The organism is Acinetobacter pecorum, from assembly GCF_014837015.1.
Taxonomy (GTDB): Bacteria; Pseudomonadota; Gammaproteobacteria; order Pseudomonadales; family Moraxellaceae; genus Acinetobacter; species Acinetobacter pecorum.
The window spans coordinates 115344-173014 of sequence record NZ_JACSPT010000005.1 but is presented as its reverse complement, the minus strand read 5'-3'; the positions used below and the strand labels follow the sequence as shown (position 1 = coordinate 173014).

Here is a 57671-nt window from a genome sequence, read left to right as displayed (position 1 = left end):
CGCGCATGGCGAAGCGCTGCAAAATATTTTGTTGAGTTTGCATGATTAAAATCCATTTATTCTGCAATTATTATTTTGAAATGAAGCAGCTATATATAAAAAAGCCCTTAAGAAATTTTATTCTTAAGGGCTGGCTAGATCAGGCAGCGTTACGTAGTAGCGCTACCCCAGTGACTTTTTGAATCTCTTCAAAACTTACCTCTGGTGCCAGTTCAACCAGTCGAATTCCATCAGGAGTAACATCCAGTACACCGAGGTCGGTAATAATCCGGTTCACCACAGCTTGGCCGGTAAGGGGCAGGCTACATTGCGGTACAATCTTCGGTGTACCATCTTTGGCGCAGTGTTCCATCAAGACCACGACCTTTTGTACACCCGCGACCAGATCCATGGCACCACCCATGCCTTTGACCTTTTTGCCCGGAATCATCCAGTTGGCCAGATCACCAGTTTCAGACACTTCCATCGCCCCCAGAATGGCAATATTGACATGACCGCCACGGATCATGGCAAAGGAATCGGCACTTGAGAAAAATGAAGCACCTTTACGCGCTGTGACCGTCTGTTTACCGGCATTGATCAGGTCGGCATCGATAGTCTCCTCGGTTGGAAATTCGCCAATCCCCAGCAAACCATTTTCCGACTGCAGCCAGACATTGATATTTTCCGGAATATAATTCGCGACTAGCGTCGGCAGGCCAATCCCTAAATTGACATAGAAACCATCTTCAAGCTCTTGTGCTGCGCGCTGCGCCATTTGATTACGTGTCCAAGCCATGATCAAGCCTCCGCCTTTAAAGTCATCTGTTCAATGCGTTTTTCCGGTTGGGTATTCAGTACAATCCGGTTCACATAAATTCCAGGAAGATGGATTTCATCCGGATCCAGCACGCCAATTTCGACAATTTCTTCAACTTCAGCAATGGTGACTTTACCCGCCATGGCACAGACCGGATTAAAGTTTTGGGCGGTTTTACGGAAAATCAGGTTGCCAGCTTTATCTGCCTTATAGGCTTTGACTAGCGCCACATCGGCAGTTAAAGATTCTTCCAGAATGTAAGACTTGCCATTAAATTCACGGACATCCTTACCTTCAGCGATCACGGTTCCGACACCCGTCGCCGTATAAAAAGCCGGAATACCGGCACCGCCAGCACGCAATTTTTCTGCCAGTGTACCCTGTGGGGTCAGCTCAACTTCCAGTTCGCCATTTAAATATTGACGTTCGAATTCCTTATTTTCACCGACATAAGATGAAATCATTTTTTTAATCTGTTTGGTTTCCAGCAGAAGTCCGAGACCGAAGCCGTCTACGCCGGCATTGTTGGAAATACAGGTGAGTTGTTTAGCACCTGTTTCTTTTAAAGCTACGATCAAAGCTTCTGGAATACCGCATAAACCAAAACCACCAACGGCCAGGGTATGACCATCTTGCACCACATCCTTTAAGGCGGATTGAGCGCTGTCATAAACCTTGTTTGACATCTTGTCACCTCTATTATTGTTGTAGCAGACGTCAATCTGCTGTTTATATCCTTATGGCTTGCTTGAGAGTATTTTGCTCAAGCAAGTTTATTTTCAAGCACAGGCTTTTTGCCAATAGGCATTGGCATAATTGGATGGATTGTTGCGCTGCAAGACTTCACTGATATTACGGCTGGCCTGCATCAAGGCGTCCAGCTGAATACCGGTTTCAAAGCCCATATTCGAGAGCAGGTAATACAGGTCTTCAGTTGAAACATTGCCTGAAGCCCCTTTGGCATAAGGGCAGCCACCTAAGCCTGCAATGGATGAATCAAATACGCGAATGCCTTGTAATAGCGACTGGTAGATATTCGCAATCGCCATGCCGTAAGTATTATGAAAATGGCCTGCCAAAACTTTAGCATCAAGTTCAGCCAGACAAGCCTCCCAGACATTTTTCACCCGATCCGGTGTTGCTGTACCAATGGTTTCACCCAATGACACTTCGTAGCAGCCCATCTCCAGCAAACGCTGGGTGACTTTGACCACCTGTTTCGGATCAATGGCACCTTCATAAGGACAGTCCACCATGCAGGAGACATAGCCGCGCACCTTAATGTCATTGGCTTTGGCGGCTGCCATGACATCGGCAAACTTCTCGAAGCTTTCATCAATCGAGCAATTGATGTTTTTGCGGGTAAAGCTTTCAGAAGCAGCGGTAAATACCGCCACTTCCTTGCAACCTACAGCCAGTGCCGATTCAAAACCTTTCAGATTTGGGGTCAGCAGACTGAACTGAATATTCGGATCTTGAGGTAGGCTGGCAAAGAGCACATCACTGTCTGCCATTTGCGGTACCCATTTGGCTGAAACGCAGGAACCAACTTCGATGGACTGCAGACCGGTTTTCATCAGGTCTAGAATCAGGTTTTTCCGGTCATCCAATGTCAATGGTGTTTTTTCATTTTGCAGGCCATCGCGTGGCCCGACTTCTACGATTTTGACAAAATCCGTCATGCCACTTCCTCCGCCAGTGGCTGGAATTCGACCAGTTCATCACCAGCTTTAACCTGATCACCCTTCTGGAAATATGAACTTGCGATGATGCCGTCATGCGGTGCACGAATTGAATATTCGATCTTCATGGCTTCCAGCGTCATCAGCACATCATCTTTTTTGACTTTGTCATTGGCTGCCACGAGCACCTGGGTAATGACACCTGGCATTGGCGCGATCAGATTATTTTCCGTGCCTTGTTCATCCTGATTACCAAAATCAGACTTCAGGTAACTGAACTTATAGCTTTGACCATTCTGGAACAGGGTAATGCCTTGCTCAGTCTGGCTGAAAGCCAGTTTTTGCTGTTTACCCGCCAGTTGCAGCGCTAAAGTATGGGCATCGACGAGCTGACCCTGAACCTGTAGCTGCTGACCGTTATAGCTGGCAACAAAACCTTGATCCTGAGTGCGGAACTGAATTTTCAGGTTGATGCCATTGCGTTGTAATTGCACTGTATGGCTATTTTGCTGATTCAGACGCCAGAATGCTTGTTGCTGCCACACCAGATTGCTTGGAACGGGATTCTGTGCTTGACGTGAAAGTAGTTCAATCAGTGCAGCACTGACCACCAGTTCGGTACTGATATCTGCAGAAGGTTTGAGCAGGAATTCCTCTTCACGCTGAATCAGGCCAGTATCTAAATGTGCATTTTTAAACGAGTCACACAGCACCAGGCGATCTAGAAAAGCAATATTGTTACCCAGACCATCAACATGGAACTGACCCAGTGCATGGTGCATTTGGGTCAAGGCTGCTTCACGGTTTTTGCCCCAGACAATCAGTTTAGCAATCATCGGATCATAATAGGTGCTGATTTCATCACCTTCGACAATACCGCTATCGACACGTACACAGTCACTTTGCTCCGGATAATGCAGGTAGCTGATCTGACCAATCGCAGGAATAAAGCCTTTTTCCGGTTCTTCGGCATAGACACGGGCTTCGAGTGCATGTCCATGAATCTGCAATTCATGCTGCTGTTTCGGTAAAGGTTCACCAAAGGCCACGCGCAGTTGCCATTCCACCAGATCCTGTCCGGTAATCATTTCCGTCACTGGATGTTCAACCTGAAGACGGGTGTTCATTTCCATGAAGTAAGCTGTGCCGTCTTGCTCCACGATAAACTCGACTGTACCGGCACCGACATAGTTCACTGCACGCGCAGCATCAATCGCCGCCTGACGCATCGCCTCCAGTTTGTCTTCCGGCATTTTCGGTGCAGGCGCTTCTTCCAGCACTTTCTGGTGACGGCGCTGTACCGAGCAATCACGTTCGAACAGATGTACATAATTGCCGTGGGTATCACCAAACACCTGCACTTCAATATGACGTGGCTGAATCACATAGCGTTCAATCAGAACGTCTTCATTGCCAAAACTTGAACGTGCTTCACTCTTACATGAAGCAAGCGAGCTAAGAAAATCTTCGCTGCGTTCCACCAGACGCATGCCTTTACCGCCACCGCCAGCACTGGCCTTGATCAGTACCGGATAGCCAATATTGTCTGCCTGTTGTTTCAGGAAGTCGGCATCCTGATTGGTACCATGATAGCCGGGGGTTAAAGGCACACCGGCTTTTTCCATCAGGGCTTTAGATGTGGCTTTCAGACCCATTGCCAGAATGGCATCGACTGGCGGACCAATAAACACAATATTATTGTCCTGACAGGCCAAGGCAAACTGGTCATTTTCGGACAGGAAACCATAACCCGGGTGAATTGCCTGAGCGCCTGTGGTTTTTGCTGCCTGAATAATGCGATCAATCTGTAAATAACTCTGTGCAGCTGGCGATTCACCAATATAGATCGCTTCATCGGCCAGTTTGACATGCTGTGCCTGCGCATCGGCATCGGAATAGACGGCAACGGTGGCGATACCTAATTTCTTCGCTGTACGAATCACACGGCAGGCAATTTCACCACGGTTGGCAATTAAAATCTTTTCAAACATCGTAGGATCCTTCTTGTTGTTATGCCGTGGTCTTGATCCAGGCCGGGCTTTGTTTGTTCAAAAATGCATTCAGTCCATTTTTCGCCTCATCTCCCTGGCGAATATGGGCAATATGCTGTGCTGTTTTAAGCAGTAAATCTTCGGTCAAAACCTGTTGGTCAACCAGTTGAATCAACTGTTTGGATGCGCTCTGTGCAGTAGGACCACCCAGTAAAAGTGCTTCCACAATTTCATCAATTTTGCTGTCGAGCTGTTCCGGTGGAGTGACTTCATGCGCAAGACCAATGCTTTTGGCCTGTTCAGCAGTAATCCGCTCGGCGGTCAGGAAATAACGTGAGGCCTGACGAGCCCCAATCGCACGAATTACATAAGGGCTGATGGTCGAAGGTGCCAGACCTAAACGTACTTCCGACGTCGCAAACTTGGCATCGGTACTGGCCACGCAAATATCACAGGCCGAAGCCAGCCCCATGCCACCACCAAAAGCAATACCATGTACCCGGGCAATGGTCGGCTGTTTCAAGGTCGCCAGACTTTGCAGCATTTTCGCTAACTTCAAGGCGTCGGCTTCATTGTCTGCTTGAGAAGCCTGACCGGCCTGTTTCATCCAGTTCAGGTCAGCACCGGCCGAGAAGCTTTTGCCACGACCCGCCAGAATCACTACACGCACATCATCACGGCTGTTTAAAGACTGGAAGCAGGCATGCAGTTCTTGAATGACTTGAGTATTAAAGGCATTGTGCAGTTCGGCACGGTTAATCCAGACTGTCGCGACCTGATTCTGCTGTTCGAGCTGTAAAAATTGATAATCCATTTTTGATACCTCTTACATGCGGAACACGCCGAATTTGGTTGGTTGGATTGGCGCATTTAGGGCTGCAGCCAGACTCAAGGCTAGTACTTCACGCGATTGTGCTGGATCAATCACACCGTCATCCCATAACCGCGAAGACGCATAATAAGGATGGCCTTGGCGTTCGTATTGATCACGGATTGGCTGTTTAAACTGGTCTTCTTCTTCTGCTGACCAGCTGCCACCTTTCTGTTCAATCTGGTCACGTTTTAAGGTCGACAAGACGCTAGATGCCTGTTCACCGCCCATCACCGAAATACGCGAGTTTGGCCAGGTCCACATAAAGCGCGGCGAGTAGGCGCGGCCACACATACCGTAGTTGCCAGCACCAAAAGAACCGCCAATCACTAGAGTCAGTTTCGGAACATTGGCATTGGCGACGGCCATCACCAGCTTGGCACCATTTTTGGCAATGCCTTCATTTTCATACTGGCGACCGACCATAAAGCCGGTAATATTTTGCAGGAAAATCAGTGGAATATTGCGCTGGGTACACAGTTCAATAAAATGTGCGCCTTTTTGGGCAGACTCGGAAAATAAAATCCCGTTATTGGCAATAATCCCGACCGGCATGCCATAGAGCTTGGCAAAACCGGTCACCAGAGTAGTGCCGAAACGTGCTTTGAATTCATCAAAACGTGAGCCATCGACAATACGCGCTATCACTTCACGGATATCAAAAGGCTTGCGCGCGTCACTCGGCACAATGCCGTACAGTTCCGAACTGTCAAACAGCGGCGCTTCGATTTCATCTGTGGTCTTGTTTGGCTTTTTGTTCAGGTTGGCCACGATGTTGCGGGCAATCGCAAGCGCATGTTCATCATTTTCTGCCAGATGATCAGCCACGCCAGACAAACGGGTATGCACATCACCACCACCGAGATCCTCACTGGACACCACTTCACCAGTAGCTGCCTTAACCAGAGGAGGGCCGCCGAGGAAGATCGTGCCCTGATTCCGCACAATAATGGTTTCATCTGACATGGCAGGAACATAAGCACCGCCTGCAGTACAGCTACCCATCACCACTGCAATCTGGGCGATACCTTGGCTTGACATACGTGCCTGATTGTAGAAAATACGGCCGAAGTGATCGCGGTCTGGAAATACTTCATCCTGTAAAGGTAAGTATGCACCGCCTGAATCCACCAGATAAATACAGGTCAGATGGTTCTGTTCGGCAATTTCCTGGGCACGTAAATGCTTTTTCACTGTTAATGGATAATAAGTACCGCCTTTCACCGTAGCATCATTGGCGATGATCATGCAGGACACACCGTTAACCTGACCAACACCAGCGACCACACCTGCGGCAGGAACATCATCTTGATACACCTGATAGGCAGCCAGCTGACCAATTTCCAGAAAAGCGGTTCCTGGATCAATCAGGTGATTAATCCGTTCACGTGGTAACAGCTTGCCGCGATCTAAATGTTTTTGGCGGGCAGTTTCGCCGCCACCCAAAGCAATTTTTTCAACTTTCTGTTTTAGGTCATCCACCAGTTGCAGCATGGCAGTCTGGTTGGTTTTAAACTCTTCACTACGTATATTGATTTTGCTCGATAACTGATTCATGACGAACATCCTTGTTTTATTCTAAGTGTTAAGATTTAGGCTGTTTCGTTGAAAAGTTCACGGCCAATCAGCATGCGGCGGATTTCTGAAGTACCGGCGCCAATTTCATACAGTTTGGCATCGCGCCATAAACGGCCTGCAGCAAACTCGTTGATATAACCGTTACCACCTAAAGTCTGAATGGTTTCACCCGCCATCCAGGTCGCTTTTTCAGCAGCATATAAAATGGCACTGGCAGCATCTTTACGCAGACTACGGCTATGTTCGGCCTTGTCACATTCAGCGCCGACCGCATAAACCAGTGCCTTACATGCCAGCCAGGTCGAATACATGTCAGCGATTTTGCCTTGCATTAACTGGAATTCACCCAGTGCCTGACCAAACTGTTTACGGTCATGAATATACGGAATCACGGTGTCCATGCAGGCATCCATAATCCCCAGTGGGCCGGCACTCAATACAGCCCGCTCGTAATCCAGCCCGCTCATCAAGACTTTGGTGCCATTGCCGACGCCTCCCATGACGTTTTCTTTCGGAACTTCGACATTGTCAAAAAATAGCGGATAAGTATTGGAACCGCGCATACCCAGTTTGTCCAAATGCGTGCCATGGCTAAAACCTGGCATATTTTTCTCTACCAGAAAGGCAGTCATGCCTTTGGCACCGGCTTGTAAATCGGTTTTTGCATAGACCACCAGGACATCGGCATCGCCACCATTGGTGATCCACATTTTTGAACCATTCAGCAGGTAGTGATCGCCTTTGTCTTCCGCTTTGAGCTTCATGCTCACCACATCCGAGCCTGCATTCGGTTCAGACATTGCCAAGGCACCGACATATTCACCTGAAATCAGTTTAGGCAGATAACGCTGTTTCTGTTCTTCCGTACCATTTCGCTTAATTTGGTTCACACATAGGTTAGAATGTGCGCCATAGGACAAACCAATGGATGCTGAAGCACGGGAAATTTCCTGCATGGCAATGATATGGGCCAGATAACCGAAATTTGAACCGCCATATTCCTCACTGACAGTCAGACCGAGCAGGCCCATCTCGCCAAATTTTTTCCAGAGTTGAGCCGGAAACTCATTGTCACGGTCGACCTGTTGGGCAATCGGGGCAATTTCCTTGGCGCAAAATGCGGCCACTGAATCACGAAGCGCAATCAGAGTTTCATCTAAACCGAAATCCAAGCTTTGTAAATTCATTCTTCATCCATCCTGAGGTTATATTTGTTGTGTCCAAAAAAGCATTTTTGTTGTGCTTGAGGTTTAACATACAACGAAAAAATAAAAAAGTGAATCTATATTCACAAAATGATTTACAATTCATTTTATCTTGTTGAGATTAATTTTATGAGTTATAAAAGATCATCATTGATGCAGGAACGGATGGAACAAAATCGTCTGTCGATTTTGCAATCTGCTCGTGAACTGATTACTCAAGGGGGCTTTAAAGAGGCGTCGATACAGGCGATTGCGGAACGTGCAGGCGTATCTACAGGGCTGGTCTATCGATATTTCGAGAACAAAAGCCAGATTTTAATCGAGGTTTTGTCGGCGGCAATTCAGCATGAAGTCGGAATTTTAGTCCATATTGCTGAATCGGATTTATCGGCAAGACTGAAATTGCAAAAATCTGTTACAACTTTTGTGAAGCGTGCCATGAATAGCCCTCAATTGGCGTATTCACTGATGTTCGAACCGGTTGATCCGGAAATGGAACATGAGCGTTTTCGCAGTAAGCAGCTGCTCAAGCAGAGCATTAAGGAGATTCTGGCCGAAGGAAAGGTCAATGGAGAATTCGAATTTGAAGATTTGAATACCGCAGCACTAGGTGTGGTTGGCGCCATGACCTTTGTCGTAATCGAACCTTTGAATCCGTCCCGCAATGTGATGTTTGATCAGAAATATAAGGATCACTTTGTCAAACAGATTGCCGATTTTTGTGTTAACGCAGTACGTCGACAGGAGGGAAATCCAGCAGCATAAGCACACAAAAACAGGCACACAGACAAGGTCGTCGTGGTCATAAAACAATTAGTAAAGTTGAAAATCAGAATTACAAAGAATCAAGGAGATCGATTCAATGACACAAGTACGGTTAAGCTATGCCTATGGAACCAGCAGCCAGCCTTTATTGGGCATGACGATTGGTGAAAAATTTGATCAGGCTTGTGAACAGTATGCACAAAGTGATGCAGTGGTCAGTCTGCACCAGAACATACGTCTCAGTTACCGGCAGCTACAGGAACAGGTCAATGCCTTTGCCTGTCAGCTGCTGAAACTGGGTATGCAAAAAGGAGACCGTCTGGCGATCTGGTCGCCGAACTGTGTGGAATGGACCATTACCCAGTTTGCAGCCTTCAAGGCAGGTATTATTCTGGTTAACCTGAATCCCGCTTATAAAAGCAATGAACTGGAATATGTGCTGAACAAGGTGTCTTGTAAGGGATTGGTGATTGCTTCCCAGTTTAAAACGACGGACTATCAGGAAATTCTGACTAAAATTGCACCGGAATTGCAGGAAACCGAAGATAAATTTCTTAATGCAGAGCGCCTGCCGCATTTAAAACATGTGATTAAAATTGATGACCAGCAGCATACCGGCATCCACCGGTTTCAGGATTTGCTGAGCTCGCCTGGCGAACAAGAGCTGCAACAACTGCAACAGATCTCCAGTGAATTGCAGTTCGATGAAACCATTAATATCCAGTTTACTTCGGGCACCACGGGCAATCCGAAAGGCACCATGCTGACCCATAATAATATTTTAAATAATGGGTACTTTGTCGGTGAAGCGATTCATTTAGGTCCAGAAGACCGCGTCTGTATTTCAGTTCCTTTATTTCATTGCTTTGGCATGGTGATGGGTAATCTGGCCTGTATTACGCACGGTTCTGCCATGATTTATCCGTCTGCCGTGTTTAATCCGCTGGAAACCCTGAAAGCCATCCAGCAGGAAAAATGTACCGCGGCTTATGGCGTACCGACCATGTTTATCGCCATTCTTGAGCATGAACAGTTTGACGAATTTGATCTGTCCAGTCTGCGTACCGGGATTATGGCGGGTAGTCCATGCCCGCAGGAGATTATGCAGCGCGTGATTGAACGTATGCATATGTCTGAAATTACCATCTGCTATGGTATGACCGAAACTGCGCCAGTTAGTGCACAGAGCTCTACTGAAGACAGTGTTGAACAACGTGTCAGTACGGTTGGTCGGGTACACCCGCATCTGGAAGTCAAAATTGTGGATGAAAGTGGCAAGGTCGTGCCACGCGGTCAATTGGGCGAGCTATGTGTACGCGGTTATTCCGTAATGCTCGGTTACTGGGAAGACCAGGATAAAACCCAGGAAGTGATTGATACAGCGCGCTGGATGCATACCGGTGATATTGCTGAAATGGATGATGAGGGCTTTGTCAAAATCAAGGGGCGAATCAAGGATGTCGTCATCCGTGGCGGGGAAAACCTGTTCCCGAAAGAAATCGAAGATTTCCTTTATACCCATCCGGCTGTTTCAGATGTACAGGTGATAGGGGTACCAGACCATAAATATGGAGAAGAGCTTTGTGCTTGTATCATCCTGCATGAAAATGATCCTTGTACCGAAGACGTAATCCGTGAGTATTGTGCCGAGCATATCTCGCATAACAAAGTGCCGCGTTATGTGCGTTTCTTCCATGAATTCCCGATGACGGCTTCAGGTAAGGCGCAGAAGTTCAAGTTGCGTGAATTTATGCGTGAAGAGCTGAACTTGAAAGAGATTGCTTAAATTGTATTGATGCGATTCTTAAGTGGGGCAAAGCAGTATTTAATGCATGCATTGCCTCCATTTGTATAACGGTTTCGATATCAATATTTAGGCTTTTCTTACTTTTGATGGGCCAAAAGTAAGCAAAATCCCTTTATTTTGCTGAAGGGACTTCCATGTCGCCGGGCCTATGATCGAATTTCAAGAAAACAGCAAATAAGATCAAGCTACAAGATTTAAATATTCAATCTATCTAAAGACCCGCCTGAGTTTTAGATTCGTGCATAGATTTAGAGTAAAAATATGGCAAAAAACTTTCACAGTGAAGTCGTCGTCGCCAGTTATGACGATCATATCCGTAAACTGATTCCCGGCTATGAACTGGTGCATCAGCAGATTGAAGCGATTCTCAGCACTGAATTATCTGAAACCGCACATATCTTGGTAGTGGGCTGCGGGACGGGTTATGAACTGTCCTATTTATTGCAGCGTTATCCGGACTGGACCTTTACTGCAATTGATCCATCAGCAGCTATGCTGGAACAGGTTAGTAAAAATCTGAATTCCATAGATCAACAAAGGGTGCAACTTATCCAAAGCACAATCCAAGATTTGAATCAGCCGGATACGTTTGATGCTGCGTTGGCCATTCTAGTGGCACATTTCATTCCAAATTCCGAAAAAAACGGATTTTTTCAGGCTATCTATCAGTGTCTTAAAACCAATGGTCTTGCATTGACCTATGATCTGATGCAACCCGAAGATCAACAAGACATTAAAACTATGCAGAAGCTGGCACAACAGACAGGGTTAAGCGTAGTGCAAAGTACCAAGATGATTGAACGCTTGGAGCAGGATTTTCACTTGTTATCTGCACACAATTTTACAGCACTTTTAACCAAAGTCGGATTTAAACAGTGCAGAATTTATTGTCAAATCATGAATTATCATGGCTTTTTGCTCAGAAAATAAAGATCAAAGAACTTTTTGTAAACTCTTAAGTTTAAGTGAATATTCAGGGAAGTATTAAAACAATGTCGGCATATTACAGTTTTATTCAGCGCGAACAGCATCCAGATGGCAGTACTACGGCTTATTACCGTTCTAATATTCATGCACAAGGTGCATGGAATCCGCATGAGCAGCACATGGCACCAGCCACTGGTATTCTATGCGTCGAACTGGAACAGTTTCAGCCACGTGCTGACATGCGTATTGGTCGGGTCGGGCTGGATATTTTTGGCCTGATCGCCTTTGGTGAATTTTCAATTACTACGCGCATGATCCGTCCGGGTAAAACCATCGAACTGGTTGAAGCTGAAATGTGTGCCAATGGTAAAACCTGCATTGTGGCACGCGCGTGGAGAATGCTAACTTCAGATACCAAGGCCATTGCCGGAGTGGAAGACTTTCCGATCGAAAGTCCAGAATATTTACCTGTTTGGGAGGGTATGCGCTGCTGGCCAGGCGGTTATATCCAGAGTATTGAAACCCGTGCGCATGCTGACCATCGTGCAGGCAAGGGCATTGTCTGGCTGAGAAATTCGCTAGACATGGTAGAAGGCCAACCGACGACAGACTTTAGCCGTTTACTTGGTATGGTCGATACAGCCAATGGCATTGTGCCACGTCAGGATCCGAATTCCGGTTGGGGATTTCCGAATCTGGACCTGCAGATTCATATGCACCGTCTGCCGCAGGGTAAATGGCTAGGACTGGAAGTGGTGCAGCAATATGGTGGAGATGGTATCGGTTTGACCAGCGGAATTCTGCATGATGTTCATGGGCCTTTTGGTCGAAGTGAACAGATTCTGACCCTGCGAAAGTTTTAAAGTCTATTCGAAACATCAAGGCCAATTGCCTCAATCTTTATTTATTGGCATGCTGTGCGTAATTTATCAGGAAGAACAGCAGATGCGGATCAGTATGATTGGGGCAGGGCGAGTGGCATATCATCTTGCCCTTGTATTGTCAGCACACCATGAGATCGTACAGATCTACAGTCGAACCCTAGAAAAAGCACAACAACTGGCTGAGCAATTTAAAGCTCAAGCAATCGCTCGGCCTGAACAGCTAGATCATGAGGTAGATCTGGTCATTATCGCGGTAAGTGATCAGTCGATTACCAACGTCATTGAACAGATTCATCCGTATCTGCAGCAGAATCTGATCGTACATACCTCTGGCAGTACCCATCTCGATTTACTGAAAAATGTGCATACGCGTGCAGGCGTATTTTATCCTTTACAGACTTTTAGTCTGGAACACCAGATTAAGTGGCAGCAGACGCCACTGTTTATTGAAGCGGTGAATGAACAGGACCAAATCCTGTTATTAGAACTGGCAAATAGCCTAAGTAATCGTGTTTATACTTATAATTCTAGTCAACGTCTCAGTTTGCATCTTGCAGCGGTATTTGCCTGTAATTTTGCCAATTATTGTTATGACATGGCCAAGCAGGTGGTTGATGTACAACAGGTCGATTTCAGTTTGCTGTATCCCTTGATGCTGGAAACCGCCAGTAAAGCCACTCAGAATGATCCTAAACAAATGCAGACTGGTCCAGCGATGCGTGGTGATCAGAATATCTTGAATATGCATCAGCAGATGTTGGCCAATATGCAACGAGAAGATTTGCAAAATGTCTATCAGCTGTTGAGCCAGCAGATACTCAGGCGTCATTAGGAATGAAGAATCTGATGATTTATCTGCGGAGCAGGGTTCAAAGCCAAATTTTTCCCATAAAAAAGCGCTGATTAATCAGCGCTTTTTTGAATCTTGGATCAAGAAATTTTCTTGAAGATAAAATCATTAATCTTGTGACCGGCTTCAATGCCGCGACGTTCAAACTTGGTTTGTGGACGCCATTCCGGACGAGGGTAGCTGTTGCCTTTGCCCGCCAGATTTTCCAGTCGTGGACGTTCTTCCAATACTTCAATCATCCATTCAGCATACGGCTCCCAGTCCGTTGCAGCATGGAAAGTTCCGCCAAGCTCCAGCTTTTGCTCCACCAGTGGCATACGCTCATGTGAAACAAAGCGGCGTTTAAAATGACGCTTTTTCTGCCATGGATCAGGGAAGTATAACTGAACTGCATTAATACTATTATCTGGCATTTCACGTAATACCTGAATTGCATCAGCATCTAGCACACGTAAATTAGTCAAGCCTTCAACACCTGCTTCATACACGCACTGGGCAATACCCGGTACATGGACTTCAATTCCGACAAAGTTTCGCTCAGGATTGGCTTTGGCCATCAATACCAGTGAACGGCCCATACCAAAACCGATTTCTACAGTCAAAGGACGTTGAGGATGTTCAAAGTGCTGACGCAAATCACCGACTGGATATTCCAAAATTAAGTGACCATATTGTTCAAGCGCAGTACGTTGGGAGGTGTTTAGCGGCATTGAGCGGCGCATAAACGTCACGATTTCACGGTGCTCGCTTAAGTTTTCCAGCTCCACGACTTGCTGGTCTAATTGATCGTTCGACATAACTTTGGCAAATCTAAAAATTCAGAATGCGGTATTTTAAGTCCTGAGCCGAGCAAGTCAAACTTTTCTCGGTATTTCTCCATAAAAATCGGCAAGATCTTCCAGATAAAGTAAAAGAGCCAATCGAGGCTCTTTTATTAATCATCATTCATCATCTACTAAAACGGTCAATCAGTGTACTGCTGGCTTCATTTAAACCGATTACCCTTACATCTATACCTTGGGCTTTAAACTTCTGAATCACGTTATTCAGCATATTGACCGAAGTCACGTCCCAGACATGCGCATGGGTCAGATCCAGTTCCACATGCTCAAGCTTTTCTTTAAAATCAAAGAACTGATAGAATTTTTCTGTACTGCTAAAGAAAATTTGTCCAGAAATAACATAGCTACGTGAATTGGCTGCATTTAAATGCGTATAGACATGTACGGTTCTTTCCAGTTTATTAATAAAGAACAGGGCAGAGAGCAATACGCCGACAAATACACCAAGCGCCAGATTATGAGTGGCAAGCACGACAATAATCACGGCAATCATCACGGTATTGAATTCTAGCGGATGTTTGCTGAATTGCTTGACTGCTCCCCATTGAAAGGTGGTAAATGCCACCATAATCATGATCGCAACCAGTGCTGCCATTGGGATATAAGCCAGCCAGTCTTTCAAAAAAACCACGAGACAGAGCAGAAACACACCAGCTACCAGAGTCGATAAACGGGTACGTGCCCCTGAAGACACATTGATAATTGACTGACCGATCATGGCACAACCGGCCATCCCGCCCATAAAGCCGCTGACAATATTGGCCATACCCTGACCACGACATTCTTGATGACGGTCACCTTCAGTTCCGGTCACTTCATCAATGACCGTAGTCGTCATCATGCTTTCCAGCAAACCGACAGTCGCCAAGGTAAAGGAATAAGGTAGGATAATTTGCAAGGTTTCCAGATTGAGTGGAATTTCTGGAATCAGGAATACCGGCAAGGTATCCGGGAATTGTCCCAGATCGCTCACGGTACGCATATCTGCACCCAACAACAGCGCCAGCCCACTTAAGACGATAATACAGATCAAAGGCGAGGGAATGGCTTTACCAATTTTAGGGATATAAGGAAACAGATAAATAATTGCCAGACCAATCGCAATAAACAGATAACCGGTGCTCTCCATCTGCTTAATTTCCGGGATTTGTGCCACAAATATCAGGATCGCCAAGGCATTCAAAAATCCGTATACCACCGCCTGCGATACAAAACGCATTAATTTAGCGACTTTAAAATAACCGGCAATGACCTGAATGATGCCGGTCAGAATTGTGGCAGCCAGCAGATATTGCAGACCATGTTCTTTTACCAAGGTAATCATCAAAAGCGCCATTGCGCCTGTAGCTGCGGAAATCATGGCAGGACGGCCGCCAAAAAAAGCAATGGATACCGCTATACAGAAAGAGGCATATAAACCGACTTGCGGATCGACACCGGCAATGGCAGAGAAGGCGATTGATTCAGGAATCAGGGCAAGTCCCACCACCAGACCTGCCAGTACATCTGTGCGGATATTGGAAAACCATTCTTCTTTTTTCAGGCTAATCACGGAATATCATCTATATTTTGAAAACCTGTGTATGTTAAACAGATAGAGATAAAAATCTACACAAGATTGACTTGCAAAAGCCCGGAATATCCTGAATATTGAATGAGTAACTGTCCTCAAATGACAGTTAGGCTTTTTTGCAATTTACAGGTTTGATCACTTGAAAGTTTGTTAGAAGCGATTTAAAACATTGAGAAGTGTATAACAAGGATCAGAAATGAAGCTTTACTATTCGCCAGGGGCATGCTCACTGGCAGCTCATATTATTTTAAATGAAATTAATGTCGATTTTGATTTGGAACGTGTTGATTTAAAAACACATAAAACAGAAAAAGGTACGGATTATTACGAAGTTAATCCTAAAGGTTATGTACCAGCGTTAGAAATTAACCCTGGTCTGATCCTGACAGAAAATGTTGCAATTCTACCGTTTCTTGCTCAACACGATCCAAAACAAGATCTGATTCCACCATCGGGCATGGGACGTGCCAAAGTGCTGGAATGGTTAGGTTATCTGAATTCGGAATTGCATGATGCCTATGCGGTGTTCTTTGGTGACAAGTTATCTGAGGATGAAAAGAAAAAAGCCTATACGGAGATTGATCGTCTATTGAGTTATATCGATAAAGCGATTGGTGAATCGGAAAATGATTATCTGGTGGATGATAACTTTGGTCCTGCGGATGCTTATCTGTTTGTCTTGACCAACTGGTCGAACCAGATTGAGCATGATCTGAGTCCATATAAAAATATTATTCATATCCGTAATAAAGTGGCTGAACGCCAGTCTGTACAGATTGCCATGCGTGATGAAGGTCTGATTCCTTAATTACTGGAAAAAAATAAAGGACTCAATCGAGTCCTTTATTTTTGTTTATGAAAATTTATTTAAAGAAATAGCCGGTTTCCGGCGAGCTGGCATTGGCCATACGTTTACGTGGCATACGGCCTGCAAGAAAAGCTTCTCGGCCTGCTTCAACGGCTTTTTTCATCGCAGATGCCATCAATACCGGATTTTGTGCAGCTGCAATCGCTGTATTCATGAGTACACCATCACAACCCAGTTCCATTGCAATCGCGGCATCACTTGCTGTACCGACACCGGCATCGACCAGAACCGGCACTTTGGCATTTTCCTTGATGATTGACAGGGTGTGTGGATTTAGAATACCAAGACCTGAACCAATCAGGCTACCCAGTGGCATAATCGCGACACAGCCCATGCTTTCTAGCTCTTGCGCCACGATCGGATCATCCGAGGTATAAACCATGATCTCAAAACCATCGTCAATCAAGGTGCGAGCAGCTTTTAGTGTTTCGGTCACGTTTGGATAAAGTGTTTTTTCATCACCCAATACTTCCAGTTTGACCAGATTATGGCCATCGAGCAGCTCACGCGCCAGCATACAGGTGCGGACGGCACTATTGGCATCGAAGCAACCTGCAGTATTCGGCAAAATGGTATATTTTTCCGGAGAAATCACTGATAGCAGATTCGGCTGGTCAGGATCTTGGCCAATATTGACCCGGCGAATAGCGACAGTGACAATCTCTGCACCACTGGTTTCAATGGCCTGCTGGGTTTCATTTAAATCTTTGTATTTGCCTGTGCCTACCAAAAGGCGTGACTGGAATTGGCGTGAACCAATCTGTAATAAATCTTGCATAATTGTCCCGAGTATTAGCCGCCACCGACTGCGTGAATAATTTCGATTTTGTCTGTATCGCAAATCGGCGTATCGCCCAATCTGCTTTTAGGAATAATCATTTCGTTGATTTCAACTGCAAAACGCTTACCCTCAAGCGCCATACTCTGAATCAGTTCCAGCAGATTCTTGCAGTGAGTTTCCTGTTGTTCGCCATTGATGTAAATCACCATTCTAGCAACCCTCCATGATTAAGTGTTGTTCAGACTTATCTGGCGTATTTTAAAGCATTCCAGGCCAGAATTAACCATCCGGCAATCATTAAAGCACCGCCAATAGGTGTAATCACCCCTAAACCGCGGGGTAATCCTAAGGCCATGATATACAGTGAGCCAGAAAACAGTAAAATACCAACCTGAATCAGTCCGAAGCTCCACTGAATCGGTAGTGCAGGAATGACTTTCGCGAGCAGAGAAAGAATCAGTAGTCCTAAGGCATGATAGAAAAAATAATCTGTTGCCGTTTGCCACCAGCCGAGCTGTACCTCAGTTGCACGTGCTTTTAAACCATGTGCACCAAAAGCACCGAGCATGACTGCCAGGGCCAGATTGAGTGCTGAAATCGCAATCCACATTTGAATTGATCTTCCTGATAAAGTTTGCACTTAACCTTAGCATAAATTCAAAATGCGGACATAAAAAAGCCTTCCTGAAGGAAGGCTTTTTAAAAATAAATCAGTAACAGAATTTGGTGTTAATTGGATGACATTGCTACTTTAATTTTTTCCATGGCATTTTTTTCCAGCTGACGAATACGTTCCGCAGAAACATTATATTCGGCTGCAAGCTCATGCAGGGTCGATTTCTCGTCGTCTAACCAACGGCGTTGCAGAATATTCCGTGAACGATCATCCAGCTGGTCCATGGCTTCGTGCAGGGCAGAAGTACTTTGTTCTTCATAGTCTTCATTTTCAATCAGACGAGCCGGATCATAGCGGTTGTCTTCAAGATACAACGCTGGTGCTACATGGGTGGAACCTTCATCGTCGTCATCACTTGATGCATCAAAAGCAGCATCATATGCTGTCAGACGGCCTTCCATTTCCAGTACTTGTTCTGGAGTAACATTTAAGTCATTCGCAATTGACTGGGCTTCTTCGAGCGTCAACTTTTTCGATGATTTTTTCAGGCTACGCAGATTAAAAAACAGTTTGCGCTGTGCTTTAGTAGTGGCGATTTTTACAATACGCCAGTTACGGATCACGTATTCATGAATTTCTGCCTTGATCCAGTGCACGGCAAATGATACTAGACGTACGCCCATATTCGGGTCAAAACGTTTCACAGCTTTCATTAGACCCAGGTTACCTTCCTGGATCAGGTCGCCTTGTGGCAAACCGTAACCTGCGTAACTACGTGCGATATGCACCACAAAACGCAAGTGCGACATGACCAGCATTTTCGCTGCGTCTAAATCTTGGTCATAGTAATAGCGTTCAGCCAACTCTTTTTCTTGTTCGGCTGTTAAAATCGGAATCTGATTGACAGTGCTGATATAAGCACCGAGGTTGACACCTGGCGCCGATAATGACAGGGGCATCAACTGATTGCGGCTGTCACTCATGTGTTCTCCTTGAAGTGCGGGGATAACCCTAAACTAGGTTTTATCTTAATCCAATCTCTCCTCAAATAATGGATATTTGGGTAGAGAAATGTAAATAAGTATACGGAAGCAGAGACCAACAGTTTAATTGAAAATTTTTAAGATTCAATCAAGTAGTGAAACTCTGTATCGGAAATTTTTTTAAATTCAAGCTTGAGCTGATGCAACTGGCAATAACGGCTGATATCAATCTGACTATGCGGATCAGATGATTTGAGCAGGAATGTTGTATGCTTTCCAGCCTTTAATGCCCGCTTTAACATTAATAATGGCATCGGGCACGGTTTTCCCATGGCATCTATAAGGTTGAAATGCGCTGAATCTTCAAACATTAGGGTTTTATTTCGTCAACAGAAAAGGCTATAAATAGTAGCAAATTTGATGCCAGAACCAAACTAATTAAAATACAATGAATAGGTAAATGAATTTATAAAGTCTTTTGACAATTTTCATTAAAAAAATAACTAAATCAAACAGAACATGCTAAAAAAAATCTATTAATTGTGATAAACCCATGTTAAGCTCGTTGCGTATTTGGGACTTTGAATAAACAAAGTGATTGTTTTTCACCCTATTACATAAATGGATGTAACCGGGATTTTGTTGATAGTTTTACAGAATGATTACAAGCTTAAAAATAATATTTTCAAACTTGTTTGCTCTGCTGTTTGCAACACCGGGTGGTCCTTTTTTTAGTTTCAATGAGGATTAACTTATGACAGCTGCTCGCGAACAAGGTGTAGTTAAGTGGTTTAACGATACTAAAGGCTTCGGCTTTATTCAACGTAACGGCGGTGATGACGTATTTGTTCATTTCCGTGCTATCCAAGGTGACGGTCACCGTTCACTTCGTGACGGCCAACGTGTTGAATTCAGTGTTGTTAAAGGTCAAAAAGGCTTTCAAGCTGAAGAAGTTCAACCATTAGACTAATCTTCGGATTAAGCTAAAAAGAAAACGCTCCAATATAATTTGGGGCGTTTTTTGTTTATACTACTTCTATCTTAGTGATTACCCAATTAGAGCACCGCTTTATGTCATCTGGTTTTGAAACCTTAAATTTACATCCCGATTTAAAAAAAGCGATTGATGCTTTAGGCTTTACCCACATGACGCCTATCCAGCAGAAGGTTTTAAAATTCACGCTGGCAGGACATGATGCAATTGGCCGTGCACAGACAGGTACAGGTAAAACTGCGGCCTTTTTAATTAGTATCATGAACGATCTGTTAAATAATCCGATTCAGGAACAACGTTATCGTGGTGAGCCGCGTGCCCTGATTCTGGCACCGACCCGTGAACTGGCATTGCAGATCGAAAGCGATGCACAGCACCTGGCGAAATATGCGGGTTTACATGTAGTGACCTTGCTGGGTGGTGTGGATTTTGACAAGCAAAAAAATCAACTGAATAAAGCACCTGTTGATATCTTGGTCGCAACACCAGGTCGTTTGATCGACTTTATTGAGCAAAAAGAAGTCTGGCTTGATCAAATTGAATTTTTAGTCATTGATGAAGCAGACCGTCTACTGGATATGGGTTTCATTCCATCGGTTAAACGGATTGTACGTTTCTCGCCACGTAAAGAGCAGCGTCAGACTTTAATGTTCTCTGCAACATTTAGCTATGATGTGTTAAATCTTGCGCAGCAATGGCTGTTTGAACCGGTTACGGTTGAGATTGAGCCAGAAAAGAAAACCAATGCTGATGTCGAGCAACGGGTTTATATGGTGGCAAAATCAGATAAATATAAACTATTGCAAGAAATTCTGCGTGATGAACCGATTGAGAAAGTCATGATTTTCGCTAACCGTCGGGATCAGGTACGTAAACTTTATGATCATTTAAAACGGGATGGTTATAAGGTGGTGATGTTGTCTGGTGAAATCGCGCAAGATAAACGCACGAAAATGTTAGATCAATTTAAAAATGGTCAGCATAATATTATGATTGCGACGGATGTGGCAGGACGTGGTATCCATGTAGATAACGTATCTCATGTGGTGAACTTTACTTTGCCAGAACAGTCAGATGATTATGTACATCGTATTGGTCGTACAGGCCGTGCCGGTGCGCAAGGTGTAAGTATCAGTTTCTTGTCTGAAGATGATGCGTTTTATCTTCCGGAAATTGAAAAAGCCATTGGGCAAAAATTGCCTTTGACCCGTCTGGAAGGTTACTGTTAATTAATCCAAGCCATTAAAAACCGCTCTCAGAGCGGTTTTTTTATTACATGCCTCACAGGAAAGTCTATTTGGCCTGACAGCGGAATGTGAGCACGGTTTGATAGTCATCATTCTGGTTTAAACCGGTGTTGGTGCCTGCGATATTACCAAGGACGGTAGCTGCTGCCTGAATCATTTGTCCTGTTTGCTCATCGACCACACCTTTTAATGCGCCATTATAAGCTGTCTGTTCATCTATAATAATTGGAGTTGATCTGGAGCCACAGGCTTTATTGGCCGCAGTAATCGCATTGTTTTTCGAGGTCAGTTGATTTTTACCTAATCCGGTCACCTCATACTGGTTATTTTCCTTTTGAACGGCCAAGGCAGTCGGGTTTGATGCACAGGCAGTAAGCAGTAATGCGGAAATAGCCAATCCGCTGAAAGTGATTGTTTTTTTCATCATGAGATCTCGAGTAAATAGGATGCTAATCATTTCAACATAGCAAGCAGCTTAGATTTTGTAGCTGTTGTATAGGTTTGGCAATTTTTAGTATATATCTATGTGGTTTAGGTGAAATATCGAGCAGTAAACGATTGAGAAATGATGGGGCTGCATTTTTGAAGACGTTGCAAGCTTGTGTAATTGCTATGAAGTTTCTAGCGTATTTTTCTTTGAATATGCTAATCTTGAGTATGGTTTTTTAAGTATAGATCTACAGGGTAATGACAGAATCTGCGATTGATATCGTTCATCAAAATATTCACCAACGGCAATCGATTGGTCATCTGCTGGCACCGGCACCCAATGCAGAACAGCTGGAAAAAGCCTTTCAGGCAGCATTAACTGCACCCGATCATCATCGACTCAAGCCTACCACATTTGTCGTGATTCCTGATGATCAACGTGAAGCCTTTGGAGAATTGCTGTCGCAGGCGCTCATCGATTTGGGTGAAACTGAAACAGCGCAGATTGAGCGGGTCAAGAATCACCCGTTTCGCGCTCCTTTGTTAGTACTTGCTTTAACCCGATTGCAGGATCATCCTAAAGTTCCCTATTTTGAACAAATTCTCAGTTCGGGCGCAGCCATTCAGAATTTTCTGCTGTCACTTCAGGTGCAGGGTTTCTCAACCATGTGGCGTAGCGGTGCTGTAGTCGAATCTGGTCTGTTTAAGCAGGCATTGGGAATCTCAAACGATGATCTGGTATCGGGTATTATTTATATTGGTACTGCAGCAAAGGCCATTCCCCCGCGTGCAGAGATTCAAACCAGTGATTTTGTAAGTTACTGGAATCAGAACAACTAGTTTGTAGGGCATAACAGGATATTAAAAAATAAGATGTCAGAATTAAATTTTTCAGAACTGGTAGAACCGGTTGCGGTTAATCATAAGACAGCTTTAAGAGTAACGGTATTGGGCGGGGGGAGTTTTGGTACGGCAATGGCCAATACTGCAGTGCGTAATGGCTGTAATACCATGATCTGGATTCGTGATGAAGCAGCCGCGGCGGATATTAATGCGACCCATATCAATAAACGCTATTTGCCAGATTTTCAGTTGGAAAAAGATCTGCTGGCGGTTTCAGATCTGGAACAGGCAGTACGCAATCGCGATATTATTTTAGTGGCGATTCCAAGTCATTCTTTCCGGGAAGTCCTGCAGCAAATTAAACCTTTTATTACCTCGCAGGCAGTAATCTCCCTGACCAAAGGGATTGAAGCACTGACCTTCAGCTTTATGAGTGATATTATTCGTGAGGAATTGCCGGAGGTGCCTTATGGGGTGTTATCGGGACCTAATCTGGCAAAAGAAATCGTAGCAGGTCAGCCGGCAGGAACCGTGATTGCCAGTCATTCTGAACTGGTACGCTATGCAGTACAGCAAGCCCTGCATAGTGCATTGTTCCGTGTGTTTGCCAGTGATGATGTGCATGGGGTGGAACTTGGCGGCGCATTAAAAAATATCTATGCAGTAGCGATGGGTATGGCGGCAGCGTATAACGTGGGTGAAAATACCAAGAGCATGATCCTGACCCGTGCTTTGGCTGAAATGAGCCGTTTTGCGGTAAGACTCGGTGCCAATCCGCTGACATTCCTTGGACTTTCCGGTGTGGGTGATTTATTTGCAACGTGTAACAGCCCGCTTAGCCGTAATTATCAGGTGGGTTATGCACTTGGCAAAGGCAAGACTCTGGAGCAGGCAACAACTGAATTAGGCCAAACTGCCGAAGGAATCAATACCATTGTACAAGTCAAGGCGCGTTCTGAAGATCTGGGTGTGTACATGCCTATTACTTCTGCCTTGTATGATGTGATTTTCGAAGGTGCACCGCCGCTCAATATTGCCTTGTCTCTGATGAAAAACGGTCATCGCAGTGATGTCGAATTTGTCTTGCCACATCATCAAGTCTGATCTATAACACAAGGACTGTCTGCGAAATGTCATATCCGCTGTATATCATGCAGGCATACGAATATAAGGAAATGAAATGCAACTGACTTTAGTTAGACATGGCGAGGCACCCCCCCCGGTGAATGGTAATGACACTAAACGTCCGCTGACGGAGCGTGGTCATCAGCAGGCTGAGCAAACTGCACAGTTCTTAAAGGAGCAGATTAGGCCCGATGTATTTGTGGTCAGTCCTTTATTGCGTGCCCAGGAAACTCTGGCACATTTGCAGCAGTATTTTAAAGATGTGCCGGTAGTGATCTGCAATACAATTAAACCCGATGATGATGCCAGAGTTGCAGTAGAATGGCTGTCGCAACTTCCGTATGAGTCGATTGTAGTGGTATGCCATATGAACGTTGTGGCCCATATGTCGTCCATTCTGCTGGCTGACTCTTTTCATCCCTATGCCTTGGCAGAGGCGCGTATGTATGATCAGGCAGTGATTGCACCTGGTTTATCCACACAGATAAAAAGCTTTATTCCTATCCTATAAAAATTAATTAGAACGGCAGAACAAAATCAATGTTGTATTTATGGATGCCAGAAGCCAATGGAGTTTGGCAATGGTCAACTGGGGAATTCTGGAATGCTGCTGCCACACTTGAGCAGCTGATTCAGGATATACAGGCTCATCATGGTGAGGACGCGGTGGTGTTTTTTCCGAGCCGTCATGTGCAAATTTTGCAGCAGACCTTGCCCAAGAGCCAATATAAGAAAATGGGCAATGATGGCATTAAATATTTGCTTGAAGAATACGTGGTGCTGCCGGTAGATGCCATGAAAGTGCTGCATCATTTTCAGCAGCCGGATCAGATTACTATTATGGGCATTGCAAATTCTACTCTGGAGACTCTGCAGCACTCTCTCAGCCTGATTCCGGTCAAGCTGGCAGCGTTATTGCCGGATTTTTTAGTGCTGCCGGCTCCTGAAACCAATCAGCGTGTAATTGCGCAAATCGGTGGGCGTCTGCTGGTGCGCGAATCAGAATATATGGGTCAGTCGCTGGATGATCTGAGCCTTTATCTGGATTATCAGCCTAAGGATATCCGCTATAAGGTCAGCAACCTGAATCAGGAGCAGTTGCGCAGTCTTGAAGCCCTGGTTACGCAGGAGCAACTGGAGTCTTTTCAATATAGCATTCCAGTGTTGAAGAAACCGAAACAGCATCCTTTTAATGTGTTACCTAAAGCAAAATCCGATGGCACTATTTCTGGTTACTGGAAAGCCTGCGCTGCGGTTTTTCTGGGTATTTTGGTATTGCAGTTTAGTTATGATGCGGTACGCTGGTATCAATATAAAAAAGTGGCAAATCAGACGGCTGCACAGGCTATTGATCAGTTTAAATACTGGTTTGGGCAAAATTATCCGGTTACTGAGCAGAATATCAAAAGTCAGTTTGAAGCGCAGTTGCGTCAAAGTCAGATTGCAGACACGCATGCATTGCAGCTTATTGGTCGGGTAGGGCCGGTCTTGATGCAGAATCAGATTGTGGCACAACGGGTAAATTATGATACTTCTGTGCTGAGTATGGAGCTTAAGGCCAGTTCATCAGAAAGGTTGAATGCATTGACCGAGCAATTGGGCCAGCAAGGCTTAAAGGTGGAGCTGGGGAATATTCAGGCCGGTGGAGCTGACGCGATCGGAATAGTGAGGATCCAATAATGAAAGCGATTGAAACACTACAACATCGTATGGATCAGTCTTTTGAAAGACTGGGTGATTATCTGGACAGCCTGTCGGCACGTGAACGGATCTTGGTGATATTTACCACTATTTTTGTAATAGTGGCTGCGGTCAGTTCTGCACTCTGGTACATGCATCAGGCGGCTAACAACCAGCAAAAGCGTTTGAATCAGCTGAAGGATACTATTGTCTGGATGCAAAGTAATGCAGTGACCATGAAACCGGCTGGAGACATTCAACTGGAGGCTGCGGAGAAAGTACAACGGGTCGCACAGCAACAAGGGCTGTCTGTGGCTTCCCAGCAAATAGAAGAAAAAATTCAATTGGCGGTCATGCATGAAAATTATGCAGTACTGGCAAACTTCCTGACCCAACTGGCACAAATGGGGCTAAGTATCGAGAAAATGGAACTAAATAATGAAGCAGGACAGATTAAATTAACAGCGACCATACAGTAAACGGTAAAAATAAAGATTTGCAAAGCATGGTTTTTTTGTCTGCCTATGCCTATAATATGCCGACTTAAAAAGCAGTAGACTTTTCTGGATATGTTGTATTCTCTAGCCCGCCCTTTGTTGTTTTCTTTAGCACCAGAGCGTGCACATGAGCTGACATTATCACTATTGAAATCATCCCATAAAATGGGCTTGATGCGTCAAAATGTTGCTGCGAAACCTGTGACCTGTATGGGAATCGAATTTCCCAATCCGGTGGGTCTTGCAGCAGGTTTAGACAAAAATGGTGCCTATATTGATGCCCTTGCCAGCCAAGGTTTTGGTTTTATTGAAATTGGTACCATTACCCCGCGACCGCAAGCCGGCAATCCTCATCCACGTCTGTTTCGTTTACCACAGGCCAAAGCCATTATTAACCGTATGGGCTTTAACAATGATGGTGTGGATCAGCTGGTCGAAAATGTCAAAGTGGCCAAATTTAAAGGCATTCTCGGTATTAATATCGGTAAAAACGCTGACACTCCGGTAGAAAAAGCAGTAGATGATTACCTTATCTGTTTAGAAAAAGTCTATAATTATGCTTCTTATATTACCGTCAATATTTCCTCTCCCAATACCAAAAATCTGCGCAGCCTGCAAAGCGGTGACGCACTCACCGAACTGCTGGAAATATTGAAGAACCGTCAGCTTGAATTGGCTCAGGAATACCAGCATTATGTACCTTTGGTACTCAAAGTGGCGCCTGATCTGGATAACAGCGATATTGCCTTTATTGCCAAGCAGTTATTGCGGTTCAAGATTGATGGCCTGATCGTGACCAATACCACGCTGTCACGTGAAGGCGTAGAGGGTTTGGAGCATGCAGAGGAAGCGGGCGGTTTGTCTGGCGCGCCAGTATTTGAGAAAAGTACCGCATGTCTGGCTGCATTTGCTGCGGTATTAAAAGGACAAATCCCATTGATTGGTGTGGGTGGTATTCTTTCGGGTGCAGATGCTGCTGCCAAGAAACACGCAGGTGCCAGCCTTGTACAAATTTATAGTGGCCTCATCTATACTGGTCCTAAACTTGTAAAAGATTGTGTAGACGCACTTTAAATCCTATGAACGCCATTGATATCTTTCTACTGATTATCTTGCTCATTGGAGGGCTCAACGGTTTGCGTCAAGGATTTATTAAAGCCTTTGCGAACTTAGTGGGATGGATCTTTGCCCTGATTATTGCGGCAAAATATTCAACACTACTTGCGCCGTCTATGGTTGCTCTGAGTACAGATCCAGTCGTACAAAAGATTGCGGCCTTCGCTTTTATCGTCCTGCTGATTGTAGTTCTGACCTGGATCGTTACTGCACTCTTGAACCGTATTTTAAAGAGTCTCAAGCTGGGTCCCCTCAACCGTCTGGCAGGGGGTGTCTTTGGTAGCCTGAAAGGTCTGCTGATTGTGCTGATTACCATGCAGGGTATCGGCCCCTGGGTAGAAAGCTCACCACACTGGAAGCAGTCCAAGTTTATTCAAGCCTTATTGCCTTATGCGCCTTGGGCAACTCAAATGTCGAAAGAAGCCGCGAATGGCGCACTACAACATATCAAGTCTGAAGGGGCATCGAAACCTTCAGCTTCATCATCTGAAACATCGTCCAAGTCTGGAGCTGCAGATGAGTCTACAAATAATCCTTTTTATTAATCCTAGCTTGTCTGCGAGGTTGCTATGTGTGGAGTAGTTGGTATAGCTGGTAAATCACCCGTTAACCAAATGTTGTTTGATGCATTAACGATGTTACAACATCGTGGACAAGATGCAGCTGGGATCGTGACATGTGATGAAGGACGTTTATTCCTGCGCAAAGACAATGGTATGGTGCGTGATGTATTCCACACCCGTCATATGCGTGCCTTGAAAGGAAATTACGGTATTGGTCATGTGCGTTATCCAACAGCCGGTTCATCGAGTAGTGCAGAAGCACAGCCGTTTTATGTGAACTCGCCGTACGGGATTACCCTGGCACATAACGGTAACCTGACCAATGCCGAAGAAATTCATGATGACCTGTTCAAAACTGACCTGCGTCATATGAACACCGATTCTGATTCAGAAGTTCTGTTAAACGTGTTGGCGCATGAATTGCAAAAACACGGCAAACTGGTACCGACGTCGGAAGATATTTTCCATGCGGTGACGCGTGTGCATGAGCGTTGCAAAGGTGCTTATGGTGTGGTGGCGATGATTACCGGTCAGGGTCTGGTGGGCTTCCGTGATCCAAACGGTATTCGTCCATTGATTTACGGTTCACGTGAAACGGAACAGGGCATGGAGTATATTATTGCTTCTGAGTCTGTTGCGATTACTGCGCTGGGCTTTAAGGTTGAGCGTGATATTCTGCCAGGTGAAGCAGTATTTATTGATTTAGAAGGTAACTTCTTTACCAAGCAATGTGCCGTAAATGCTGAATATCGTCCTTGTATTTTTGAATATGTTTATTTTGCCCGTCCGGATGCCATTATTGATGGTATCTCAGTGTATAAAGCACGTTTAAAAATGGGTGAGAAACTGGCGCAAAAAATTCTGCGTGAGTGGGGCGATGAGCATGATATTGATGTGGTGATTCCGATTCCGGATACTTCACGTACTTCAGCGCTCGAACTTGCCAATATGCTGGGGGTAAAATTCCGTGAAGGTTTCATGAAAAACCGTTACATCGGTCGTACCTTCATTATGCCTGGACAGCAGCTGCGTAAAAAATCGGTACGCCAGAAACTCAACCCGGTTGAGCTTGAGTTTAAAGGTAAGAATGTACTGTTGGTAGATGATTCTATTGTACGTGGTACAACCTGTAATGAAATTATCCAGATGGCTCGTGATTCTGGTGCGAAGAAAGTATTCTTTGCTTCTGCAGCCCCAATGGTTAAATATCCGAACGTTTACGGTATTGATATGCCAGCGAAATCAGAGCTGATTGCATCAGAACGTAGTGTGGAAGAAATCCGTGAAATTATTGGTGCTGACCGTCTGATTTTTCAGGATCTGGAAGATTTGAAAGATGCGGTAAGAACCAACAAAGTGCCAGATGTTAAAGATTTTGATTGTTCAGTCTTTGACGGGATCTATGTGTCGGGTGGTATTGATGCGCAATATCTGGATGATCTGCAACAAAAACGTAGTGACAGTGCCATGAAAGAAAGCAATTATATTGATGTCAATATTGATGCAGCCTCAGTGGATTTGACTGGCGTACGCGAAGTTTAAACATTTAAAATCATCATGAAAAAGCGGGAATTTCCCGCTTTTTTGTTTTATGATGAACCCATTGAAAATCATCATTTTAGGGTTCTGCATTGCGAAACGTAGGATACGATTTTATAAAAAACAAAAATATAGTACTGCCTGTAAGTTTTTGCCTGATTGCAATTCTGTTGACTATTTTTATTATTAATACCGTTGTTGGTCTATTTGTTTTTTATGCTGATCCTAACCAGTCGATTTTCTGGCATACGCTGAGTCCTTATCTAATTGCTGTCCTGTTATGTGTCATGATGACCTCGGTCATCTATGAATTTTATATTTTTCGCAATGGCGGTTATTCATTGGCGAAGCAGATGGGTGCGCGCCGTCTCAGCCCGATGGACAGTATTCCCGAAGAAAGTGCTGCACTACACATCAACCAGCAACTGGCAGAGACTTTTCGGATTGAGATTCCCGCGGTATATGTATTACCTGATGAAGTGGGTGTCAATGCGTTAACAGCAGGTTTTAGTCCACGTGATACGGCTATTATTCTGACCTGGGGGGCAATACAAACACTGGATAAAGTTGAGCTGTATGGGTTGCTTAGTCACGAATTCAATAAAATCCTGTCTGGTGAAACTGCGGAAAATACCCGCCTGAAAATTCTGTATAGCAGTTTAACCACTTTTAGTCAGTGGGGCAGTAAAATTGCTAAATCCGGTTTTAATCGAACCGGTACGCTACGGGAAAGCAAGTTTGAAACCCTGTATGTGGCAGTTGGGGCGGTGATCTGGCTGATTGGTAGTCTGGGTGTGTTGATTTCCCGTTTTATTAAATATATTTCTCTTGGTGGCCGGACTTATAAGAATGACCAGAAGACCCGGCGCTTGCTACAAAATGATGCCAATATCCAGACTTTGCTCAGAATTCATGTGCATCATTCCGGTTCGCAGATTTATAGTGAATATGCCGAATCGATTTCGCATATGTGTTTTGCCAACTCTTTGAGTCCGCAAAACTGGCTCAACATTCATCCCAATATCAATCAGCGCATTTATGAATTAAATCCTGCCCTGATTCAGGATTTACAGCTTGAAAACCTGAAAAAACTGAAGAATCAGCCTTTATTCAGTTTGTTTCGCTCTCTGGAAGAGGTGGTACCTGAAACTACAGTGAGCTGGAGTTCACCCCAACCTTTGCCATTGCTGCGGCTGTCTCCGATCAGTTTTGCGATTAAAGATGCAATCAAGCCATTGAATCCGGAACTTCGGCTCAAGATGCCACGTCCGGAGCTCATTGAACGTGCATTACAGACGGCGACAGGTTCCCGGGAAGTGATGGTCGCAATTTTAATGATCCGTCAATATCGTGAATTTATTCCTACTGAGGCTGAGGTCAGTCGTGCCATTGTAGACTCATTGCTCAACCTGGATGGGCGGGTACATATTTCGATTTTCCAGCAAGCCTGTAAGAATATTGGTGGCATGCCGACGACTGTTGCACGCCAGTTTCTGATGAAGCTGGCGCGGATTATTCAGGAAGATGGTGAAATTGGTCTGCTGGATGCCTTGTTGCTGGAGTGTGTGAAATATGAGTTAAATTTGCTCCCTGCACATATTCCTACTGCTCTCGATGAGGTCAAGCCGCAAATCGTTCGTTTGATCGATGCCTTGCTGCATGTGCAGCAGATTAATAGCGGTAATCAACTTGAGGTGCGGGAACGGATTCTAAACCGGATCTTGACCACTCGTGAACTGGATTTATACAATGAAATTTCAGATGAGCCGATTGATCTTGCTGAAATCCTGAATGATATTGCGGGGCTTTTATTACGCGATCGTCTCAGTATTTTAGGCATTGCAGAAGCCTGCTTATGGAGCGACCGTATCGTAACTCAGGATGAGCTGGATGTGATGGAACTGTTGTACTGGCGCCTGGGTTTCGAGGGCGGGGAAGTTATTCAGCAAATGTTAAAGAAAAACAGTTTAACCATTATGTGAAAATCAGGGTGAGCGCACGATTCGAATCTGAATTTGTTATTACAGTGATGGTTTAACTGTATATTGAAAATTCAATATTGAGTGTACTGATAAACTTTGTACTAGAATATATCAGGATAAAAAGAAAAACTGAAAAAGTTCGGCAAAGTAGGGACAATACGGCTAAAATGTTCAGCCTGAAATTGGTGATGATGAAAAGATGATTGGGCATCAGCGTGACATACTGGCAACATTAGGAATCGATCTCTGGATTCCTGGGGACAGCGCATGTCAGCCGCATCAGGTCTCGATCTGGCGTGATCAGGCTGAACCTGAATTTCACACCGAGATTGTCTTGTCTCAGCCTCATCCGGTCGAGGCGCTGGTGGAGTTGCCGATTCCTGAACCAGAGTCGCTCGGCACGTTTAAGACTGATACCTCGCCTACAATACCTGAAGTTTTAGCTGTTCAGGAACCTCGTGAAAGTGTACACATCCCGCCATTCAGTTTACAGGCTTTAAGTTTGGCACATTGTATTGTTGTGATTGATGCAACTGGAATGACTGAAGCCACCCTAAATTTATGGGCAAATATCCAGCGTGCTGTTTCGGGTGATTTTCATGAGCTGAACTGGCCATTTCCTTGGGCCAATGTCCAGGATGGACGTGGTGTGGAATCCTATATTCAAGGATTTCTGGATGGGATGAGTACAGAGAAACATATTATTTTCCTCGGGTCGGTAGCGCACATTTCAAATATCAAAGCAATCCAGTTAGCGTCCCTGCAAGAAATGCTGGATCAGCCGATTCTAAAAAAACGTTTATGGCAGTTTATGCAAAATAGGTCTGCCAGTCTGGAATAATTCTGCTGTGGAATAAAAATAGATGAAACAAAAAGTGGTTGTATTTAGTCAAATTGATGCTGATATTCAAAACAGGCTCGAACAAAATTATCAGGTGAGCTATATACAACCGAAGCTGGGTGATGTGAATCAACAGCTTTTGCAGCAGGTTCGGGATGCCGATGGCATGATTGGTGCAGGGCGTTTGCTGAATTGCGATAATCTAGCCAGTGCTACCCGATTGAAAATTATCTCCAGTGTCAGTGTTGGTTATGACAACTATGATCTGGATTATTTAAATGAAAGAAAAATCTATCTGAGTCATACACCGCATGTGCTGACCGAAACTACAGCTGATCTTGCTTTTACTTTACTGATGTCAGCGGCACGTAAAGTGGCTTATCTGGATCAATGGACCAAGCAGGGGCAATGGCAGCGTACTGTGGGTGAAACACAATTTGGTGTGGATATTTTTGGAAAAGCCCTGGGAATTATTGGTCTGGGCCATATTGGGGCTGCGATCGCACGCCGTGGTTTTTACGGTTTTAATATGAATGTCCTCTACCATAATCGCAGGGAAAAACCGGAAATTGCGCAAGGCTTCAATGCACAATATTGCCAGCTCGATGAGTTGTTACAGCGTGCTGACTTTGTGGTCGTTGCAGTAGATTTGAATGCTGATTCCAAGGCGCTGATTGCAACAGCGGAATTTGCAAAAATGCAACCGCATGCGGTATTGGTCAATATTTCACGTGGCCCGGTTGTTGATGAACAGGCATTAATTGAAGCTTTAAAAGCCAAGCAGATTTTTGCTGCAGGTCTGGATGTCTATCAGAAAGAACCGCTAAAAGAATCAGAATTATTCCATTTGGATAATGTTGTTACCTTGCCGCATGTGGGTTCGGCTACCGCCGCCACCCGTAAAAAAATGGCAGAACTGGCTTATCAGAACTTGGTTGATGCCTTGGAGGGACGAGTACCTCGTAATGTGGTCAATCCGGAATTTTAAAATGCCATTAAATGTAGTTTAAACGATATTAAAAAATAACATTTTCTTGCGTCTCTGCGCATAGTTCGATGCTATATTCAAAACAAATTAGGTTGGCAGGATTAGAGATTTTTCATTGAAACGATTGATGCTGGCATGTAGCTTAAGTCTGTGTATGGTGACAGGGCATGGCTCTACCCATGATTTTAATCAAGCAAATGTACAATTTTCTGTGCCCGATATTGGCACAGGCGTGGGCTTGCTCGATCAGCAAAAAGAAAAAATGATCGGTGAGAAAGTTTATCGTGAAGTGCATAAGAAAATGCCTGTCTTGCAAAATCCATGGCTGGAAGATCAACTTTTATCAGTATTTTCACATATTCTGAGTCAGACCCAGTTACAACAGCCTATCGGTTTGCTGGTAATCAATGATCCGCAAATTAATGCCTTTGCTGTGCCGGGCGGGCTCTTTGCACTGAATGCAGGTCTGATAAATTCAGCCCGAAATATGGATGAAGTGGCAGGGGTGATGGCGCATGAAATTGCACATGTCACACAACGTCATTACAGTCGCTCCCAAGATGCCTTTAAGGGACAAGGTTTATTGGCGCTAGCGGGAATTTTGGTGGGTGCTTTGGTAGCTTCTCAAGCAGATGGTGATGTGGGTGCGGCGGTTATGATGGGGTCGCAGGCAGCCCTTCTGGATAAACAGCTCACCTATAGTCGTAATCAGGAGCGTGAAGCAGACCGGATCGGTATGCAGTATATGTACCGTTCCGGCTATAACCCGCATAGCATGGCAGACTTCTTTGAGGTCATGCATCGCTCCAGCAGTCAGTTAAGCTTTCTGCCAGATTTCTGGTTCACGCATCCACTCACCACTGAACGGATGAGCGAGGCACGTTTACGTGCCAACCAGCTTCCCGCAGTGAAACGCAATCTCAATGATCAAGACTTTGAGGTTATCAAGTGGTATAGCAGGGTATTGTCCCGTCAGACGGATGCAGAGCAGTTGGTGTTGATGGACCAGCGAAATAATTTTGCGGGTCAGCTTGCCTTGACAGCTTATCAAATACAACAGGGTGATTTTCAAGCCGCACAGATTTCGCTGGATCGGGCAAAAAAGCATAACCAGATGCATCCTTTGCAGGTTCTGTTGCAAACTGATATTTATTTAGCCCAAAATCAGCTTGATCAGGCTTTGAGAAGTGTGGCTTCAGCAGCGCGAATCATGCCGGAAAATCGCGCACTTAATTATAAATATGCAGAAGTTCTGATTCGTGCCCAGCAACCCGATCAGGCAAAAGCTTTAGTGCAGCGATTTCTAAATGCCAATTCACGCGATGTCAATGGCTGGCGACTGATGCAAGTGGCTGCCAATGCAGAGCCAGATTCAGCGATCAAGGCTGCCAATGTACTTCGCTATCGTGCAGAAGTGGAGTATTGGTCTGGATATGAAGAAACCGCGATCAAATCATTATTGCATGCCCAGCGTAGCGCGAAGAATAATCAATCCTTGTCCTCAACCATTCGTCAGCGCCTGAAACAGATGCAACAGGAGCATCAATATAAAATTTAACCATGAGCTGGATTTCAAATTTTTGTATCGGAATGATATAGCAAGGATATCTTGAATCAAGCTACAATCTTTTTTGAAGATAGTATGTATCAGTTTGAAGCATTATATGAAAAGAATATTATTAGGCGTATGTTTACTGGACTGGAATTATGGGGTTTTTGCTGCAAGTGCAGTTGAATATGTAGCAGCAGTAGAACAAATTAATGCTGATTATAAAAAAGAATCACGGCAATTTTTAAGCAGCTTGAATCCGCAGCAGCAAGGATTTAGTCCTGAGCAAAATGCAAAATTTTGTGGGATTGTAGGGCGCTATGTCGATCGCCTGTATCAGGCTGCTGACCAGAATCGTATCTATCTGGATCGTCAGTTTCAAAATATGACTAAACAGGATGTAATTAGAGAAGTGAAGTTATCTAAAGAGATGCAACTACTTAAGCGTTATCATGTAGATTGTAATTTGCAATAAAAAATAAGAACATGCTAAGAACTGTCCAGAAAAAGGGCAGTTCAACGCAAAAATAGATTTAAATTTAAAATGGGAAATTAAGCAAGTTTTGCTTTAATTTTGGCAGAAACTTGTGCAGGATCGGCGCGCCCGGCTATGAGCGGACGCAGAGAATTCATCACCTTACCCATATCTTTCATGCTAGTAGCTTGTTGCGCTTCAATTGTTTGCGCAATCAGGGAATCAAGTTCTTCCTCAGTCATAGCTTCTGGTAGAAATTGAGAGAGAACCTCAACTTCGGCTTGTTCCTTACTAGCTAAATCTTCTCGACCAGCACCTTCAAAGGCTTTGATCGATTCTTTACGTTGTTTAATTTGCTTTTCAATGACCGCAAGAACCTGAGCGTCGTCAAGTTCTTTGCGCTCATCGACTTCGATTTGCTTAATTGCTGCCTGTAGACTACGAATGACCGTCAACTTCGGCATATCCTTGGCACGCATGGTGGCTTTCAATACGTCAGTAATCTGGTTTTTTAAAGTAGTCATTATCTATTCCAAGCAGTCAATCACAAATTAATCTTAGTAAAGGCGAGTAGTACGTACTGATTCACGCGCCAATTTCTTTTGATAGCGTTTAACAGCAGCAGCTTTTTTGCGCTTACGTTCTTGAGTTGGTTTTTCGTAGAATTCGCGCTTACGTACGTCAGCTAGAACGCCCGCTTTTTCGCATGAACGTTTGAAACGACGGATAGCTACGTCTACTGGTTCGCCTTCTTTCAATTTAACTTGTGGCATGAAGAATCCTCATTAAGTTATGGATAAGATCAGGGCCGAATTGCCCCAGATCACAAGTGAAGGTCAGTATTTTACTCATTTACATCTCATACCACAAGCCTATAATAGTTGCTGCAATAGATTTGATACAGGTTATAGGCAGTTTAATGATCGTTTTAGGCTTGGAAACGTCGTGTGATGAAACAGGGCTTGCACTTTATGACAGCGAGTTGGGGTTACGCGGACAGGTGCTTTATAGTCAAATTAAACTGCATGCAGAATATGGCGGTGTGGTTCCGGAACTGGCGTCGCGTGATCATGTACGTAAATTAATCCCCCTTATTAATGAGCTGCTCGAACAAAGTGGCGTGAAAAAATCAGAAATTGATGCTGTCGCTTATACGCGTGGTCCAGGTCTGATGGGTGCGCTAATGACCGGTGCGCTGTTTGGTCGTACTTTGGCCTTTGCGCTGAATAAACCAGCGATTGGTGTGCATCATATGGAAGGCCATATGCTGGCGCCATTATTGTCTAAAACACCACCTGAGTTTCCATTTGTAGCACTTCTGGTTTCTGGCGGTCACTCACAGCTTATGGCAGCGTACGGTATTGGTCAGTATGAATTGCTAGGCGAATCGATTGATGATGCTGCCGGTGAAGCCTTTGATAAAGTCGCAAAAATGATGGGTCTGCCATATCCGGGCGGTCCGAATATCTCCAAACTGGCGGAGCAGGGTGATCCGAATGCATTTGCATTCCCACGTCCAATGCTGCATCAAGGTCTGGAATTTTCATTTAGCGGTTTAAAAACGGCTGTTTCTGTCCAAATGAAGAAACTGGGTGATGAAAACCGCGATGCCGACATTGCAGCCAGTTTCCAAGAAGCAATTGTCGATACTTTAGTGAAAAAGTCGGTGAAAGCACTGAAGCAAACGGGGCTTAAACGTCTGGTGATTGCCGGTGGTGTCAGCGCCAACAAGCGTTTACGTGAACGCCTAGAGGCTGACTTGGCGAAAATAAAAGCAACTGTGTACTATGCAGAACCGGCTTTATGTACCGACAACGGTGCCATGATTGCCTTTGCCGGTTATCAACGTTTAAAAGCAGGTCAGCAAGATGGTTTGGCCGTGACCACAACACCACGCTGGCCGATGACGGAATTGACTAATCCGACAGAGGCATAGATTTCAGCCAAAAAAAGGAAGAGGTTTGGGCCTCTTTCTTTTTAATGTGACTTTTTAAATGAGAACTTAATAGAAACGAGATGCTGTGAATATCTGTATTTATTTATAATTTTATTTAAAACTCAAATATTCTATTGAAACTTGAAAATCGTTTAATAGCTTCGGTTTAAATCATACAGCTTTTATAAGTTTGCAGCAGAGATTGCTTCGGATGGAAAATATCAATTTTAAAAGTTTTCAGGATGCGGGACAGGCGGTATTGCAGTTTCTGCATAAGCATTTTGGCTTTGATTTATGGATGATCACCCGGGTAGAAGGTCTGGACTGGATCGTCCTGCAAACGGAAGACCATGGCTATGGCGTACAACCTCGACAAGTTTTTCAGTGGGCAGATTCCTTCTGCTTTCATATGGTGGCAGGTAAAGCGCCTAGAATTGCACCCCGTTCAGAAGTAATTCCTTTATATGCCACAGCGCCGATTAATCAGCAGGTCTGTATAAAATCTTATATTGGCCAGCCACTCGTTAAAGAAGATGGCAGTCTGTTCGGAACACTTTGTGCGATCGATCCTGAAATCAAATCAGAAGCTATTGTTCAAGATATGCAACTGGTCGAGTTGTTAGGGCAATTGCTCAGTTCGATTTTGCAGGCAGAGTTACGCCAGATTGAGCAGGTGCGACAGCGTGAATTACTCCAGGAAGAAGCCAGTAAAGATGAATTGACCGGATTGTATAATCGCCGTGCCTGGGACAAATTTCTGCGAGCAGAGGAAGAACGTTGCAAGCAATATGGTCATCCTGCTGCTGTATTATTTATTGACCTGAATGATCTGAAAAAAGTGAATGATAGTTTGGGGCATGAAGAAGGTGACAGGCTGATTCAGAATGCAGCTCAAGTGTTACGAGATAATGTGCGCATCAATGACATTGTCGCCCGTTTGGGTGGAGATGAATTTGTGATGCTCAGTGTGGAAAATGATAAAACGGGTGCTGAAACGTTGCTCGACCGTTTAATTGCTGCTTTTGCAGAAGCAAATATTGGCGCAGCAATTGGTCTGGCAATGCGTCATCCGAGTCAGGGTCTATTTGCAGCACTCGCACAAGCGGATCAGAACATGTTTGAATATAAACGCTGGAAAAAAGCCAGTGAAGCTGTGGCCTATCTTAAATAATTGATGCTTTGAATTTTCTGTAAATAAGCAAGAATTTTATAATATCGGAAGGGTCGTTTTCTATGGTCTAAAATCATCCTATCTTTCAATATTCTTCTTTGGACGCAGGTATAAAAAATAAGAAGAAATAAGCCTGATTCAGTGTAAAAAGAAAGATTAATACATCATTAACTTAATGATTACAAAATTAATAAGCTTTGTTGCAAAGTAAATTGACCTGATTGAAAGCACTATAAATTGGCTATAAAGCAGGTGTAGTGAGGAGGTGTGATTAAAAAAGAGCTTCATTTCTTGTGGTCATTATTGTTTGAAATATACATTAAAATTACAGAACAAAAATTTACTTTGTTTAAAGTTAAAGCGCTATCAAGGGAAAAAGCTGGTTGCCAGGAAGAAATATCACCGGCAAGCAGAGCGTTCGAGCTGTTTGGTTTCGAGGTAGTTAATCTTTAGAAATAACCAAATAAAAATGCAAAGAAATTTCAGGGAATAAATTTTATGAAAAAGCAGATTTCTCTCTTTGGTGTGGCTCTTGTATCGGGTTTACTGAGTGCGTGTGGCGGAGGTGGTGGAAGTGGCTCAGATAATCCTACAGTCACTACCCCTCCAAATGTTCCGAAGGAAAGCATTTCTCCTGAGCTTTCAGAAGAGTTTGTCCCTTTTGAAGATCAGGATATTGTGGATAAAATTCGCGATAAAATTTCTGGAGATACCAGCAATGATACCGACTATAACGTTGCTCTAGGTCATATGATTGGTGAAGTATTTGCAGATTATCCTTATGGGCGTACTGCACGTATCATCAAGATTTATAATCTGGGCATCAATAGTATTAAATACCCAAATCTGATCTGCTCAGAAGTAAATACCAATGGTGCAGTCAAGACTCTCAAATTAAAAACGGATAGAGAGAACTGTATTATTCTGGACAAGACTTATCGTAAAGGCTCCACTATTACTCAGACGGTGAGCGGTGACACGACGACTTTAAGCTTTAGCAATGTCCGTTATGGTTCAAATGTAGATTTTAATCTCAAGGACGACTACCTGATTTCTGGCACAATTGTGCATCGAAAGACCAAAAATAACATGGGGCAATCCGAATCTTATCAAATCGATCAGTTGGAATTTCAGCGTATAGCCGAGGACGTTCAGACGGGTACTTCTGGAACCGCGTTTGATACAAAGAGCAAAGAATATCTGCAGGTGCGTAATTATAAGTACAGCCTGGTCGATGATTATGGCAGTGGCAGTAATGGGATTCGTACCTTAACCAGTCGTGGTACGATTATCGGTCAGCCTGATCTGGCAGATTATCGTTACAGTTTTGATTTTAATACCAGCACACCATTCAAAATGGATGAAACCGTTTTAAATAACTATAAGCATTTGCCAAAAGAGGGCGTGCTTAGAATTAAGGACAGCTATGATCAGGTAATTGAGGTCAAACAGAACCAGCCTGAATCGTTAAAGGCTACTGTTTATTTCAATGGTAGTGAAATTGAGGACTTGCTGTGGTCTACCATTATTGGTAATAAACAATAATTCGAGAGGTCAAAAAAGCCCTGTATTACTGGGGCTTTTTTATTTTTGATGGGATATCTATTTTACAAAAAATCTTTAAATAGTTGTGCTAATAAATCAGGTAGCTGTAGCATCCAATAATAATTCAGCGGGATAAACAGCCTGCCATGATGCTTTAAACTGTTTGTGCACTTGGTCAATCGGAAAAGTACTGAATTTTGCAATATTTTTCGCTTTTTGAATGTTGTCGGCGCGCATATATGCAATCAAATAGTCCTGACCATGAAGTTGCAGATAAAACCAGGACTCGACATGAACCTGTTCAGCCTTAAGCGTCTCAATCACTTTGTCTTGACGTGCTTTTAAAGTACGCTGCCAGTCATGAACTTGCTGCATATGTAAGGGCTTAAGTTGAATGAGAACTGCACCGACATCCATAATTTTAATTTTCTTTTGAGTATCATTATTATATAAGTGATTTATATGAAAAAAGCGACCTGAACCGGTCGCTTTTAAGCTTTTAAGAGGCATTTAGTTGGGTTGAACCAATCCAGTGCTTGGAAAACTGATAGGCAGCGCGTCCTGAACGTTGACCGCGTGCCTGACACCAGCGTAGGGCTTCAGCACGGGTTTCTGGCGTGAGTTCCATGCCTGCCTTTTTAAGATAATGCTCTACAATTTCTAAATACAGATTCTGATCCATTGGATAAAAAGAGAGCCATAAGCCAAAGCGGTCAGACAGTGAGATTTTTTCTTCAATCGCTTCTTGCGGATGCAATTCGGTATATTGCGGAACATCAACCCGGGTAACGGGCGTATTTTCATGCATGAATTCGGGTAATAAATGACGACGATTACTGGTCGCATAAATCACAAAATTGCTGGAACCGGATTGTAAAGAACCATCCAGAACACTTTTTAAACTGCGATAATTTTCGTCTTCGGCATTAAAAGCCAGATCGTCACAATAAACAATAAACTTCTCTGGACGTCCGGCAATGAGTTGCTGGATTTGCGGTAAATCAGACAAATCATCCCGTTCAATTTCAATCAGGCGCAAGCCTTGCTCTGCATATTCAGTCAACAGGGCGCGAACAATAGAAGATTTACCCGTACCACGAGAACCCGTCAGCAAGACATCATTGGCAGGTAGGCCTTTTAAGAACTGCAAAGTATTCTGGATAACTTTTTCTTTTTGTCGCTCAATACCTTTTAAATCGGCCAGTTCTATCTGTCTGAGCTGATGAATGGGTTTGAGCTCACCATTTTGCCACTTATAGGCAAGCGCAGAAAAATCAGGATTTTTTTTCAGTTCGGGCAGGCTTTGCTGCAGCTGCTGCAGCACAGTTGAAAGGGTATTTAAAATATGGTCAGGTAACTCAATTTTTGCCATGATCTAAGCATACAGATTTAAAATTATGCCTAAGATAGTATCACTGCAAAATACACAGTCAAAGCCGGAAAAGTATGATAATTTGCTTAAAGTAGAGAATCTTCGTTATTGTAGAGGATAGAAAGTTTGGACAAATTTTCTGGCTCTGAGTACGAGCTGTATCAAGAATAAATATAGGGAAGAAGGCAGATGCTGTTTAAAGATTTTACTCAGGACATTAATCCACATCAGGCCTATCGGATCAAAAAGCTCAAGCAGCAGCTGCAACAGGCTGAGTCCTATGAAGAATGGAAATATATTGCCCTGAAAATAGATGAAGAGTCAGGTGCGCAGGAATGGAAATTTGATAACAGCTCCCCGTATTTTGATGCAGAAGTAATTGCACATCGTCTGGGTAAATTAAGACGCTATCGACAACAAAAGCGTACCCGTGACCTGATGTATATTTTGCGTGAAGGCTTAAGCTACGATATTGCTAACATTGCCCATCCTCTGTTGTTCACTGAAGCTTACGTTGGTACCAAAAAAATTATTGAAGATTATGTCGAAGAAGTCAGCCAGAGTTTAGCCTATATTGCTTCAATAGACTGTACTTGCCTCAGTATTGAAGAGAAATTAGAGTATTTTCAGCATTGTCAGCGTGCTTATGGACAACCGGCCTTGATGTTTTCTGGTGGTTCAACTTTAGGTCTGTTTCATACGGGCGTATGCAAGGCCTTAATGGAGCAGGATTTATTACCAAAAGTCATGTCGGGTTCTAGTGCGGGCGCCATTATGACAGCCATGTTAGGCGTGTCCAAACCGTCACAATATGTCGATATACTAAAGGGACATAATTTCTTTCATGAGGCTTTTCATTTCCGCACAATGAGCGAATTGCTGAAAGGCAATGGTGGTCTGGCCGATGTGAAGTATCTGAAAAAATTTCTGATCGAAAATCTGGGTGATCTGACCTTTGAAGAGGCTATGAAAAACTCAGGCCTACATATTAATATTGCAGTTGCGCCTTATGATGGGGCACAGGACGCACGCATCATGAATGCCTACACATCTCCGGATGTGCTGGTCTGGAGTGCGGTGCTGGCCTCTTGTGCAGTGCCAATTCTGTTTCCACCCGTGCGTTTGACCAGCAAGCGTTATGACGGTCAATATACTCCTTATATGGGTTCAACCCGTTGGGTGGATGGCAGTGTGCGCAGTGATTTTCCGCAGGAGAAAATGGCACGCCTGTATAATATCAATTATACCATTGCCAGTCAGACCAACCCGCATATCGTGCCATTTATGCAGGATGATATTTCACGTTTCCGTAAAGGTACCTTAAGCTGGCCGCAACGGATTGTTCGCCGTCAGGGCGCGGTGATTACCAAAGGAGTGATGGATTTCGCTCGGGAACATGCGGGAAGCTTGCCTCCTGTACGCCGTCTTTTGGATCATGGTTATGGGGTGGTGGATCAGCGTTATTATGGTGATGTGAATATTGTCGGTAAGTATAGCCTGCGCCACTATAGCTATATGTTGCAGAATCCAAGGCCGTATCTCTTTAAAATTTTACAGCGTGAAGGGGAGCGGGCTACATGGCCGAAAATTTCTCTCATCGAAACTCAGGAACGCGTGGGGAAAACTATTCAGCATTGTCTGGAACTGTTAAATTATCAGCATGCATCTGATCCAAAACCTGAATACATTGCCACGACTTAATTTAGATTATCTTGATACTTCTAATTTTGAACTGCGAACTAAAGCCCGCAGCCTGGGCTTTGGGCGGCGGTTGTATTATGCTGAAAAGCAGGCGCTCTGGCTAAAAACCCAAATATCGAATATCTCTGATCGCTTAAAATTATCGACGCAGGCAGAACTGGGCTGGCAGCGTGAGCTGAATTTTTATCAGGTTTATGCTCGATCAAGTGAGCTAAATTTTTTCCTGCCTCATCAAATTATTCAACAACCTTTCAAGTTCGATCATGACCACTTTGAGCATGCTTTGATTCTGGTGGATGCACGGGCGCATTTTCAAGTCATGCCGCATCAACAATCCATTACACAAATTCGACAGCATTTGCTGCAAGCTGTTGAGCCTTTAGTCTGCTTGCAGGAGCTGGGCTATATACATGCGGATTTAAAGCAGGAGCATTTTGTAAATGATCAGGGCAGGGTATACCTGCTTGATTTTGAACATGTGCAGTCAATCTATCAGAATGGTACCTATGAGCTGAATGCAACACCGCGTTATATGGCGCCAGAACTTTTTCAAGGTCAGGCCAAAAGCCTGCAAAGTGAAGTTTATGCTTTAGGCGTGATTTTTTATGAATGGTTGAGCGGGCAGCGTTTACAGGCGACTGATTATCTGGATTGGGCGCTGTTGCATTGTCAGCGTCTAAAGATTGCGTTACCGGAACATTTACAGGTCTTTCAAGGCTTGTTAGAAGATATGCTACGCAAGCAAAAACCGCATCGGCTGACAGATTTCAAAGCGGTTAGATCCTACTTAATGACTGAAATTGAATGAGAAAAATACAATAAGATCGGGATTGTTTCTTATTTAATCAAACGGGTGCTTTTTTATGATAAACGGCTTGTCAGCTGGAAATGATCTCTATAATATACACAGCCATCGGGGACGTGGCGAAATTGGTAGACGCACTGGATTTAGGTTCCAGCGCCGCGAGGTGTGAGAGTTCGAGTCTCTCCGTCCCCACCAATCGATATTCGGGTATCTGAATATTTGATTGAAGTAGAGGATTGGTGTAATGGTAGCATGACGGTCTCCAAAACCGTTCGTCAAGGTTCGAATCCTTGATCCTCTGCCAAAGTTTGAAAGAAATCCAGCACTAAGTTGGTACCCTGATGGGGACGTGGCGAAATTGGTAGACGCACTGGATTTAGGTTCCAGCGCCGCAAGGTGTGAGAGTTCGAGTCTCTCCGTCCCCACCATCATATTAAAGCAAGGCTAATGCCTTGCTTTTTTATTGCCTGAATAAGTCTAATTTTTTAGTGTGATATTTGCTGTGATACGTAATGAACTTAAATACATTCCAGGTTTCACCTCTTAAGTGAATGATTATTATCAGGGCATGACTGTAAAAATTCTAATATTAAGAATGATAAGCTACGCGATCCCACTGCTTTTAAATTTCAATGGAGTGATCTTTCATTCAAGTTATAGACATCATTTTCATGTAGAGGGGGATAAATTTAATAATAGGAATCTAAGTAGGATGATATTTGCTCAATTGAAAGTTAACTGCTTAATTTTTGATATAAAAGTATTTGGATTCTTACAAAACTACTTGTGAACCCGGTCTAATCGCTATAATATACACAGCCATGGGGATATGGCGGAATTGGTAGACGCACTGTGTTCAGGTCGCAGCGCCTTCTGGGCGTGAGAGTTCGAGTCTCTCTATCCCCACCATAAATTTTGTAAAACTATAACTTGTATTGCGCTGATGCAATTTTTGATTTCAAGAACTTTTTAATAATCTTTTAGTTTTTTAAATCAATATTTATTTTAAGACACTGCTCTTTAATGAGAGCCAAGCATTCCATTTTTATAATCTAAATTTTCCTAACCTAAATAGATCATATAATCTTGAAGGCTTAGCACAATTTAACTTTATTGTAGTGCTCCCTTCATATTTGTCTTTTAATAAATTTAAAAATATTTTACTTCAGAAATTTTTAAAAATATTTTAAGTATTTGAATATTCATAATAATTGAATATGTATTTTTTCCTAATAAAGATAGGATTGATCTTGTAAAGCAAAACGTTAAAAGTTAAGCTGCAAGAGAATTGTAATTGTGTGTTAAATTTTGTTTGTTTTTAGTTTAATTAAATAATAAAATATTTTTATCAGTTTATTAGAAAAATGTAAAATGAAACACACTATTGGTTTAATTGTTTTAGTTTTATTTATTGTTATTGCGTTAACAACGTTAGGTTTAAGTATATACATTGGTGATAAACTTCTACTCGGCATTGGAAGCCTTTTAATTATTGCCTCTTTACTTATTTTTTTAGAGGTAAAATCATTGATGATTAATCCCTTTAGAAGAGGTTAGTTTTTTGGAACGAATGGAATGCGGTTCCGCAATATAGGTTATAAATTGAAATTTAACCAAAATAATATAAGGCATGAGTTGTCTGATTAAAGTTTTCTAAAAAATAAGATAGCTGGTAAGTTCTATCTTTAAATTTTTAATGCAAGTTTACAATAGATATCATGGATAATAAAAACTCCATTTATGTATTCATTTATAGATGGTCAGAGTTTAAATAAAAAATCAGGAGTCTCACCCTAAAAAGAATCAAATTTTCGACATCAGTTTTATAAAAAAATAAAAAATAAGCTTAACTGTTTATTTTATAGCGGAATAGACTGTTATTGCTTGTAAAATCACTTGTCAATGACGGTCTATCTCTATAATATACACAGCCATCGGGGACGTGGCGAAATTGGTAGACGCACTGGATTTAGGTTCCAGCGCCGCGAGGTGTGAGAGTTCGAGTCTCTCCGTCCCCACCAATCGATATTCGGGTATCTGAATATTTGATTGAAGTAGAGGATTGGTGTAATGGTAGCATGACGGTCTCCAAAACCGTTCGTCAAGGTTCGAATCCTTGATCCTCTGCCAAAGTTTGAAAGAAATCCAACACTAAGTTGGTACCCTGATGGGGACGTGGCGAAATTGGTAGACGCACTGGATTTAGGTTCCAGCGCCGCGAGGTGTGAGAGTTCGAGTCTCTCCGTCCCCACCATCATATTAAAGCAAGGCTAATGCCTTGCTTTTTTATTGCTCAAGATTTCTCAAAAAAGAAAAGCCCATCGAAATGGGCTGAATAACTAGAGAATAGTGCTACTGAATCAGTGGAGAAATTAATTTATTTTTCTACTCCTAAATAGAAGTAATCAGGCTTTCAGGTGGTCTTCAAATTCCTCACCTAGTTGTAAGGCCAAGGCATTGCCTGCCAGATCACAGGTGACCAAGCCATATTCTTTCTTAAAGCTGAAACTGAAACCACGATCATCCGCCAGGGTACGTACCGAATATCCCAATTTTTCTAACCATAGTCGAAATGCAATCAAATTTTTAGCTTTAACCACTTTTTTCACGAGATCACTCCTTCATCATTGTTAAATCTTAAATAAGGGTGAAAAATAATGTTTTAAAGGGCATTTAACCTTATTTAAATTAATTTAAATGAATTTGTATGTATAGTGAACATTGCGTGAGTAAGAAAAAATCAATTTAAGCTTTAAGTAAATGATTTTTATAGTATTGAAGATGTTGTAACTAAATATTAAGTATTTAAATGAGATAGAAATACATAATTAATTTTATAATTCAATAGCTTATATCTCATATGATCTGTTTTTAAATTTTTTCCATAAGGTCAAAATAAAAAATTAACCATAAAATGAAAATATTTCTTCTCATTAATTCAATCCATTCCAAAATACTGGTTGATGATTTTCTGCCCTTAAGTCTGATTTTACATGTTTTATACTGGCATGAATATAATTCTCAGACTGAGTTCCCGCACCATGACTGAAGTAACCATTGAACAGTATGTAAAACAGCAAATTGAATTGATGCAACAGCAAGGAATTAATCCGGTTGCTGTAATGTTGGGACATGAAGACTGGTTATATTTTAGTGTTCAGTCGAAAGTGGCCTATACGCCTTTTGGGAGTGCCCGTCGTTATCAACCTGCTTTAGGTGGTTTGCTGCTGGTACGTATTGATGAAATGCAGGCGGTGCGTGTGGTTAATCAAGAGGAACTGGATACCTATGCACAAAGCAATCAGATTCTTTAATCTTACTTACTGGTACATAAGCTATCAGTTCCGGTAAATAGAACTCAAGCTCTAAGTTTCTGCTCTCGCATAGCATCATTAGGGGTGACATAACCAATGTTACTCTTAAAGTTTGGCGACTTTATTGGTATGTCATAATGTAAAAGGGGATATTTTTATTTTGGAACAACCCAATATTTCTACTAGAGGTTTATAAATTTAATTTTAGAGAATCTCCAGTACACTGAATGAAATAATTTATTTTCATTTTTAACAAGTCGCCAACAGCATAGAGGATTTTAATAACTTAAATTTAGTAAACGATGTAATTAACTAGATCCTTTACAAGATTGTGAGAACTCATATGGAAATTTCACATTTAGATCATTTAGTTTTGACTGTTGCCGATATAGGTAAAGCGTAATTTTTATAGTCAGGTTCTTAATTTTGAGGTTATTTCTTTCGGAAATGATCGCAAAGCATTAAAGTTTGGGCAGCAAAAAATAAACTTACATCAAGCTGGAAATGAATTTGAGCCTAAAGCGAGGCATCCCACAAAAGGATCTGCTGACTTATGCTTTATCGCGAAAACCCCATTAGCTATGGTTATTGTGCATTTAAATGATCTTAATATTCATATTGAAGAGGGGCCGGTTCAACGTACAGGTGCTATTGGAAATATCATGTCTATATATATTAGAGATCCTGATGATAATTTAATAGAAATAGCTAACTACCTTGACTAGTTTTTATTTAAGAATACTAGAATTAATATAATACACCCTATATAAATCCAAGCATTTGAAGCTATGATTTTTTTTAAATTTTTATCCGCTTATTTATACTACTGCAATATTTTCAAGTGACTTGCTGATATATTTGAGGTTTGTTGATTTCTAAAAAATCTTCGGGTTTACCCAAGTCTTTGAAATCAAATTTACGATACAAGCCATGAGCATCAGCCGTTGCTAAAAGAATGCGTCTTAAAATTTCTGATCCACTTTTATCTAAAAGAGCCTTTATGATTACTTTAGAGTAGCCTTTACCACGAAATTCAGGTTTAACATAAATATCCGCAAGATAAGCAAATGTTGCATAGTCTGTAATGGGGCGGCCAAAGCCGATGAGCTGATCTTCTGCTAATCATCCACCCACTAAAGAGTTTCTAAGTGCTTTTTGAACGACTTCTTTTGGAATATCTTTAGACCAATAGGTGGTTTTTAAGAAATGATGAACTTTATCTAGATCTATCTCATTTTTATTATCTGTTATTCTAATATTTTCTATAACCGGATATTCCATTTCGCTACCTTCCTTTGATTTTATAAATATAGTTAAACTTATTATTTCTATAGGATTATCTCTAGGACAAGTATTTTATATCTCCGGGTTAATCATAAGAAAGAAAATGGCCCAGTAATCTCTTTTTAGGTAAATGTTCAATAGATTCTACCTTATATAAAAGTGATACGAGGCCTTCAAGCACACACTATACAGTGCCTATGATTAAATAGTATTGATCTAAAGGTTGATTTTTAACTTTGTATTGAATTTAAAATTCATCCTTTAAGGTTCTTAAACGCTGAAATTCCTCCACGCTCTCTGCACGAAGAAAAGGATTGGTTTGCAATTCAATTTCAATACTGCTTGGTAGCGTACACTGGCCTAGCATACGTAAACGCTCGATCTGCTCGAAGCGTTCCAGAATTTCAGGATTATCTGGTTCGACGTGTTTGGCAAACTGCGCATTCGACAAGGTGTACTCATGAGTGCAATACACCTGCGTGCGCGGCGGCAAGGCAGCCAGACGAGACAGTGAATGATACATCTGTTCAAACGTTCCTTCAAAAACCCGGCCACAACCCATAGCAAATAAAGTATCGCCGCAGAACAGCACATCAATTGCATCAATAAAATAGACAATATGGCCAAGTGTATGCCCAGGTACAGCAATCACCTGAATATCTATTCCATGAAAATTAAACTGTTCTTCATGCTCAAGTGGATGGGTGATAAACGGAATTTTGCTTAGTTCTGCCCGTGGGCCATACACAGGCAGATTTTTCCCCTGGATTAACCCCGGCACACCGCCAATATGGTCTTTATGCCAGTGCGTCAGCCAGATTTGACTTATGATCAAATCGTGCTCGGCACAATAGGCGTGTACCAAGTCTGCTTCAGTTGGGTCAATCACGGCCACTTGATGTGACACGGTATGTTCAAGCAACCAGATATAATTTTGCAGTGAATTCTGGACATCAATACAGTGAATTTTAAAAGGCATCATAGCGCATCACATCAAATCAAAATTAGGAATAAAGTAGCATAATTTCAGGTATTCTGGAGTTGCTAGATAGTATCTGTTAAACCAGAATGACTTCCATGTATGCTGAATAGAAAGATATAGAAAAATCAAGATTCAGGAGCATCAATGCTCACCGCATTACCAATAGTATAAAAATGCCCACCGGCTACATGATGAATACTTTTCCATTCTTCATCCACTTCATGATAATGCCAGTGGCCGTCGCGGAAGACCCGATCATCGGAATAGGCTGCAATCACCTTGCCAATAAACAGGTCATGCATTTGCTGGTTATGCGGCTCGGGAATCAGTTCGCAAAGTATCCAGGCCGCACAGCCTTGTACTACAGGAATATCCGCATCAGGAAAATGAAATAGTTCTACTCCGGATTGTGCCATTTTTTCCGGCACATCATACAGGCTCTGTGTGCCCAGATAATAGACCATATTCAGCTGTTTCAGTGTCGGAATTTGCAGAGCAAAATAACCTGAATTTTCAATAATATTTCGGGTTTTGGTGCTTTTGTCCAGCACCACGGTCACTTTGGCAGGACTGAATTCCAGTGCACATGCCCAGGCCGCTGCCATGACATCTGTATCCTGCTGGTCTTGAGCAGATACCAGCACAGTAGGTCCATGGGTAATCAGACGATAAGCTTTTTCTAAGGGAACACTTTGAAGATGGAAGTTTGTCATGCAGCACCATTTGCTCTATTTATTTAATAGGCTAGATTAATGAGATCATTAACATATTCAAGTTTATTCTTGCAAAAAAGCTTTTAAACTAGAGATCGTGAATTCAGGAATTCAAAAAATGAAAATGTACCAAGTCGATGCGTTTACTACAGAATTGTTTAAAGGCAATCCAGCCGCCGTGATTGTACTGGAGGATTGGCTCGAAAATGAGCTGATGCAAAATATCGCACTGGAGAATAATTTGTCTGAAACAGCTTTTGTTAAAGTGATGGATAACGAGAATTATGCCATTCGCTGGTTTACCCCAACCAGGGAAGTGGATTTTTGTGGTCATGCGACATTGGCCAGCAGTTTTGTATTATTCAATCAGTTTGGTACAGGGAAAACGATTTATTTTCATGTGAAAGATTTAGGTATTTTTGTGGTCAGTCAGGATGCAGATGGCAAGATCAGAATGAATTTTCCAATCCGTCGTGCAGAGCCAGTTGCTGAATATCCTGAAGCTTTAAGACAGGCCCTGAATAAACCGTTTAAACAGGTTTATCTGAATACACAGGGCTATATTGTTGAATATGAATCGGTACAGGATGTGCTGGATGAAACGCCTGATTTTGAACTGCTTAAACAGTTGAATGGTAAGCGTACAGCCATTACTGCTCAAAATACCTGTTTAGATGTCGCAATTACTTCACAAGATACGCAATACGACTGTATTTCACGTTATTTTGCACCGAGTAATGGCATCAATGAAGATCCGGTAACCGGTTCGATTCACACCGGAATTGCACCGCTGTGGGCCGAAAAACTGGGTAAAAATGAACTGGTCGCCTATCAGGCATCAGCACGTGGTGGCGTACTGTATTGTGCCTTGCAAGATCAGGAGCGTATTGAAATTTCAGGTTATGGGAAATTATATATGCAGGCAGAAATTTATATTTAATGACATAGATATACATGTTGTCAGATGAGGCGACATGTTATTTTGATGAGTCGGCTTGGAATAGGCTATTTGGTAAAAGAATCATTTTCCAAGATGAGCATGAATAAAAATTTACCTTTATAATTTGGATGAATAATGTTGCTACGTTATAAAAATTTAAGTCTGGCTATCACATTGTCTGGCTGTAGTGTGCTGAGTTTTGCACAACCTGTGTTGGTGAAAAGTGAACAAAATGTTGAAGAATATCGACTAGATAACGGACTACGTATTATTCTGGCTCCGAATGATAAAGAAAATAAGATTTTTATGAATACGGTCTATCTGACCGGTTCCCTGAACGATCCTCAAGGTAAGGGCGGACTGGCCCATCTGCTGGAACATTTGGCCTTTAAAGGTACAGAAAATGTCAAAGGGGATGAGTTCCAGCGCCGACTGGATCAATACGCCTTGATGACCAATGCCAGTACCGACTATTACTCGACCAAATATACCAATGTGATCCGTCCTGAAAAAACAGCGTTAAGTGAAGTCATTTTTCTGGAAGCCGAACGCATGGACAAGCTGGTGCTTCAGGAAAAATATGTACCGACTGAAATTGATATTGTAAAACGTGAGCGTGAAATCCGGCTGGACCAGCCATTTTCGGTATTGATCGATCAGGTATTTAAATCGGCCTATGGTAATCAGTATTTAGGCCGTTTGCCGATTGGTGATCTGAATGAACTGCAATCTATCAATATGCAGGAATTAAACCGTTTTTACCGTCAATGGTATGCACCGAATAATGCCTTTATGGTGATTTCGGGCAAGTTTGACAAGGCAGAGGTATTAAAACAGCTGGATACGCATTTCAGTCCGATTCAGTCCCGAAATGTACCGGCGCAAGTGAAAGTGCCGGCGCTTAAACCCGAGCAGATCAAACAGCGTGAATTTACCGTGCGAAAAGGTAGTGATCTGGCAAGGTTTAATATTTATTTAAACCAATCAGAAGAAAACATTAAAACGGCTTTGGCTGTTTCGCCAACGCTCTATACTTTGCAGCCAAGTGGGCATCTCTATCAGAGTATGGTGGAAACTGGGAAGTCAACAGCGGTGCAATCCAGTACCTGGCTTGATAAAGACTTCAATCTGGTGTTTATGGGGGCAATCTATGCCCCGAATCATCAGCCACAGGATATTGAACAGGGGCTGATTCAGGGGGTAGAAAAGAACCAGCCTTTTACTCAGGCAGAACTGGATCGGGCTAAAAATCTGACCCGGAATCAGGCAGATAATATTAAAAGTAGCGCGACTGCTTTGGGTTCACGTTTAAGTGATTATGCTGTGACGTATTCGGGTGACTGGAGCAAGTATTTTAAAGATCTGAACGCAATTCAAAGCCTGAGTGTGAATCAGGTCAATCAGGACTTTAAGAACTTCTTTAAACCTGAATACCGTATTTCTGGCAATATCTTACCTACACCGGAAGATCAGAAGAAAGCACAGGAACTTGCACAAACAGAAGCACCGGCAAAAACCCTGGATCAGCAGGTGCAAGCAGAAGAGCCACTGAAAGATGTCAGTGTCTATCAGGCTGAAGTAAAACAATATATACAGCAGTCCAAACAGTATTTGCATAGTAAAGACAAACAGATTCAGCGTGGCAAGTTAAAAAATGGCATTAAATATGCGCTGTTTCCGACCACTACACGCGATGATAAAGTCTATGCCACAATTTCTCTAGATTTTGGTACTGCACAAAGCCTGATGAATAAGGGTGAGATTCTGGATCTGACGGCTTACTTATTGTTACGCGCATCAAAAGACCAGAGTCTGCAGCAGATTGCCGATAAAATTATTGAGGTAGGTGGTTCTGCGACTGCCAGTGCATCCAGTAATGGCCTGACCTTGCAAATCAGCGCTAAAAAAGAAAAGTTTGAAGAGTTTTTCCAGTATGTGGTTGATGTGCTGAAAGCCCCTACATTTGAGCAAAGCCAGTTTGACTTGATCAAGGGGCAAATTTTATCCAGCCTGGATCGTCCTTATACCGAACCAGATACGGTGTCGAGCTTGACGATGGCCCGAACGATCGAGATCTATCAGCCTGGCGATCTGCGTTTCCATTTCGAGCCTGAACTGGCCAAAAAACAGTATCAGAAAGTGACTCGCGAACAGGTTGTGGCACTGTATCAGCAGTTTTTAAAAACCCAGCATGCGCAAATTGCGGTTACGGGTGAATTTAATCCGAAATCGATGCAAAATGTACTGAAAAATAGTTTTTCAGACTGGAAAGCTGCACAGCCTTATGATCGTCTGAAATCGGAATATCGAAGCTACCCAGCCCAGAAAATTCATGCTTTGTCCGAGCAGCGTGAATTCGGGAGTTATGAGGCATTCATGAGCATGCCGGTCGGTGCAGATCATGCCGATGCACCTGCATTACAGGTATTTCGTTATATTCTGGGTGATTCACAGTTATCGTCACGACTGGCACAAGAACTACGCGAGAAAAATGCCCTGGTCTATGGTTTTAGTGCGGATGTGCAACTCGATGAATGGGCAGATGTGGGCGCCATGATGATTAGTGCCAATTATACGGCTGGAAAATCCGCACAGGTTTCTCAGGCAGTGCATAAGGTACTGAATGAACTGCTGACACGTGGCGTGACTGAACAGGAAGTCGAAGCGGCAAAAGCCAGTATCTTGAAACAGCGTTTAACTGCACTCGAGGATGATCGCCGTATTCATACTATGCTGATTCCACAGCTGGAAAAAGACCGTAATCTGGTTTACCGGGAAAAACGTGATCAGGCGATTGCTAAACTGAGTAAAGCTGATATTGATGCCATGATTAAAAAATACATCAAGCCCAACCAGCTGGTTGAAGTGATGGCCGATCAATATGGGAAGCAAGTGAAAACATCATAGTGTTGAAAAAAATCCTCTCAAGTGAGGGGATTTTTATTTATTTGAGCTTTATGTTCTAGATTGCTCTATGGCTAAAAATAACCCCTCCGATTATGCCAGCAAGGATAATAGATAAGGGCAGACTCCAAACAGATACAATAAGAAGAAAAATCAATATTCCACAGCCAATCAAAGCTGAAACGAAAGCAATATCTCGATCAAAAGAATGATGGATCACCATTTGATAATAATAAGACATTATCCAGCTTGAAATAATATTGAGTAAAATACAAAGTCCTTTGCCTGAAGGCGTATTTAGAATGGGATCTGTTATCCAACTTAACATGTCCTCATTCACTCAAAGTCGATAAAAACGTTTAGCATTTTCATAAAAGATCGGCTTTAACGCGTTTTCATCATAATACTGAACAATATCGCTAAAGGCATCAATAATGTTGGTGAGTGAGCTGCTGACACTGTCCATTGGGAAGTTGGATGCAAACATCACGCGCCCAGACCCAAAGCAGTATAAAGCATGCTGGATCAGGGGTGCGGCACATTCGACTAATTCCTGTTTAGTTGCCAGCCGTTTTTGCGTGTGAAAATCATGTCCCAAGACTGGCATAAACAGACCAGACATTTTGGTCGATACATTTTTGCATTCGGCCAGTTCTGCCAACTGATATTTCCAGTCTGCAAATATCTGGGTGCGATCTTGTTTGGTCTTACCTGTAGCTTTGCCCACCTTGCCAAATAAACCTGCGGGCGTACCAAGATGATCTAGCACGATGGGCGTTTCAGGAAAGGCTTTGGCCAGCGCAGTAACATCTGAAATCTGGGTAGAGTACACCCAGGCATCAAAGCTTAAATCTTGCCTGGCCAGTTCTTCAAAGCCCTTCAGGAAATCTGTGTTGCGATATAGATGCGGTTCATCGGTCCAGGCATGAATCCCTTTATCTGGATGTACCGCAGCCATTTTACGGATGCCGCGAAATTTGGGAGAAGCTTCGCGATGCAATTCAATTAACTGTTTAAAATTTTTCTGCCGTGGATCTGCCGTGGCGACAATTCCACCTAACCGGATATTATACTGATCAAAAGGAAGTCCAGCGATGAAACGGGTTTCATCCACCACGCCTGTGCCTTTATGGTCATGCCAGCTGGCCTCAACATGCACAACTTGCTCCACTTCATAATGTCCTGCATCTCTCTTGTAATTTGCAGGCAGGTAGGGTGCAGTCAGGTGCTGGGTCAGGCCAATGGTTTCAATGACATCTTTGGGTTTTAACAGTCGAACCATCTTGTCCAGCAATCTAGGATGTTTGCCAAACAGCTTTACCGCGAGCGCTGCGGCATGTGGGGTGTTGTACGGATCCCATTGGTGAATATGTGGGTCAATGATTGGGAAGGGAAGTTGCTGCATGCTCTGCCTTGTTTTAGTTTATTTATTATTCAATTCATATAGTGCTAAAATCATTTTAAAGTCAATATGATAAATGACAACAAATAAAAAAGCCCCGCGGGGCTTTTCATATTTTCATCAATGATCGTGCTTGTGATCATGGTTATGCTTGTTGGCATGAAACTCTTCATTGTGACGGAAACGCAAATAGTTTTCGAACTGTTCACAGTATTCATCATAGTTATCTTCCAGCATCATTTGAAATTGCTGCAAGATATAAGACATGACCTGATCTTTGGCATCACGCATCTCGTTGCCATCTTTAAAATTATTTGCGGCCACCCAGGTATTGAAACGGGCAGTACCAAATAACATCGCTGCACTGACTTGACCGCGCTTATCGCTTGGTTTTTCCTGTGAGCCTTTTTCTACGCGACAAAACTCGTTGGCTTGTTGAATAAATTCATCAGCACGTTCAAAGAATGCCGCATTTAACGCTTCTTCTTCGGTTACATCGGTTGCTTCAATCTTTTGAACCATGAATTTGTTCCTAACATTAAAATCTCAATCGCTAATTATAGGCAAAGCCTTGCAGAAACTAAACCTTTGCCTTAATCTAAAAATAGCCTAAGCATATAAAAGTGAATGCCATGCAGGATGCGATTGCGGTACAAAGTCTAAAAAGTGATATTGCCTTATTGCGCCAGAATATCTGGCCACCGGCAAATCTGGCCAATGTTGAAGGCTTGCCGATTTATTATGGCAGCCAGTCACAGGTAGACGAATACTATAGTCAGTGGCTCGGTCTGATTGAAAGGGCACAGGATCTGTTTCAGCCTTTTATGGAAGATGAAATCTTGGATGCGATCCATTTGCCGAGCCATTTAAACCTGCCGCTATTTTACTTTCATGTTGACCGGATCCGGATCAATAAAACCCGTGCCAAAGAATCCAAAACTTTTCGTGGGGTCGCCAGCCTGATCGAAAAATGCGGCCAGTTCGAACCCGAGCAGGTTGCAGCCATGCGGCAGTGGCTGGATAGTGACGATACCGCAGCATTAGTGGCACACCGTGAATTTGTTGATCTGCGCACTTATGTGTTTCAGCATGGCCAGAGTGAATATACGCGCACCCGTTTTTACGTCAATGGGATTGTACTGAGTGTCGAGCCACATTTTGAGCTGATCGATGCACGCGATAAGCCACGCAAGCAGCGTAGTGACAGTTATAACGATCCTCTGGCAGACAACCATATCTGGAAAGTATTCGGCAAATATCGGTAGAGCAGTGACCAAGCCCGTCTTACCAGAAGGGCTTGGTATTTTCGGCAAACTGCTGTAAACGTTCTGCTGCTTCGCTCGACAAACGCTGTTGCTCCGCGCTTATCCAGCCCAGCACAAACCAGGCCTTGCCCTGTTGTTTGACGTAAGGTCTGAATAGCTCTTGGGCCACAAATAGGTCATTATAATGCCCGAGGCTTTCCTGCAAGGGTTTTAAAGCTTTCAAATAAGCTTTCACCTCTTTTTCGGGAAATAAGCTTTGCAGGAATTCTACGTTATAGCGTAAGCGCTTGACCCGTTTGCGTGTCCGATGCCGGGATTCAATATCCAGTTCCTGATAGTTCTTGGCATCCTCACAAATTTGCTGATGCAGCTTGCTCAGACCTTTACGTAATATCTTATGAGAAGATCGGGTCTTGTCCTGCATTTCCTCCTGGCTAAAACAGAGCAGTTGCAGCATTAATGTTACGGTAGCAGGATTTCTGAACAACGCACTAATATCAGGCGGTTTTTGTGAGTGTGGCGGCAATTTCAATAGGGGGGAACCTGCTTTTTCCAGTTGTGGAATCAGGCTTTCTGCCAGAGCATCCCGATCTCGGGTAGAACCGAGCTGCTGGAAAATATCCCGCAGCTGTTCCTGCCATTCAGGCTGCACATGCTCGGTCACGGACTGGAAAATTTTAAATGCGCTGCGCAAACGCCGAATCGCGACACGTGCCTGATGCACATGATCACTATTATAAGTTTCGGCTGCAATTGCAGTAGCATTGGGGAAAAGATGAGCCAGGCAATTGGCAACAATCTTTTGCAAAATCGTGCTGACCTGGTCTTTCTGTTCAAGCACTAAGGGAAGCTGATACTGAACCGGAAGATTATCTTCCTCCTGTAACAAGGTATAGCCGCGTTCCGATTTGCTCCGGGTATCTAGCCATAAAGCATAACGTTGTACCCAAGGCTGAATGAAATCAATTAACTCAATCAATTGACCGGATTTAAGTTCAAATTCAACCTCATAAATATCAATGGTTTGATTATTGTGGCGAATTTCACCGACATCAAAAGCAATCTCAATCTGGCTGTCCAGATGGCTTTCTGTGAGTACATATCGCGCGACATCTGTTTCAAATTGCAGAATGAGGGGCGTCTCCAAATCACCAAGCGCCTGTTTCAGTATTTTTTTGGCCGGTTTATGTTTGCGGTATAACTGAAAGTCACAATGTTCAGGAGGGCTTTTTAACTCATGTTCAAGTTCAAAACGTTCAAAGTGATGCTCAGTCGCTGCTTTCAGTGTCTGAATCCATTGCTGGTCTTCCAGACGTTGTCGGAGTGCAATCTGATGTTGTTGTAATTGCTGTGCTTCAGTGTCAAAGTATCTTGCACACAAGCGATGCCGAGTCGGCTGAAGTTTCTGAATGTCCTGCTCAAATTGTACCCGGGACTGGGGTGGGAT

The 57671-nt window shown here is 43.2% G+C and carries 59 protein-coding genes, 7 tRNA genes and 1 pseudogene (2 of these 67 cut by a window edge); 38 read left to right on the top strand and 29 right to left on the bottom strand.

Translation table 11 applies throughout. The features are described 5' to 3' along the window. The 8 genes from H9629_RS05930 to H9629_RS05895 all read right to left on the bottom strand — a co-directional run. Positions 1-43: the 5' end (the start) of a short-chain fatty acid transporter gene (locus tag H9629_RS05930; protein ID WP_191730701.1), read on the bottom strand. The gene continues 1370 nt to the left of window position 1, outside the view; the window shows 43 of its 1413 coding nt (coding positions 1-43); its start codon is at positions 41-43; the stop codon falls past the left edge of the window. A gap of 96 nt (positions 44-139) precedes the next feature. Then, positions 140-778: a CoA transferase subunit B gene (locus H9629_RS05925; RefSeq protein ID WP_064095833.1), complete on the bottom strand. Its 639-nt coding sequence runs from the start codon at positions 776-778 to the stop codon at positions 140-142. Positions 779-780: 2 nt separating this feature from the next. Next, positions 781-1485 (bottom strand): CoA transferase subunit A, encoded by a 705-nt coding sequence (locus H9629_RS05920; protein WP_191730700.1) that lies wholly within the window; start codon positions 1483-1485, stop codon positions 781-783. Positions 1486-1578: 93 nt separating this feature from the next. Next, a complete protein-coding gene (locus tag H9629_RS05915) occupies positions 1579-2481 on the bottom strand; it encodes a hydroxymethylglutaryl-CoA lyase (RefSeq protein ID WP_064101768.1) in 903 nt (300 codons plus the stop codon). Then, on the bottom strand, positions 2478-4472 hold the full coding sequence (locus H9629_RS05910) for an acetyl/propionyl/methylcrotonyl-CoA carboxylase subunit alpha (RefSeq protein WP_191730699.1): 1995 nt from the start codon (positions 4470-4472) through the stop codon (positions 2478-2480). The genes H9629_RS05915 and H9629_RS05910 overlap by 4 nt, the downstream gene beginning before the upstream one ends. 19 nt (positions 4473-4491) lie before the next feature. After that, complete coding sequence (locus H9629_RS05905; protein ID WP_191730698.1) at positions 4492-5286, bottom strand: enoyl-CoA hydratase/isomerase family protein; 795 nt, start codon at positions 5284-5286, stop codon at positions 4492-4494. 12 nt (positions 5287-5298) lie between these two features. Continuing rightward, positions 5299-6900: a carboxyl transferase domain-containing protein gene (locus H9629_RS05900; protein WP_064095837.1), complete on the bottom strand. Its 1602-nt coding sequence runs from the start codon at positions 6898-6900 to the stop codon at positions 5299-5301. 35 nt (positions 6901-6935) lie between these two features. After that, positions 6936-8108 (bottom strand): isovaleryl-CoA dehydrogenase, encoded by a 1173-nt coding sequence (locus H9629_RS05895; protein ID WP_191730697.1) that lies wholly within the window; start codon positions 8106-8108, stop codon positions 6936-6938. A gap of 147 nt (positions 8109-8255) precedes the next feature. Between H9629_RS05895 and H9629_RS05890 the strand changes: the two genes are divergently transcribed. From H9629_RS05890 to H9629_RS05870, 5 genes are all read left to right on the top strand, one after another. Further along, positions 8256-8891 (top strand): TetR/AcrR family transcriptional regulator, encoded by a 636-nt coding sequence (locus H9629_RS05890; protein ID WP_144724397.1) that lies wholly within the window; start codon positions 8256-8258, stop codon positions 8889-8891. A gap of 97 nt (positions 8892-8988) precedes the next feature. After that, the gene (locus H9629_RS05885) at positions 8989-10677 is read left to right on the top strand and encodes an AMP-binding protein (RefSeq protein ID WP_144724398.1); all 1689 of its coding nucleotides are present in this window, start codon (positions 8989-8991) and stop codon (positions 10675-10677) included. Between the two features lie 282 nt (positions 10678-10959). After that, on the top strand, positions 10960-11628 hold the full coding sequence (locus tag H9629_RS05880) for a class I SAM-dependent methyltransferase (protein WP_191730696.1): 669 nt from the start codon (positions 10960-10962) through the stop codon (positions 11626-11628). 62 nt (positions 11629-11690) lie between these two features. Further along, positions 11691-12488: a thioesterase family protein gene (locus H9629_RS05875; protein ID WP_191730695.1), complete on the top strand. Its 798-nt coding sequence runs from the start codon at positions 11691-11693 to the stop codon at positions 12486-12488. 82 nt (positions 12489-12570) lie between these two features. Then, on the top strand, positions 12571-13341 hold the full coding sequence (locus tag H9629_RS05870; protein ID WP_191730712.1) for a Rossmann-like and DUF2520 domain-containing protein: 771 nt from the start codon (positions 12571-12573) through the stop codon (positions 13339-13341). A 98-nt stretch (positions 13342-13439) separates the two neighbouring features. Here H9629_RS05870 and trmB read toward each other — a convergent pair whose 3' ends face one another. Together trmB and H9629_RS05860 are read right to left on the bottom strand one after the other, a co-directional pair. Further along, complete coding sequence (gene trmB, locus H9629_RS05865) at positions 13440-14156, bottom strand: tRNA (guanosine(46)-N7)-methyltransferase TrmB (RefSeq protein ID WP_064095843.1); 717 nt, start codon at positions 14154-14156, stop codon at positions 13440-13442. A 151-nt stretch (positions 14157-14307) separates the two neighbouring features. Beyond that, on the bottom strand, positions 14308-15753 hold the full coding sequence (locus H9629_RS05860) for a SulP family inorganic anion transporter (protein WP_191730694.1): 1446 nt from the start codon (positions 15751-15753) through the stop codon (positions 14308-14310). A gap of 217 nt (positions 15754-15970) precedes the next feature. Between H9629_RS05860 and H9629_RS05855 the strand changes: the two genes are divergently transcribed. Continuing rightward, the gene (locus H9629_RS05855; RefSeq protein WP_064095845.1) at positions 15971-16582 is read left to right on the top strand and encodes a glutathione binding-like protein; all 612 of its coding nucleotides are present in this window, start codon (positions 15971-15973) and stop codon (positions 16580-16582) included. Between the two features lie 55 nt (positions 16583-16637). On the opposite strand, the gene H9629_RS05850 is transcribed toward H9629_RS05855, so the two are convergent. From H9629_RS05850 to H9629_RS05830, 5 genes are all read right to left on the bottom strand, one after another. Next, positions 16638-17420, bottom strand: a complete 783-nt coding sequence (locus tag H9629_RS05850) for a thiazole synthase (protein ID WP_064095846.1) — start codon at positions 17418-17420, stop codon at positions 16638-16640. A 14-nt stretch (positions 17421-17434) separates the two neighbouring features. After that, entirely contained in the window at positions 17435-17632 is a 198-nt protein-coding gene (gene thiS / locus H9629_RS05845) for a sulfur carrier protein ThiS (protein ID WP_064095847.1), read from the bottom strand. A 35-nt stretch (positions 17633-17667) separates the two neighbouring features. Then, positions 17668-18033, bottom strand: a complete 366-nt coding sequence (locus tag H9629_RS05840) for a DUF423 domain-containing protein (RefSeq protein WP_064095848.1) — start codon at positions 18031-18033, stop codon at positions 17668-17670. Positions 18034-18152: 119 nt separating this feature from the next. After that, complete coding sequence (gene rpoH, locus H9629_RS05835; RefSeq protein WP_064095849.1) at positions 18153-19022, bottom strand: RNA polymerase sigma factor RpoH; 870 nt, start codon at positions 19020-19022, stop codon at positions 18153-18155. A gap of 137 nt (positions 19023-19159) precedes the next feature. Further along, positions 19160-19393, bottom strand: coding sequence for a sulfurtransferase TusA family protein (locus H9629_RS05830; RefSeq protein WP_064095850.1), 234 nt, complete (start codon positions 19391-19393; stop codon positions 19160-19162). 383 nt (positions 19394-19776) lie between these two features. Between H9629_RS05830 and H9629_RS05825 the strand changes: the two genes are divergently transcribed. Both H9629_RS05825 and rhlB read left to right on the top strand, forming a co-directional pair. Continuing rightward, complete coding sequence (locus tag H9629_RS05825; protein WP_004280099.1) at positions 19777-19992, top strand: cold-shock protein; 216 nt, start codon at positions 19777-19779, stop codon at positions 19990-19992. Between the two features lie 101 nt (positions 19993-20093). Next, positions 20094-21245, top strand: coding sequence for an ATP-dependent RNA helicase RhlB (rhlB, locus tag H9629_RS05820; protein ID WP_064095851.1), 1152 nt, complete (start codon positions 20094-20096; stop codon positions 21243-21245). 64 nt (positions 21246-21309) lie between these two features. Here rhlB and H9629_RS05815 read toward each other — a convergent pair whose 3' ends face one another. Next, a complete protein-coding gene (locus tag H9629_RS05815; RefSeq protein WP_081406353.1) occupies positions 21310-21690 on the bottom strand; it encodes a hypothetical protein in 381 nt (126 codons plus the stop codon). 260 nt (positions 21691-21950) lie between these two features. Here H9629_RS05815 and H9629_RS05810 point away from each other — a divergent pair, with 260 nt between their 5' ends. From H9629_RS05810 to H9629_RS05750, 13 genes are all read left to right on the top strand, one after another. Continuing rightward, positions 21951-22532: a nitroreductase family protein gene (locus H9629_RS05810; RefSeq protein WP_191730693.1), complete on the top strand. Its 582-nt coding sequence runs from the start codon at positions 21951-21953 to the stop codon at positions 22530-22532. A gap of 33 nt (positions 22533-22565) precedes the next feature. Beyond that, the gene (locus H9629_RS05805) at positions 22566-23639 is read left to right on the top strand and encodes an NAD(P)H-dependent glycerol-3-phosphate dehydrogenase (protein WP_064095853.1); all 1074 of its coding nucleotides are present in this window, start codon (positions 22566-22568) and stop codon (positions 23637-23639) included. 76 nt (positions 23640-23715) lie between these two features. After that, the gene (gene sixA, locus H9629_RS05800) at positions 23716-24171 is read left to right on the top strand and encodes a phosphohistidine phosphatase SixA (protein ID WP_191730692.1); all 456 of its coding nucleotides are present in this window, start codon (positions 23716-23718) and stop codon (positions 24169-24171) included. Between the two features lie 29 nt (positions 24172-24200). Then, a complete protein-coding gene (gene gspL, locus H9629_RS05795; protein WP_064101775.1) occupies positions 24201-25340 on the top strand; it encodes a type II secretion system protein GspL in 1140 nt (379 codons plus the stop codon). After that, positions 25340-25819: a type II secretion system protein GspM gene (gspM, locus tag H9629_RS05790; RefSeq protein ID WP_191730691.1), complete on the top strand. Its 480-nt coding sequence runs from the start codon at positions 25340-25342 to the stop codon at positions 25817-25819. The genes gspL and gspM overlap by 1 nt, the downstream gene beginning before the upstream one ends. Before the next feature lie 90 nt (positions 25820-25909). Then, the gene (locus H9629_RS05785; protein WP_191730690.1) at positions 25910-26911 is read left to right on the top strand and encodes a quinone-dependent dihydroorotate dehydrogenase; all 1002 of its coding nucleotides are present in this window, start codon (positions 25910-25912) and stop codon (positions 26909-26911) included. A 5-nt stretch (positions 26912-26916) separates the two neighbouring features. After that, positions 26917-27498, top strand: a complete 582-nt coding sequence (locus H9629_RS05780) for a CvpA family protein (protein ID WP_064095858.1) — start codon at positions 26917-26919, stop codon at positions 27496-27498. 24 nt (positions 27499-27522) lie between these two features. Then, entirely contained in the window at positions 27523-29058 is a 1536-nt protein-coding gene (purF, locus tag H9629_RS05775) for an amidophosphoribosyltransferase (protein ID WP_191730689.1), read from the top strand. Positions 29059-29147: 89 nt separating this feature from the next. Continuing rightward, positions 29148-31037, top strand: a complete 1890-nt coding sequence (locus tag H9629_RS05770; protein ID WP_191730688.1) for a M48 family metalloprotease — start codon at positions 29148-29150, stop codon at positions 31035-31037. Positions 31038-31236: 199 nt separating this feature from the next. Then, positions 31237-31878, top strand: coding sequence for a hypothetical protein (locus tag H9629_RS05765; RefSeq protein WP_191730687.1), 642 nt, complete (start codon positions 31237-31239; stop codon positions 31876-31878). A gap of 22 nt (positions 31879-31900) precedes the next feature. After that, on the top strand, positions 31901-32866 hold the full coding sequence (locus H9629_RS05760) for a 2-hydroxyacid dehydrogenase (protein WP_191730686.1): 966 nt from the start codon (positions 31901-31903) through the stop codon (positions 32864-32866). Between the two features lie 115 nt (positions 32867-32981). After that, positions 32982-34424 carry a M48 family metalloprotease gene (locus H9629_RS05755; RefSeq protein WP_225215736.1) on the top strand — a complete coding sequence of 481 codons (1443 nt, stop codon included), beginning with the start codon at positions 32982-32984 and terminating at the stop codon, positions 34422-34424. A gap of 106 nt (positions 34425-34530) precedes the next feature. Further along, entirely contained in the window at positions 34531-34890 is a 360-nt protein-coding gene (locus H9629_RS05750; protein ID WP_191730685.1) for a hypothetical protein, read from the top strand. 77 nt (positions 34891-34967) lie between these two features. Here the strand turns inward: H9629_RS05750 and H9629_RS05745 are convergent, their stop codons facing one another. Further along, the gene (locus tag H9629_RS05745) at positions 34968-35414 is read right to left on the bottom strand and encodes a GatB/YqeY domain-containing protein (RefSeq protein WP_064095864.1); all 447 of its coding nucleotides are present in this window, start codon (positions 35412-35414) and stop codon (positions 34968-34970) included. Positions 35415-35447: 33 nt separating this feature from the next. Then, positions 35448-35663: a 30S ribosomal protein S21 gene (gene rpsU / locus H9629_RS05740; RefSeq protein ID WP_001136722.1), complete on the bottom strand. Its 216-nt coding sequence runs from the start codon at positions 35661-35663 to the stop codon at positions 35448-35450. Positions 35664-35809: 146 nt separating this feature from the next. Between rpsU and tsaD the strand changes: the two genes are divergently transcribed. The 3 genes from tsaD (at position 35810) to H9629_RS05725 (ending at position 39542) form a co-directional block, all read left to right on the top strand. Next, positions 35810-36826 (top strand): tRNA (adenosine(37)-N6)-threonylcarbamoyltransferase complex transferase subunit TsaD, encoded by a 1017-nt coding sequence (gene tsaD, locus H9629_RS05735; protein ID WP_144724409.1) that lies wholly within the window; start codon positions 35810-35812, stop codon positions 36824-36826. A 211-nt stretch (positions 36827-37037) separates the two neighbouring features. Then, entirely contained in the window at positions 37038-37997 is a 960-nt protein-coding gene (locus tag H9629_RS05730; protein ID WP_191730684.1) for a sensor domain-containing diguanylate cyclase, read from the top strand. 498 nt (positions 37998-38495) lie between these two features. Beyond that, the gene (locus H9629_RS05725; RefSeq protein WP_064095868.1) at positions 38496-39542 is read left to right on the top strand and encodes a hypothetical protein; all 1047 of its coding nucleotides are present in this window, start codon (positions 38496-38498) and stop codon (positions 39540-39542) included. 96 nt (positions 39543-39638) lie between these two features. Here H9629_RS05725 and H9629_RS05720 read toward each other — a convergent pair whose 3' ends face one another. Then, positions 39639-40052, bottom strand: coding sequence for a DUF6176 family protein (locus H9629_RS05720; protein ID WP_081406354.1), 414 nt, complete (start codon positions 40050-40052; stop codon positions 39639-39641). Further along, entirely contained in the window at positions 40042-40914 is an 873-nt protein-coding gene (locus tag H9629_RS05715; RefSeq protein WP_064095869.1) for an ATP-binding protein, read from the bottom strand. The genes H9629_RS05720 and H9629_RS05715 overlap by 11 nt, the downstream gene beginning before the upstream one ends. 189 nt (positions 40915-41103) lie before the next feature. Here H9629_RS05715 and H9629_RS05710 point away from each other — a divergent pair, with 189 nt between their 5' ends. The 9 genes from H9629_RS05710 to H9629_RS05670 all read left to right on the top strand — a co-directional run bounded on the left by H9629_RS05710 (position 41104) and on the right by H9629_RS05670 (position 45674). Next, positions 41104-42615 carry a DUF3336 domain-containing protein gene (locus H9629_RS05710; RefSeq protein WP_191730683.1) on the top strand — a complete coding sequence of 504 codons (1512 nt, stop codon included), beginning with the start codon at positions 41104-41106 and terminating at the stop codon, positions 42613-42615. Continuing rightward, on the top strand, positions 42602-43423 hold the full coding sequence (locus H9629_RS05705; RefSeq protein ID WP_191730710.1) for a protein kinase domain-containing protein: 822 nt from the start codon (positions 42602-42604) through the stop codon (positions 43421-43423). The genes H9629_RS05710 and H9629_RS05705 overlap by 14 nt, the downstream gene beginning before the upstream one ends. 107 nt (positions 43424-43530) lie before the next feature. Beyond that, a tRNA-Leu gene (locus tag H9629_RS05700) sits at positions 43531-43615 on the top strand. Positions 43616-43650: 35 nt separating this feature from the next. Continuing rightward, a tRNA-Trp gene (locus H9629_RS05695) sits at positions 43651-43724 on the top strand. A 39-nt stretch (positions 43725-43763) separates the two neighbouring features. Further along, positions 43764-43848: transfer RNA gene (locus H9629_RS05690), tRNA-Leu, on the top strand. Between the two features lie 395 nt (positions 43849-44243). Continuing rightward, positions 44244-44329, top strand: a tRNA-Leu gene (locus tag H9629_RS05685). Between the two features lie 1027 nt (positions 44330-45356). After that, positions 45357-45441 (top strand) — tRNA-Leu (locus H9629_RS05680). Between the two features lie 35 nt (positions 45442-45476). Next, positions 45477-45550, top strand: a tRNA-Trp gene (locus H9629_RS05675). Between the two features lie 39 nt (positions 45551-45589). Then, positions 45590-45674, top strand: a tRNA-Leu gene (locus tag H9629_RS05670). Positions 45675-45825: 151 nt separating this feature from the next. Here the strand turns inward: H9629_RS05670 and H9629_RS05665 are convergent. Beyond that, the gene (locus H9629_RS05665) at positions 45826-46029 is read right to left on the bottom strand and encodes a hypothetical protein (protein ID WP_004280022.1); all 204 of its coding nucleotides are present in this window, start codon (positions 46027-46029) and stop codon (positions 45826-45828) included. 432 nt (positions 46030-46461) lie between these two features. Here H9629_RS05665 and H9629_RS05660 point away from each other — a divergent pair, with 432 nt between their 5' ends. Both H9629_RS05660 and H9629_RS15335 read left to right on the top strand, forming a co-directional pair. Continuing rightward, positions 46462-46734 (top strand): hypothetical protein, encoded by a 273-nt coding sequence (locus H9629_RS05660; protein ID WP_064095873.1) that lies wholly within the window; start codon positions 46462-46464, stop codon positions 46732-46734. A 343-nt stretch (positions 46735-47077) separates the two neighbouring features. After that, positions 47078-47459 (top strand): annotated as a pseudogene (locus tag H9629_RS15335) (VOC family protein). A gap of 112 nt (positions 47460-47571) precedes the next feature. Here H9629_RS15335 and H9629_RS05655 read toward each other — a convergent pair. From H9629_RS05655 to H9629_RS05645, 4 genes are all read right to left on the bottom strand, one after another. Then, positions 47572-47838 (bottom strand): GNAT family N-acetyltransferase, encoded by a 267-nt coding sequence (locus H9629_RS05655; RefSeq protein WP_227509964.1) that lies wholly within the window; start codon positions 47836-47838, stop codon positions 47572-47574. Between the two features lie 18 nt (positions 47839-47856). Continuing rightward, on the bottom strand, positions 47857-48015 hold the full coding sequence (locus H9629_RS15330; protein ID WP_225215734.1) for a hypothetical protein: 159 nt from the start codon (positions 48013-48015) through the stop codon (positions 47857-47859). 250 nt (positions 48016-48265) lie between these two features. Continuing rightward, positions 48266-49000 (bottom strand): hydroxyacylglutathione hydrolase, encoded by a 735-nt coding sequence (gloB, locus tag H9629_RS05650; protein ID WP_064101953.1) that lies wholly within the window; start codon positions 48998-49000, stop codon positions 48266-48268. Between the two features lie 125 nt (positions 49001-49125). After that, positions 49126-49713 (bottom strand): flavin reductase family protein, encoded by a 588-nt coding sequence (locus H9629_RS05645; RefSeq protein WP_064101954.1) that lies wholly within the window; start codon positions 49711-49713, stop codon positions 49126-49128. A 118-nt stretch (positions 49714-49831) separates the two neighbouring features. Here H9629_RS05645 and H9629_RS05640 point away from each other — a divergent pair, with 118 nt between their 5' ends. Continuing rightward, on the top strand, positions 49832-50653 hold the full coding sequence (locus tag H9629_RS05640; protein WP_064101955.1) for a PhzF family phenazine biosynthesis protein: 822 nt from the start codon (positions 49832-49834) through the stop codon (positions 50651-50653). A gap of 135 nt (positions 50654-50788) precedes the next feature. Then, positions 50789-53560 (top strand): M16 family metallopeptidase, encoded by a 2772-nt coding sequence (locus H9629_RS05635; protein ID WP_191730682.1) that lies wholly within the window; start codon positions 50789-50791, stop codon positions 53558-53560. Positions 53561-53615: 55 nt separating this feature from the next. Here H9629_RS05635 and H9629_RS05630 read toward each other — a convergent pair whose 3' ends face one another. From H9629_RS05630 to H9629_RS05620, 3 genes are all read right to left on the bottom strand, one after another. Then, complete coding sequence (locus H9629_RS05630; RefSeq protein WP_191730681.1) at positions 53616-53885, bottom strand: hypothetical protein; 270 nt, start codon at positions 53883-53885, stop codon at positions 53616-53618. Between the two features lie 12 nt (positions 53886-53897). Then, positions 53898-54962, bottom strand: a complete 1065-nt coding sequence (locus H9629_RS05625) for an amidohydrolase family protein (protein WP_191730680.1) — start codon at positions 54960-54962, stop codon at positions 53898-53900. A gap of 117 nt (positions 54963-55079) precedes the next feature. Continuing rightward, on the bottom strand, positions 55080-55481 hold the full coding sequence (locus tag H9629_RS05620) for a DUF3144 domain-containing protein (RefSeq protein WP_004280011.1): 402 nt from the start codon (positions 55479-55481) through the stop codon (positions 55080-55082). 110 nt (positions 55482-55591) lie between these two features. On the opposite strand from H9629_RS05620, the gene H9629_RS05615 reads away from it, so the two are divergent. Continuing rightward, on the top strand, positions 55592-56224 hold the full coding sequence (locus H9629_RS05615; RefSeq protein ID WP_144724424.1) for a hypothetical protein: 633 nt from the start codon (positions 55592-55594) through the stop codon (positions 56222-56224). A gap of 19 nt (positions 56225-56243) precedes the next feature. Here H9629_RS05615 and H9629_RS05610 read toward each other — a convergent pair whose 3' ends face one another. After that, positions 56244-57671, bottom strand: partial view of a CYTH and CHAD domain-containing protein gene (locus tag H9629_RS05610; protein WP_191730679.1) — the 3' portion only. Its footprint extends 27 nt past the window's final position; the window shows 1428 of its 1455 coding nt (coding positions 28-1455); the start codon falls outside the window, past its right edge — the gene reads right to left on this strand; its stop codon occupies positions 56244-56246.

Excerpts from the sequence above, each read along its gene's own strand:
- H9629_RS05925 (WP_064095833.1), bottom strand. The coding sequence starts at position 778 with ATGGCTTGGACACGTAATCAAATGGCGCAGCGCGCAGCACAAGAGCTT.
- H9629_RS05920 (WP_191730700.1), bottom strand. The coding sequence starts at position 1,485 with ATGTCAAACAAGGTTTATGACAGCGCTCAATCCGCCTTAAAGGATGTG.
- H9629_RS05915 (WP_064101768.1), bottom strand. The coding sequence starts at position 2,481 with ATGACGGATTTTGTCAAAATCGTAGAAGTCGGGCCACGCGATGGCCTG.
- H9629_RS05910 (WP_191730699.1), bottom strand. The coding sequence starts at position 4,472 with ATGTTTGAAAAGATTTTAATTGCCAACCGTGGTGAAATTGCCTGCCGT.
- H9629_RS05905 (WP_191730698.1), bottom strand. The coding sequence starts at position 5,286 with ATGGATTATCAATTTTTACAGCTCGAACAGCAGAATCAGGTCGCGACA.
- H9629_RS05900 (WP_064095837.1), bottom strand. The coding sequence starts at position 6,900 with ATGAATCAGTTATCGAGCAAAATCAATATACGTAGTGAAGAGTTTAAA.
- H9629_RS05895 (WP_191730697.1), bottom strand. The coding sequence starts at position 8,108 with ATGAATTTACAAAGCTTGGATTTCGGTTTAGATGAAACTCTGATTGCG.
- H9629_RS05890 (WP_144724397.1), top strand. The coding sequence starts at position 8,256 with ATGAGTTATAAAAGATCATCATTGATGCAGGAACGGATGGAACAAAAT.
- H9629_RS05885 (WP_144724398.1), top strand. The coding sequence starts at position 8,989 with ATGACACAAGTACGGTTAAGCTATGCCTATGGAACCAGCAGCCAGCCT.
- H9629_RS05880 (WP_191730696.1), top strand. The coding sequence starts at position 10,960 with ATGGCAAAAAACTTTCACAGTGAAGTCGTCGTCGCCAGTTATGACGAT.
- H9629_RS05875 (WP_191730695.1), top strand. The coding sequence starts at position 11,691 with ATGTCGGCATATTACAGTTTTATTCAGCGCGAACAGCATCCAGATGGC.
- H9629_RS05870 (WP_191730712.1), top strand. The coding sequence starts at position 12,571 with ATGCGGATCAGTATGATTGGGGCAGGGCGAGTGGCATATCATCTTGCC.
- trmB (WP_064095843.1), bottom strand. The coding sequence starts at position 14,156 with ATGTCGAACGATCAATTAGACCAGCAAGTCGTGGAGCTGGAAAACTTA.
- H9629_RS05855 (WP_064095845.1), top strand. The coding sequence starts at position 15,971 with ATGAAGCTTTACTATTCGCCAGGGGCATGCTCACTGGCAGCTCATATT.
- H9629_RS05850 (WP_064095846.1), bottom strand. The coding sequence starts at position 17,420 with ATGCAAGATTTATTACAGATTGGTTCACGCCAATTCCAGTCACGCCTT.
- thiS (WP_064095847.1), bottom strand. The coding sequence starts at position 17,632 with ATGGTGATTTACATCAATGGCGAACAACAGGAAACTCACTGCAAGAAT.
- H9629_RS05840 (WP_064095848.1), bottom strand. The coding sequence starts at position 18,033 with ATGTGGATTGCGATTTCAGCACTCAATCTGGCCCTGGCAGTCATGCTC.
- rpoH (WP_064095849.1), bottom strand. The coding sequence starts at position 19,022 with ATGAGTGACAGCCGCAATCAGTTGATGCCCCTGTCATTATCGGCGCCA.
- H9629_RS05830 (WP_064095850.1), bottom strand. The coding sequence starts at position 19,393 with ATGTTTGAAGATTCAGCGCATTTCAACCTTATAGATGCCATGGGAAAA.
- H9629_RS05825 (WP_004280099.1), top strand. The coding sequence starts at position 19,777 with ATGACAGCTGCTCGCGAACAAGGTGTAGTTAAGTGGTTTAACGATACT.
- rhlB (WP_064095851.1), top strand. The coding sequence starts at position 20,094 with ATGTCATCTGGTTTTGAAACCTTAAATTTACATCCCGATTTAAAAAAA.
- H9629_RS05815 (WP_081406353.1), bottom strand. The coding sequence starts at position 21,690 with ATGATGAAAAAAACAATCACTTTCAGCGGATTGGCTATTTCCGCATTA.
- H9629_RS05810 (WP_191730693.1), top strand. The coding sequence starts at position 21,951 with ATGACAGAATCTGCGATTGATATCGTTCATCAAAATATTCACCAACGG.
- H9629_RS05805 (WP_064095853.1), top strand. The coding sequence starts at position 22,566 with ATGTCAGAATTAAATTTTTCAGAACTGGTAGAACCGGTTGCGGTTAAT.
- sixA (WP_191730692.1), top strand. The coding sequence starts at position 23,716 with ATGCAACTGACTTTAGTTAGACATGGCGAGGCACCCCCCCCGGTGAAT.
- gspL (WP_064101775.1), top strand. The coding sequence starts at position 24,201 with ATGTTGTATTTATGGATGCCAGAAGCCAATGGAGTTTGGCAATGGTCA.
- gspM (WP_191730691.1), top strand. The coding sequence starts at position 25,340 with ATGAAAGCGATTGAAACACTACAACATCGTATGGATCAGTCTTTTGAA.
- H9629_RS05785 (WP_191730690.1), top strand. The coding sequence starts at position 25,910 with ATGTTGTATTCTCTAGCCCGCCCTTTGTTGTTTTCTTTAGCACCAGAG.
- H9629_RS05780 (WP_064095858.1), top strand. The coding sequence starts at position 26,917 with ATGAACGCCATTGATATCTTTCTACTGATTATCTTGCTCATTGGAGGG.
- purF (WP_191730689.1), top strand. The coding sequence starts at position 27,523 with ATGTGTGGAGTAGTTGGTATAGCTGGTAAATCACCCGTTAACCAAATG.
- H9629_RS05765 (WP_191730687.1), top strand. The coding sequence starts at position 31,237 with ATGATTGGGCATCAGCGTGACATACTGGCAACATTAGGAATCGATCTC.
- H9629_RS05760 (WP_191730686.1), top strand. The coding sequence starts at position 31,901 with ATGAAACAAAAAGTGGTTGTATTTAGTCAAATTGATGCTGATATTCAA.
- H9629_RS05750 (WP_191730685.1), top strand. The coding sequence starts at position 34,531 with ATGAAAAGAATATTATTAGGCGTATGTTTACTGGACTGGAATTATGGG.
- H9629_RS05745 (WP_064095864.1), bottom strand. The coding sequence starts at position 35,414 with ATGACTACTTTAAAAAACCAGATTACTGACGTATTGAAAGCCACCATG.
- rpsU (WP_001136722.1), bottom strand. The coding sequence starts at position 35,663 with ATGCCACAAGTTAAATTGAAAGAAGGCGAACCAGTAGACGTAGCTATC.
- tsaD (WP_144724409.1), top strand. The coding sequence starts at position 35,810 with ATGATCGTTTTAGGCTTGGAAACGTCGTGTGATGAAACAGGGCTTGCA.
- H9629_RS05730 (WP_191730684.1), top strand. The coding sequence starts at position 37,038 with ATGGAAAATATCAATTTTAAAAGTTTTCAGGATGCGGGACAGGCGGTA.
- H9629_RS05725 (WP_064095868.1), top strand. The coding sequence starts at position 38,496 with ATGAAAAAGCAGATTTCTCTCTTTGGTGTGGCTCTTGTATCGGGTTTA.
- H9629_RS05720 (WP_081406354.1), bottom strand. The coding sequence starts at position 40,052 with ATGCCTCTTAAAAGCTTAAAAGCGACCGGTTCAGGTCGCTTTTTTCAT.
- H9629_RS05715 (WP_064095869.1), bottom strand. The coding sequence starts at position 40,914 with ATGGCAAAAATTGAGTTACCTGACCATATTTTAAATACCCTTTCAACT.
- H9629_RS05710 (WP_191730683.1), top strand. The coding sequence starts at position 41,104 with ATGCTGTTTAAAGATTTTACTCAGGACATTAATCCACATCAGGCCTAT.
- H9629_RS05660 (WP_064095873.1), top strand. The coding sequence starts at position 46,462 with ATGACTGAAGTAACCATTGAACAGTATGTAAAACAGCAAATTGAATTG.
- H9629_RS15330 (WP_225215734.1), bottom strand. The coding sequence starts at position 48,015 with ATGGAATATCCGGTTATAGAAAATATTAGAATAACAGATAATAAAAAT.
- gloB (WP_064101953.1), bottom strand. The coding sequence starts at position 49,000 with ATGATGCCTTTTAAAATTCACTGTATTGATGTCCAGAATTCACTGCAA.
- H9629_RS05645 (WP_064101954.1), bottom strand. The coding sequence starts at position 49,713 with ATGACAAACTTCCATCTTCAAAGTGTTCCCTTAGAAAAAGCTTATCGT.
- H9629_RS05640 (WP_064101955.1), top strand. The coding sequence starts at position 49,832 with ATGAAAATGTACCAAGTCGATGCGTTTACTACAGAATTGTTTAAAGGC.
- H9629_RS05635 (WP_191730682.1), top strand. The coding sequence starts at position 50,789 with ATGTTGCTACGTTATAAAAATTTAAGTCTGGCTATCACATTGTCTGGC.
- H9629_RS05630 (WP_191730681.1), bottom strand. The coding sequence starts at position 53,885 with ATGTTAAGTTGGATAACAGATCCCATTCTAAATACGCCTTCAGGCAAA.
- H9629_RS05625 (WP_191730680.1), bottom strand. The coding sequence starts at position 54,962 with ATGCAGCAACTTCCCTTCCCAATCATTGACCCACATATTCACCAATGG.
- H9629_RS05620 (WP_004280011.1), bottom strand. The coding sequence starts at position 55,481 with ATGGTTCAAAAGATTGAAGCAACCGATGTAACCGAAGAAGAAGCGTTA.
- H9629_RS05615 (WP_144724424.1), top strand. The coding sequence starts at position 55,592 with ATGCAGGATGCGATTGCGGTACAAAGTCTAAAAAGTGATATTGCCTTA.